This is a genomic window from Brevibacterium sp. CT2-23B, assembly GCF_013168765.1.
Classification (GTDB): Bacteria; Actinomycetota; Actinomycetes; order Actinomycetales; family Brevibacteriaceae; genus Brevibacterium; species Brevibacterium sediminis.
Map to the genome: position 1 here is coordinate 569,961 of NZ_JABBYK010000002.1, position 57,671 is coordinate 627,631.

General features: G+C 65.2%; 49 protein-coding genes and 1 pseudogene (2 of these 50 cut by a window edge). 33 read left to right on the forward strand and 17 right to left on the reverse strand.

Annotation, left to right across the window (positions count from 1 at the left end; all coding sequences use genetic code 11):
- Nucleotides 1-113 carry the start of a lactate utilization protein B gene (locus HIM68_RS07800; RefSeq protein ID WP_253903802.1) on the reverse strand. The gene continues 1,411 nt to the left of window position 1, outside the view, so only the first 113 of its 1,524 coding nucleotides appear in the window; its start codon is at nucleotides 111-113; its stop codon lies off the left edge, out of view.
- A 302-nt stretch (nucleotides 114-415) separates the two neighbouring features.
- A pseudogene (locus tag HIM68_RS07810) lies at nucleotides 416-1,105 on the reverse strand ((Fe-S)-binding protein); the annotation flags it as partial.
- 310 nt (nucleotides 1,106-1,415) lie between these two features.
- On the opposite strand from HIM68_RS07810, the gene HIM68_RS07815 reads away from it, so the two are divergent.
- On the forward strand, nucleotides 1,416-2,336 hold the full coding sequence (locus tag HIM68_RS07815; RefSeq protein ID WP_172171156.1) for a hypothetical protein: 921 nt from the start codon (nucleotides 1,416-1,418) through the stop codon (nucleotides 2,334-2,336).
- A gap of 7 nt (nucleotides 2,337-2,343) precedes the next feature.
- On the opposite strand, the gene HIM68_RS07820 is transcribed toward HIM68_RS07815, so the two are convergent.
- The 3 genes from HIM68_RS07820 to orn all read right to left on the reverse strand — a co-directional run bounded on the left by HIM68_RS07820 (nucleotide 2,344) and on the right by orn (nucleotide 5,114).
- Complete coding sequence (locus HIM68_RS07820; RefSeq protein ID WP_172171158.1) at nucleotides 2,344-4,008, reverse strand: SulP family inorganic anion transporter; 1,665 nt, start codon at nucleotides 4,006-4,008, stop codon at nucleotides 2,344-2,346.
- Nucleotides 4,005-4,376 carry a helix-turn-helix transcriptional regulator gene (locus HIM68_RS07825; protein ID WP_172171160.1) on the reverse strand — a complete coding sequence of 124 codons (372 nt, stop codon included), beginning with the start codon at nucleotides 4,374-4,376 and terminating at the stop codon, nucleotides 4,005-4,007. Before HIM68_RS07825 ends, HIM68_RS07820 begins: the two co-directional genes overlap by 4 nt.
- 117 nt (nucleotides 4,377-4,493) lie before the next feature.
- A complete protein-coding gene (gene orn / locus HIM68_RS07830; RefSeq protein ID WP_268236663.1) occupies nucleotides 4,494-5,114 on the reverse strand; it encodes an oligoribonuclease in 621 nt (206 codons plus the stop codon).
- Nucleotides 5,115-5,305: 191 nt separating this feature from the next.
- On the opposite strand from orn, the gene HIM68_RS07835 reads away from it, so the two are divergent.
- The 3 genes from HIM68_RS07835 (at nucleotide 5,306) to HIM68_RS07845 (ending at nucleotide 9,880) form a co-directional block, all read left to right on the forward strand.
- Nucleotides 5,306-6,925 (forward strand): hypothetical protein, encoded by a 1,620-nt coding sequence (locus HIM68_RS07835; RefSeq protein ID WP_367647468.1) that lies wholly within the window; start codon nucleotides 5,306-5,308, stop codon nucleotides 6,923-6,925.
- A gap of 157 nt (nucleotides 6,926-7,082) precedes the next feature.
- Nucleotides 7,083-8,060: a tetratricopeptide repeat protein gene (locus HIM68_RS07840; RefSeq protein ID WP_172171435.1), complete on the forward strand. Its 978-nt coding sequence runs from the start codon at nucleotides 7,083-7,085 to the stop codon at nucleotides 8,058-8,060.
- 188 nt (nucleotides 8,061-8,248) lie between these two features.
- The gene (locus tag HIM68_RS07845; protein ID WP_367647469.1) at nucleotides 8,249-9,880 is read left to right on the forward strand and encodes a hypothetical protein; all 1,632 of its coding nucleotides are present in this window, start codon (nucleotides 8,249-8,251) and stop codon (nucleotides 9,878-9,880) included.
- A 30-nt stretch (nucleotides 9,881-9,910) separates the two neighbouring features.
- Here HIM68_RS07845 and HIM68_RS07850 read toward each other — a convergent pair whose 3' ends face one another.
- A complete protein-coding gene (locus tag HIM68_RS07850; RefSeq protein WP_172171439.1) occupies nucleotides 9,911-10,303 on the reverse strand; it encodes a hypothetical protein in 393 nt (130 codons plus the stop codon).
- A 149-nt stretch (nucleotides 10,304-10,452) separates the two neighbouring features.
- A complete protein-coding gene (locus HIM68_RS07855) occupies nucleotides 10,453-10,803 on the reverse strand; it encodes a hypothetical protein (RefSeq protein ID WP_172171162.1) in 351 nt (116 codons plus the stop codon).
- A 114-nt stretch (nucleotides 10,804-10,917) separates the two neighbouring features.
- Between HIM68_RS07855 and HIM68_RS07860 the strand changes: the two genes are divergently transcribed.
- From HIM68_RS07860 to HIM68_RS07905, 10 genes are all read left to right on the forward strand, one after another.
- On the forward strand, nucleotides 10,918-12,129 hold the full coding sequence (locus HIM68_RS07860) for a cysteine desulfurase family protein (RefSeq protein ID WP_172171164.1): 1,212 nt from the start codon (nucleotides 10,918-10,920) through the stop codon (nucleotides 12,127-12,129).
- Nucleotides 12,126-13,340 (forward strand): tRNA 2-thiouridine(34) synthase MnmA, encoded by a 1,215-nt coding sequence (gene mnmA / locus HIM68_RS07865; protein ID WP_139468898.1) that lies wholly within the window; start codon nucleotides 12,126-12,128, stop codon nucleotides 13,338-13,340. Before HIM68_RS07860 ends, mnmA begins: the two co-directional genes overlap by 4 nt.
- 66 nt (nucleotides 13,341-13,406) lie before the next feature.
- Nucleotides 13,407-15,458: a prolyl oligopeptidase family serine peptidase gene (locus HIM68_RS07870; protein WP_172171166.1), complete on the forward strand. Its 2,052-nt coding sequence runs from the start codon at nucleotides 13,407-13,409 to the stop codon at nucleotides 15,456-15,458.
- On the forward strand, nucleotides 15,451-16,623 hold the full coding sequence (locus HIM68_RS07875; RefSeq protein ID WP_253903803.1) for a hypothetical protein: 1,173 nt from the start codon (nucleotides 15,451-15,453) through the stop codon (nucleotides 16,621-16,623). The genes HIM68_RS07870 and HIM68_RS07875 overlap by 8 nt, the downstream gene beginning before the upstream one ends.
- The gene (gene ligA, locus HIM68_RS07880) at nucleotides 16,620-18,848 is read left to right on the forward strand and encodes an NAD-dependent DNA ligase LigA (protein WP_172171168.1); all 2,229 of its coding nucleotides are present in this window, start codon (nucleotides 16,620-16,622) and stop codon (nucleotides 18,846-18,848) included. Before HIM68_RS07875 ends, ligA begins: the two co-directional genes overlap by 4 nt.
- 169 nt (nucleotides 18,849-19,017) lie before the next feature.
- Complete coding sequence (locus tag HIM68_RS07885; RefSeq protein WP_139468894.1) at nucleotides 19,018-19,485, forward strand: hypothetical protein; 468 nt, start codon at nucleotides 19,018-19,020, stop codon at nucleotides 19,483-19,485.
- A gap of 153 nt (nucleotides 19,486-19,638) precedes the next feature.
- The gene (gatC, locus tag HIM68_RS07890; RefSeq protein WP_172171169.1) at nucleotides 19,639-19,944 is read left to right on the forward strand and encodes an Asp-tRNA(Asn)/Glu-tRNA(Gln) amidotransferase subunit GatC; all 306 of its coding nucleotides are present in this window, start codon (nucleotides 19,639-19,641) and stop codon (nucleotides 19,942-19,944) included.
- A gap of 1 nt (nucleotide 19,945) precedes the next feature.
- Entirely contained in the window at nucleotides 19,946-21,448 is a 1,503-nt protein-coding gene (gene gatA, locus HIM68_RS07895; protein WP_172171170.1) for an Asp-tRNA(Asn)/Glu-tRNA(Gln) amidotransferase subunit GatA, read from the forward strand.
- Nucleotides 21,445-22,926, forward strand: a complete 1,482-nt coding sequence (gene gatB / locus HIM68_RS07900; protein ID WP_172171171.1) for an Asp-tRNA(Asn)/Glu-tRNA(Gln) amidotransferase subunit GatB — start codon at nucleotides 21,445-21,447, stop codon at nucleotides 22,924-22,926. Before gatA ends, gatB begins: the two co-directional genes overlap by 4 nt.
- Before the next feature lie 213 nt (nucleotides 22,927-23,139).
- Nucleotides 23,140-24,174, forward strand: a complete 1,035-nt coding sequence (locus tag HIM68_RS07905; RefSeq protein WP_367647470.1) for a hypothetical protein — start codon at nucleotides 23,140-23,142, stop codon at nucleotides 24,172-24,174.
- A gap of 13 nt (nucleotides 24,175-24,187) precedes the next feature.
- Here the strand turns inward: HIM68_RS07905 and def are convergent, their stop codons facing one another.
- The gene (gene def, locus HIM68_RS07910) at nucleotides 24,188-24,760 is read right to left on the reverse strand and encodes a peptide deformylase (protein ID WP_172171172.1); all 573 of its coding nucleotides are present in this window, start codon (nucleotides 24,758-24,760) and stop codon (nucleotides 24,188-24,190) included.
- A gap of 382 nt (nucleotides 24,761-25,142) precedes the next feature.
- Between def and cysK the strand changes: the two genes are divergently transcribed.
- The 11 genes from cysK to HIM68_RS07965 all read left to right on the forward strand — a co-directional run bounded on the left by cysK (nucleotide 25,143) and on the right by HIM68_RS07965 (nucleotide 38,758).
- Nucleotides 25,143-26,069: a cysteine synthase A gene (gene cysK, locus HIM68_RS07915; RefSeq protein WP_172171173.1), complete on the forward strand. Its 927-nt coding sequence runs from the start codon at nucleotides 25,143-25,145 to the stop codon at nucleotides 26,067-26,069.
- 146 nt (nucleotides 26,070-26,215) lie between these two features.
- Nucleotides 26,216-26,890: a serine O-acetyltransferase EpsC gene (gene epsC, locus HIM68_RS07920; protein WP_172171445.1), complete on the forward strand. Its 675-nt coding sequence runs from the start codon at nucleotides 26,216-26,218 to the stop codon at nucleotides 26,888-26,890.
- Between the two features lie 338 nt (nucleotides 26,891-27,228).
- Nucleotides 27,229-28,419, forward strand: a complete 1,191-nt coding sequence (locus tag HIM68_RS07925; RefSeq protein WP_172171174.1) for an LLM class flavin-dependent oxidoreductase — start codon at nucleotides 27,229-27,231, stop codon at nucleotides 28,417-28,419.
- Nucleotides 28,416-29,129, forward strand: a complete 714-nt coding sequence (locus HIM68_RS07930) for an NAD(P)H-dependent oxidoreductase (RefSeq protein ID WP_253903804.1) — start codon at nucleotides 28,416-28,418, stop codon at nucleotides 29,127-29,129. Before HIM68_RS07925 ends, HIM68_RS07930 begins: the two co-directional genes overlap by 4 nt.
- A 1-nt stretch (nucleotide 29,130) precedes the next feature.
- Nucleotides 29,131-29,595, forward strand: a complete 465-nt coding sequence (locus HIM68_RS07935) for a MarR family winged helix-turn-helix transcriptional regulator (protein ID WP_139468888.1) — start codon at nucleotides 29,131-29,133, stop codon at nucleotides 29,593-29,595.
- Nucleotides 29,596-29,662: 67 nt separating this feature from the next.
- Nucleotides 29,663-30,607, forward strand: coding sequence for a 2-hydroxyacid dehydrogenase (locus HIM68_RS07940; RefSeq protein ID WP_172171175.1), 945 nt, complete (start codon nucleotides 29,663-29,665; stop codon nucleotides 30,605-30,607).
- A 189-nt stretch (nucleotides 30,608-30,796) separates the two neighbouring features.
- Nucleotides 30,797-32,509, forward strand: coding sequence for a dihydroxy-acid dehydratase (ilvD, locus tag HIM68_RS07945; RefSeq protein WP_172171176.1), 1,713 nt, complete (start codon nucleotides 30,797-30,799; stop codon nucleotides 32,507-32,509).
- A 498-nt stretch (nucleotides 32,510-33,007) separates the two neighbouring features.
- Nucleotides 33,008-33,991, forward strand: coding sequence for an ABC transporter permease (locus HIM68_RS07950; RefSeq protein WP_139468885.1), 984 nt, complete (start codon nucleotides 33,008-33,010; stop codon nucleotides 33,989-33,991).
- Between the two features lies 1 nt (nucleotide 33,992).
- Nucleotides 33,993-34,910: an ABC transporter permease gene (locus tag HIM68_RS07955; protein WP_139468884.1), complete on the forward strand. Its 918-nt coding sequence runs from the start codon at nucleotides 33,993-33,995 to the stop codon at nucleotides 34,908-34,910.
- Nucleotides 34,903-37,008 carry a dipeptide ABC transporter ATP-binding protein gene (locus HIM68_RS07960; RefSeq protein ID WP_367647471.1) on the forward strand — a complete coding sequence of 702 codons (2,106 nt, stop codon included), beginning with the start codon at nucleotides 34,903-34,905 and terminating at the stop codon, nucleotides 37,006-37,008. Before HIM68_RS07955 ends, HIM68_RS07960 begins: the two co-directional genes overlap by 8 nt.
- A gap of 52 nt (nucleotides 37,009-37,060) precedes the next feature.
- A complete protein-coding gene (locus tag HIM68_RS07965) occupies nucleotides 37,061-38,758 on the forward strand; it encodes an ABC transporter family substrate-binding protein (RefSeq protein ID WP_172171178.1) in 1,698 nt (565 codons plus the stop codon).
- Nucleotides 38,759-38,835: 77 nt separating this feature from the next.
- Here HIM68_RS07965 and HIM68_RS07970 read toward each other — a convergent pair whose 3' ends face one another.
- Complete coding sequence (locus tag HIM68_RS07970) at nucleotides 38,836-39,417, reverse strand: hypothetical protein (RefSeq protein ID WP_172171179.1); 582 nt, start codon at nucleotides 39,415-39,417, stop codon at nucleotides 38,836-38,838.
- Between the two features lie 56 nt (nucleotides 39,418-39,473).
- Here HIM68_RS07970 and HIM68_RS07975 point away from each other — a divergent pair, with 56 nt between their 5' ends.
- Together HIM68_RS07975 and mdlC are read left to right on the forward strand one after the other, a co-directional pair.
- A complete protein-coding gene (locus tag HIM68_RS07975) occupies nucleotides 39,474-40,415 on the forward strand; it encodes a D-2-hydroxyacid dehydrogenase family protein (RefSeq protein WP_172171181.1) in 942 nt (313 codons plus the stop codon).
- A gap of 96 nt (nucleotides 40,416-40,511) precedes the next feature.
- Complete coding sequence (gene mdlC, locus HIM68_RS07980) at nucleotides 40,512-42,158, forward strand: benzoylformate decarboxylase (RefSeq protein WP_172171183.1); 1,647 nt, start codon at nucleotides 40,512-40,514, stop codon at nucleotides 42,156-42,158.
- 141 nt (nucleotides 42,159-42,299) lie between these two features.
- Here mdlC and HIM68_RS07985 read toward each other — a convergent pair whose 3' ends face one another.
- Nucleotides 42,300-43,121 (reverse strand): aldo/keto reductase, encoded by an 822-nt coding sequence (locus HIM68_RS07985; protein WP_139468878.1) that lies wholly within the window; start codon nucleotides 43,119-43,121, stop codon nucleotides 42,300-42,302.
- Nucleotides 43,122-43,253: 132 nt separating this feature from the next.
- Entirely contained in the window at nucleotides 43,254-44,624 is a 1,371-nt protein-coding gene (locus HIM68_RS07990) for a PTS transporter subunit EIIC (protein ID WP_172171185.1), read from the reverse strand.
- Between HIM68_RS07990 and HIM68_RS19175 the strand changes: the two genes are divergently transcribed.
- Both HIM68_RS19175 and HIM68_RS08000 read left to right on the forward strand, forming a co-directional pair.
- A complete protein-coding gene (locus tag HIM68_RS19175; RefSeq protein WP_172171187.1) occupies nucleotides 44,612-44,974 on the forward strand; it encodes a glucose PTS transporter subunit EIIB in 363 nt (120 codons plus the stop codon). The two genes, HIM68_RS07990 and HIM68_RS19175, sit on opposite strands and share 13 nt — an antisense overlap.
- A 123-nt stretch (nucleotides 44,975-45,097) precedes the next feature.
- Nucleotides 45,098-45,550, forward strand: coding sequence for a PTS glucose transporter subunit IIA (locus tag HIM68_RS08000; RefSeq protein WP_172171189.1), 453 nt, complete (start codon nucleotides 45,098-45,100; stop codon nucleotides 45,548-45,550).
- 25 nt (nucleotides 45,551-45,575) lie between these two features.
- Here the strand turns inward: HIM68_RS08000 and HIM68_RS08005 are convergent, their stop codons facing one another.
- Nucleotides 45,576-46,094 carry an adenine phosphoribosyltransferase gene (locus HIM68_RS08005; protein WP_172171191.1) on the reverse strand — a complete coding sequence of 173 codons (519 nt, stop codon included), beginning with the start codon at nucleotides 46,092-46,094 and terminating at the stop codon, nucleotides 45,576-45,578.
- Nucleotides 46,095-46,184: 90 nt separating this feature from the next.
- Between HIM68_RS08005 and HIM68_RS08010 the strand changes: the two genes are divergently transcribed.
- A complete protein-coding gene (locus HIM68_RS08010) occupies nucleotides 46,185-46,802 on the forward strand; it encodes a protein-L-isoaspartate O-methyltransferase (protein ID WP_172171193.1) in 618 nt (205 codons plus the stop codon).
- Here the strand turns inward: HIM68_RS08010 and HIM68_RS08015 are convergent.
- From HIM68_RS08015 to HIM68_RS08025, 3 genes are all read right to left on the reverse strand, one after another.
- On the reverse strand, nucleotides 46,753-47,304 hold the full coding sequence (locus HIM68_RS08015; RefSeq protein WP_172171195.1) for a hypothetical protein: 552 nt from the start codon (nucleotides 47,302-47,304) through the stop codon (nucleotides 46,753-46,755). The two genes, HIM68_RS08010 and HIM68_RS08015, sit on opposite strands and share 50 nt — an antisense overlap.
- A 109-nt stretch (nucleotides 47,305-47,413) precedes the next feature.
- The gene (locus tag HIM68_RS08020) at nucleotides 47,414-49,234 is read right to left on the reverse strand and encodes an ABC transporter ATP-binding protein (RefSeq protein ID WP_172171197.1); all 1,821 of its coding nucleotides are present in this window, start codon (nucleotides 49,232-49,234) and stop codon (nucleotides 47,414-47,416) included.
- Nucleotides 49,231-51,021, reverse strand: coding sequence for an ABC transporter ATP-binding protein (locus tag HIM68_RS08025; protein ID WP_367647472.1), 1,791 nt, complete (start codon nucleotides 51,019-51,021; stop codon nucleotides 49,231-49,233). The genes HIM68_RS08020 and HIM68_RS08025 overlap by 4 nt, the downstream gene beginning before the upstream one ends.
- A 371-nt stretch (nucleotides 51,022-51,392) precedes the next feature.
- Between HIM68_RS08025 and HIM68_RS08030 the strand changes: the two genes are divergently transcribed.
- The 3 genes from HIM68_RS08030 to ilvC all read left to right on the forward strand — a co-directional run bounded on the left by HIM68_RS08030 (nucleotide 51,393) and on the right by ilvC (nucleotide 54,977).
- Nucleotides 51,393-53,327, forward strand: coding sequence for an acetolactate synthase large subunit (locus HIM68_RS08030; protein WP_139468870.1), 1,935 nt, complete (start codon nucleotides 51,393-51,395; stop codon nucleotides 53,325-53,327).
- Nucleotides 53,324-53,839 (forward strand): acetolactate synthase small subunit, encoded by a 516-nt coding sequence (gene ilvN, locus HIM68_RS08035; protein WP_139468869.1) that lies wholly within the window; start codon nucleotides 53,324-53,326, stop codon nucleotides 53,837-53,839. The genes HIM68_RS08030 and ilvN overlap by 4 nt, the downstream gene beginning before the upstream one ends.
- A 106-nt stretch (nucleotides 53,840-53,945) precedes the next feature.
- Nucleotides 53,946-54,977 (forward strand): ketol-acid reductoisomerase, encoded by a 1,032-nt coding sequence (ilvC, locus tag HIM68_RS08040; protein WP_172171199.1) that lies wholly within the window; start codon nucleotides 53,946-53,948, stop codon nucleotides 54,975-54,977.
- A 188-nt stretch (nucleotides 54,978-55,165) separates the two neighbouring features.
- On the opposite strand, the gene HIM68_RS08045 is transcribed toward ilvC, so the two are convergent.
- Both HIM68_RS08045 and HIM68_RS08050 read right to left on the reverse strand, forming a co-directional pair.
- Nucleotides 55,166-56,968, reverse strand: coding sequence for an ABC transporter ATP-binding protein (locus HIM68_RS08045; protein ID WP_172171201.1), 1,803 nt, complete (start codon nucleotides 56,966-56,968; stop codon nucleotides 55,166-55,168).
- A 3-nt stretch (nucleotides 56,969-56,971) separates the two neighbouring features.
- Nucleotides 56,972-57,671: the 3' portion of an ABC transporter substrate-binding protein gene (locus HIM68_RS08050; RefSeq protein ID WP_172171203.1), read on the reverse strand. The gene runs 974 nt beyond the window's last position; only the last 700 of its 1,674 coding nucleotides appear in the window; its start codon lies beyond the right edge, outside the window; its stop codon occupies nucleotides 56,972-56,974.

Below are 57,671 nucleotides of genomic sequence, written 5' to 3' on the forward strand. Positions count from 1 at the left end.
AGATGTTCGTGCGAGACGTCTGGAAAGGCCTCGGCTTCGATGATGTTGCCCTGCCCGCCGGGCAGATCGCTGCGTTGCTTCGACGGCAGCAGCGGCATTCCCAGAAAGGTCATCGCAGGCTCCCTCCGCTCACTTCTGCTCCTTCGCTCGGCACCCGCAGCGGGTCCTCCTTCGTCGACGCGAGGATCCGGGCCAGATGGACCGCGGCCTGACCGACGCGGAACCCGGACTGGGTGCCGCTCGGCTCAGCCGGAGAGGTGCCCCGATGGCCTGGGGTGAGGTGGTCGTCATCGTCGGCACCGACGACCGTCGTCAGCGTCTCGGTCGTGTGCCCCCGCTCATCGGTCGAACTCGTCTCCTTGACGTGGACGGCGGTGACGTCCGGGGCGCCGTCGAAGCTTCCGGTGCGTTCGAACCGCGACATTCCCCCGCCGATGTGCAGCAGACAGGAGGCATCACCGCCGGTGCAGACATCGGCTTCGGTCGCCTGGATCGTGCGGACCTTGTCGGCGAGCATCGCCGAGGACACCTCCGGGTTCTTCACGGAGAAAGTGCCGCCGAAGCCGCAGCAGGAATCGGCCAGAGGCAGTTCGACGAAGTCGATGCCCTCGACGGACCGGACGAGGGAGGACTGCCGATCGCCGAGGCGCAGCAGCCGCATTCCGTGGCACGACGGGTGATACGTCACACGGTGCGGGAAATAGGAACCGAGATCGGCCGCGGCATCCGTGACGCCTTGGACGTCGGTGAGGAACTGGGTGAGCTCATAGGTGCGGCCGGCCACCTCGGCGGCCTCGGAAGCCAGGGCATCATTGCCCACCCGGGTGGCGACCATCGGCTGCTGGTGGCCGAGCGAGGCCACGCATGAAGCGGACGGGGCGACGGCGACATCCCATTCGGTGCTCGTGAAGGCGCGGACGTGATTGGCGATGACCGGTTCGGCCTGCGCGAACTTGCCGGAGTTGATGTGCATCTGCCCACAGCACGACTGGCCTTCGGGGAAGATCACCTCATGGCCGAGTCGGCGCAGAATTCTCACGGTTGCCTGCGCAACCTCGGGATACATCGCATCGACGATGCAGGTGGCGAACAGTGCGATCCTCATCTGACCTCCAAGCCGGACGCTGTGCTGATGCGGTTGGCGGGATCGGCTTCCGACCGGGACGATGCCGTGGTCGCAAACGGTCCGTGTCACTCCATGCTCAGACCGTAGCACCGGGTCCTGACGCGGCAAATGTGCGCGACCGGACGGGCGCGCCGGTGCGAGGATCGACGCGGGAGTCCGGCCGCCTCGGGGGAGGGGAAAGCGATTTAGGACCTATGAGACTGCGCTATTGACCTGCGCCGGTCGGTGCGGGCAGCGACGCACGCGCAGACCCATTTACCTGGGAGGAGACCGCCCATAGGATGACGATATGGATTCCCAGCGCACACAGAACATCAGAACGGTCTCGGCCCGCATCAACTCCTTCCACTCGTCGATCTACTTCTCGCAGACGGTCGGCGCCGAGTACGCCGAGTACGGACTCGAACCCGGTGTCGAAGGCAATATGGCCGCCCGTTCGGCTCCGTTGGGACGGGTGAATCCCGGAGTCGTGTCCGCCGCGTACTACAACTATTCCCCGAATTTCGTCGCCGGAATGCTGCCGCGCCTGTGGGAGACGGTGAGCCCGGAGCAGATGGTCCAGGCCCGCTTCGACGCAGTGGGCGCGTACATGGCCGAACTCTTCGGTGACCGTGATGACATCGCCCTGCTCACCGAGGCGGCCACCCAGGTGACGGAGACGCTGGCACCCGTGCTCGCCGCCATGGACTTCTCCGGCCGCACCCTGGCCGCAGCCACCGCCGACGTCATCGGCGGCCACCAGGCGGCCACCGCATTCGAGAAGATGTGGGACGTGGCGACCGTGGCCCGCGAATTCCGCGGCGACGGCCATGTCGCCTCCCTCGTCACGGCCGGTGTGCCCGGAATCGACGCCCTCATGCTCGACGTCGCGACCGGTGCCGGGTTCCGTCCGCGAGCGGCACAGAGGACACGCGGCTACACGGATGAGGAATGGCAGACCGCGCAGTCCAGGCTCGCCGAGGCGGGGCTGATCACCGTGGACAAGGATGAACGCGGGCACGACCTCCCCACCATCACCGAGGCGGGACGTGACCTGAAGGAGCAGGTCGAAGCCCTCACCGACGGCACCGTTGCAGCCGCGTGGTCGGTGCTTGACGATCAGACGATCGAATCTCTGCTCTCGCCGAGCCGTGACCTGCTGCGCGTCATTGCGAAGTCAGGTGCCTTCCCGTCGAACATCTTCGCCCGCCCCGAGAAGAAGGCCGGCTGAGGCACGATCAGCTGTGCCGTGCCCGCTCCACATGCGAGCGGGCATGGGCGAGGGCAGCAGGCAGCTCATCGAAGAGATGCTTGTGGTGGCGCAGTGCGGCGAGCACCCCGACCTGTTCGAACAGTCCGGCCTGGCTGTCTCTGACGCCCTTGATGAGCACAGTGATCCCGCGGCGTTCGAAGGCTGTGACCATATCGGTGAGGATGTGTGCGCCGGTGGCGTCGACGAGTTCGAGCTGCGACATGCGCAGCACGACGACCTCGACTCCCCGCAGCCTCAGAACCTCATCCGAGATGCGATCGGCCGAGGCGAAGAACAGCGGTCCGTGGAAATGGACGATGGCGATCCTCTCATCACCCGGATACTCGGACTCTGATTCCGAGAGTCGTTCGATGCGCACCGAGGTCATCGACGACAGCTTCCGCAGAGCGAAGACCGCGGCAACGACGACGCCGATGCCCACGGCGACGATGAGGTCGAATGAGATGGTGATGAGCGCAGTGATGACGAACCCGAAGGCATCGGACTTCGTCGAGCGCAGAATCGACCGCATCGTCTTGAGATCGACCATCCGGACCGCCGTGACGAAGAGGACTCCGCCGAGGGCCGCCAGCGGAATCCGACTCACCGGTCCCGCAGCCACCAGCACGATGAGCAGCAGCACGGCCGCGTGGACGATCGAGGCCAGGCGCGTGCGACCGCCGGCACGGATGTTCACGGAGGTGCGGGCGATGGCACCGGTGGCAGGGATGCCGCCGAAGAGCGACGATCCGATCGAGGCGACGCCCTGGCCGACGAGCTCACGGTCAGGCTGGTAGGCGCCGGCGTCGGACATCGACGAGGCGACCCTGGCCGACAGCAGCGACTCAATGGCCGCGAGCGCGGCGATCGTGCCCGCCGCCGGCAGCAGTGACGGCAGGGAGGCCGGGTCGACGACCGGCAGGCTGGGGGTCGGCAGCGACTGGGGGATCTCTTCGATCGTGGCCAGGGGATTGGGCACGATTCCGGCGAGCACGGTGACGACGATGATGCCGACCAATGATCCGGGGATCGACTCATGGAACTTCGGAGCCAGCAGCATGCAGACGGCGACGATCGCGACCGCACCCAGGGAGTAGGGCAGATACGACCAGTCCGCCGATGAAACGAGCTGCACGGCGGCGGCGAAGGCATTCGTGCTCACCTCGCCCGGAGCCAGATCATCGGGGGTCGTCACGAACGGCACCTGTTGGAGGAAGATGATCGCAGCGATGCCGACGGTGAAGCCTTCGATCACCGGCCAGGGGATGAAGGACACCGTCCGGCCGAGCCGCAGCAGTCCGGCCACGACGACGATGAGTCCGGCGATGAGGGTGACGGCGATGACGGCCTCGGCGCCGTGGCTGGCGACGATCGGCACGAGGACGACGGCCATGGCACCGGTGGGACCGGAGATCTGCAGGTGGGATCCGCCGAAGACCGCGGCGAGGAAGCCTGCGACGATTGCGGTGATGAGTCCCTGTTCGGCAGTGAGCCCGGAGCTGACTCCGAAGCCCAGAGCCAGGGGCAGGGCGACGATGCCGACAGTGGCGCCGGCGAGGAGGTCCTTCGGCCAGGAGCGGCGGGTCTCACGGTAGTCGGCGACCGACGGCAGCAGAGATCGGGTGCGGCGCAGCGGAGATGTCGGGCTCATGCCGTATCAGGGCCCGAGATCTTCGGCAGCGAACGGGCTTCGGCGAGTCGCTGCTCATCGTCTTCGAGCATCGTCAGCAGCAGGCTCCTGGCCACCGCGAGCAGCTCGGCGGTGCGCCGGTCGGCGAGGCGGTAGTAGACATGGCTGGCCCGACGTTCGGATTCGACGAGACGGTGGCGCCGCAGCACTGCGAGATGCTGCGAGAGGTGCGAGGCCTCGAGCGCGGTCTCGGCCTGCAGATCGGCCACGCTGACCTCGTCGTTGCCGGACAGCAGCTCGAGGATGCGGATGCGGAAGGGGTGGGCGAGGCCCTTGAAGAGGTTCGCCTTGACCTCGTACAGGGGTCGCTGAAGCTGATTCAATGGCATGATGAAACCATCATATCGAACGCTCGGGTTCAGATCCGGCTGGTCTCAGAGAATGAACAGCCCGGTTCCGCAGCTGCGGAACCGGGCTGTGCTCACGATCGCCTCGGAAGGCGGCGGTCAGTCCTCGTCGGTCGCCTTCGGGTAGGCCTCGGCCACCTCGGCGGCAATCGATTTCGCCTCATCGGAACTCGGCCCCTCGGCGGAGAACACGGCCTTCCGGTAGTACTGGAGCTCGATGATCGAGTCGATGATGTCTCCGAGTGCACGGTGGCCACCGTGCTTGGCCGGTGCCTGGAAGTAGGCGCGTGGGAACCACTGCTTGGACAGTTCCTTGATCGAGGAGACATCGATGATCCGGTAGTGCAGGTGCTCGACGAGTTCGGGCATCTGTTTGGTGAGGAACACCTTGTCGGTGCCGACCGAGTTCCCTCCCAGCGGTGCCTTGCCGGCCTCGGGGACATGCTTCTTCACGTATTCGAGGACTCGGGTCTGCGCCTCGGCGACGGTGGTGCCCGCGTCGAGCTCGGTGATCAGGCCCGAGGTGGTGTGCATGTTCGTGACGAATTCGTTCATGTTCGCCCGTGCCTCCGCCGAGGGCTTGATGACGATGTCGATTCCGTCGTCGAGGGGGTTGAGCTCGAAGTCGGTGACGATCGCAGCCACCTCGATGAGTTCGTCCCGCACCTCGTCGAGGCCGGTCATTTCGCAGTCGATCCACACAATTCTGTTGTTGCTCACTCGCCCAGCTTAGGGCAGACAGCAGGGAACGGGACATTCCGGGGCGCAATCGGCGCCGCTGCGCGGCTTGGGCGTGTGAACGTCGACACACACTGAGCGTGCGCACAAAGGCGATGTCCGGGATGTGACTTAAACTTGAAGAGTCCCCGAACTGGGGTGCCATTTTTGCTCGGCTGAGGGAAGGTTCGCTCGTGCGTTACACATTCGCTGTGATTCTCATGGTGGTGGGTGTCGTCGTCGGTGGCCTCGGCATCCTGCAGAAGACCCTGTGGGCGCCGGAGGATACGATCACTGCCACCGCACAGATCGACGCCGACAAACCGGCGGTCGTCGTCGACCCCGGAATGCTCAACCTCTACGAAACCCCGACCACACTCACGGTCAAGGGCAGCGGTGACCTCACGATCGCCCAAGCTCCGATCGAGAACGTCGAAGCCTGGGCGGGACAATCAGCCTATGACCGCGTCACCGGACTCGCCGAAGGCGGCAAGCTCACGACCAAGGCGACCGATGGTGAGGGCAAGGTTCCCAATCCCGCCGGGGCCGATCTGTGGCAGTCGGAAGTCACCGGCACCGATTCGGTGGAGCTGGAATGGAACGACGAGGCCAACCGCACCGGATTCCTCATTGCCGGTGACGGCGAAGCCGGAGCCGTCAAATCCGTGACCCTCACCTGGCCCAACCACGCCGAGACCCCCTGGGCGCTCCCGCTGATGATCATCGGCGGTGTCCTCTTCGTTGTCGGCGTCGTCCTCCTCTTCCTCGGTGCGAACAACTCGAAGAAGGAAGCGAACCGCCGCAAGGCGCGCCAGGAGCGCCGCCGCAAGCTCGCCGAATACGGCACCGCCTTCGCCGTCGTCCCCGTGCTCGCCCTGAGCGCCTGCGGGCCCGAAGAGCTGCCGAAGCCCGAACCCTCCGAGGCTCCGAGTTCCGCGGCCGCGGGTGTCACCGATGACCAGGCCAAGCGGATCCTCGACTCCGTGGCCGCCGACGTCAAGGCCGCGGACAAGAAGACCGATAAGAAGGCACTGGCCGAACGTGCCGCCGGTCCCGCGCTCAAACAGCGCGAAGACCTGTACAAGGTGAAAGACGATGTCGAAGACCAGAAGATGGCGCCGGAGGTGGCCAGCGAAGAGATCGTCGCCAACTACACCTCGGCCACCGATGCCTGGCCGCGCGTGACCAGCCTGATCACCTCCGCTGGTGGGAATTCGCAGCTGCTCGTGCTGACCCAGGAGGATCCGCGCAGCAATTACAAACTGTGGTCGCAGACCCAGCTGACGGCCGGCACGAAGCTGCCCGAGCTGCCCGACTCGCGTCAGGGGGCGAAGATGCTCGAACCCGGATCCAAGGACTTCGTCACCACTCCGGAGAAGGCCGTCGCCGACTACGCTAAGGCCCTCGGCAGCGGGGCGGACTCGAAGGAGGCGAAGAAGTTCGAGTCCGATGACTTCTCGAAGTCCATCTGGAAGAACCAGAAGGACCAGAAGGCCAGTGCCGAAGAAGGCAAGGCCGAGGTGAAGTACAAGTACACTCCGGGCAAGGAGCTCGTCGCCCAGGGCACCGCCGGGGACGCCGCCATCGTCACCGGAGTCATCGACGCCGAATCGACGATCAGCCCCGAGTCGAAGGAGGGTCGCACCGGCACCCTGTCGCTGTCGTCGCCGCAGAAGGAACTCGTCGGTTCCGCGACGACCAAGGAGCCGGTGACGACGAAGACCACCCAGGTGCTCACCTTCCTCGTCCCCAAGGACGGCAAGGTCAAGCTCATCGGCGGTCTCGAGACTCTCGCCGGAGCCGAAGCAGGCTGAGGCGGAAGGGTCGGCACCGTGGTGTTCCTTCCCTGACGGCTGAGGAAATAGCCGTGGGCGCACCGGTGTTGATACGTTCTGTTGGATAAGCATGGACCAGGTGCGTCACGGTTTGCGCCGAGCCCACCGACCGCGTCACAAAGGAGACCACGTGTCAATGGATCCCTCGCAGGAGAGCACGCAGCCCAATCAGGGACTCGACCTGTCGGCGGTGCGCAGCAAGAACATGCCCGCCGAACAGGCCGGTCAGGCCGGTCACGCCGCCGGTGCGGGAGCCGGTGCTGACGGTGCTGCCGGCGGCCCGGCCGGTGGGGATCCGAATGCGGTCGCCGTTCCGGGACTGGTCTTCGACGTCGACGAATCGACGTTCACCAGCCTGGTGGCGATCTCCGACCGTGTGCCCGTCGTCATCGACCTGTGGGCCGAATGGTGCGAACCCTGCAAACAGCTCTCGCCGATCCTCGAACGCGTCGTCACCTCCTACGGGGGACGTCTGGTGCTGGCCAAGGTCGACGTCGATGCGAACCCGCGTCTGCAGCAGGCCTTCGGCGTTCAGTCGATCCCGACGGTCGTCGCCCTCATCAAGGGGCAGCCCGTGCCGCTGTTCCAGAGCGCTCTGCCCGAACCTCAGGTCCAGGCGTACTTCGACGAGCTGCTCAAGCTCGCAGGTGAGAACGGTGTGACCGGGCATGCGGCCGTCGGGGGAGCCGAGCCCGAACCGGCCGGCCCTGCCCACCCGGAGGCCGAAGAGGCACTCGCCAAGGGCGACTTCGACACAGCCGAGAACCTGTTCAAAGCCGCGCTGGCGAACTCTCCTGCCGATGAGGAGGCGAAGTTCGGTCTCGCCCGTGCAGGCCTGGGCCGCCGCCTCATCGACCAGGAACCGGCCGATCTCATCGCCGCCGCCGATGCGGACCCCAAGAACGTCGAAGCCGCGAAGGCCGCGGCCGACGCCGAAGTGGTCAGCGGCAAAGCAGGTAGCGCCTTCAACCGACTCATCTCTCTCATCCGCACCACCGCGGGTGATGAGAAGGAGTCCCTGCGCCTGCGGGTCCTCGATCTCTTCGAGGTCCTCGGCGCCGACGACCCAGCCGTGACCAAGGCACGGACCGCACTCATGAGGGCACTGTTCTGATCCAGCGAATCCGACTCATCACCGCCATCCTCTTCGGCGTAGCGGCACTCACGCTCGCCGGACTGGTCATCTCTGCGCTCTCGGTCGTCGGGACCGACGAGATCACCGAGACGCCGGCCTTCAAGGTCAAGGAGGGGGCTTATGCCGTCGTCCTCGACGAGGCGATCGTGCCCTATTCGGGTTCGAGCGTGACCGTGACGGCGAAGAACTCGAAGGGCACGGAGCTGTTCGTCGGCACCGCCAGCGGGGTCGACGCCGACAGCTATCTCGACGGGGTGGCGCAGGAGCAGATCAGTGATGTGTCGTTCCCGAACTCCGCCTCCCACCGGTTCACTCCCGGTGATGCGAAGCCTGAGGCCGATATCGCCGATCGCGACTGGTGGATCAGCTCGGACACGGGAAAGACGGTCGCGAAGACCTTCGACCTCGATGCCGAACCGCAGGTGCTCGTCATCGCTCCTGCGAACTCCGATGACAGCCTCGACGGAACGACGGTGAGTCTCCAGATGCGCGTCAAGGGCGTGTTCGCACTCAGCCTGCTCGGCATTGCCGGCACGATCATCCTCGCCGGATTCTCGGTGTTCTTCTTCATGCGCTGGTGGGCCTCGCGCATCCGCCCGCCGAAGAAGGACGTCGGACCCCCGAGCGGCAGTGAACCCGACAGCAACGACAGCGGACCCGGGCCCGGAGCCGGCAGCAGCTCCGGCCGTGACGGCCGGGAACCGGCCGCAGACCGCACGGTCAAGGGCGAGCCGGGACCGGCGACCCAGCCGATCTCGACAGTGCAGCCGGACACGGCCGGCCAAGCCCCGCCTCGGCGACGGGATCTGCGGAACCGGCGGTCCTTCCGCGCGGTGACGGCCTCCGTCTTGGGCACCGGACTCGTGCTCAGTGGCTGTGCGAATATGCCGATCGCCAAACCCAGTAGCCCGGACACCACTCCGTACGAGCGCACGGCGGTGCGCCCGGGTGAAGCCGGGAAGTTCATGACGAACTACACGGAATCGCTGGACAAGACCCTCGGCGACAAGGGCTCGGACCTCGACAAGATCCAGGCGGCACCGCTCATCGACCACACCCGCGCGCAGATCCAGATCGCGGACAAGGCGAAGCAGAAGCTGCGCGCACCGAACTTCACCGAGGTCGTCGCCGGCAGCCCGAACTTCACCGAATATCCGATGTGGTTCTACGCCTTCGGCACCGCGGACAAGAAGTCCACGGACGGGGACAAGCAGCTGACCCAGGTGATGCTGGTGACGCGGGAATCGGCGTCGACCGATCCGCTCGTGCGTTCGGCGTCCTATATCCCCACCGACCAGATGCCGACCCTCATGGCCGATGACAGCGGCGCCGTGGAGAAGGGACCCGAGGACTTCTCCGAGGATCTGACGACCGCGTCCGGTGATGTCTCGTCGTTCCTCGTTGACGGCAAGGCGAAATCCGGGGGTCCCGAGGGGCTCAAGGAAGGCGGATTCAAGGGATTCCGCGACTACCTGGGTGACCTGCGGGACAAGGACTCCGGCTTCGACAAGGTCGACGTCGACTGCAAGCCCTACGAGGACCTCAAGTTCGAGGACATGACCTTGAGCACCGAGAACGGTGCGATCGGAATGGGCGAAGTGCGGTGCACCCTGACGATCAAGGCTCCGTCGGACTACGCACTCGACCTCGGCGACACCGTCGAAGCCGTGAAGACGAACGACAAAGAGGGCGACACCATCAAGGTCGACACCGCGCACCCCTATGTGCTGATGAAGACCGGTGATGAACTCACCGCCGTCGCCACCGACTGGAACGTCCTGTCCTCCAAGGTGGAGTGACCCGGGCTCAGCCGCGGTTCGCGTGGATTGTCAGCCGCGGCTGGCGCGGCGGCCGACGCGCAGCAGCCACCACAGGCCGATGAGCGGCAGGAGCAGCGGAATACAGCCGTATCCGCTGCCGAAGTTCGACCACACCGACGGCTTTGCGAAGTCCTCGGGGTGGGTGTGGCTGAGGATGCCGACGACGATGACGCCGAGGAACTCGATCGCACAGGCCGCGACGGCGATCCGGTGCGAGACGCGGTTGCCGATGACCAGGCAGACCGTGGCGAGGATGTAGATCACCGCAGCGAAGGCCGAGAGCGAGTACGCGATCGGCGCGACATCGAATTCGCGGATGAGCTGGTAGCCCGCCCGGGCCGTGGCCGAGAGCGCGAAGACCCCGTACACCGCCGTCAGCGCCCGTCCCGGTCCGGTATGCATCGCCGAGAACGGCGACCGTCCCGTCTGTCCCCTCGCCGAGGCGGCCGTGGAGTCCGCGTCGCCCGCTGACTTCGCATTGCCTGCCTTATTCGCGCTGCCTGCTGAGTTCGCATCGTCGGCGGAGTCCCCGCCGAACCGATTGCGCCTGGTCACTGCCAAATCTGGTCCAATCTCTCGATCATCACGATCACCGTCAGTCCTGCCGCGGCCAGCACACCCGGCCCCCAGCGGCTCAGTTCCGCGAACGCCCAGAACCCGGCCAGCGCCATGACCATGATCGCCGTGATGATGTAGCCGAAGTAGAGCAGCGGGTCGACATCATGTGTGGAGCCGAAGGTCGCAATCGAGATGATCAGCTGCACGATGAGCAGCAGCAGAAGCAGAGCGGCACCGCCGAGCAGGGCCTTGCCGGCCGGACGGTTGCGGAAGGTCTCGACGATCGACCACAGGGTCAGGATGCCGGTGGCGGCATAGAGGACGATGGTGAAAACGGTGAACACGGAGACCAGTTTAGTCGGCCACACCGGCGGGCAACTCGTCCGGATGTGCCGCTACGCAGGTGAGATGCCGCACGGATCCTGGCCGTAGCCTGGCTCACGCCCTAAAATTGCAGGGTGCCCATCTATCTCGATCACGCAGCCACCTCGCCGATGCCCGCCGAGGTGCTCGAGGTGTACACGAAGGAGCTGGCCCGTCGGGCCAACCCCTCGGCCCTGCATGCGGTCGGACAGGCGGCGCGGATGCGCATCGAAGAAGCACGCGAAGGAATCGCCCGCGCGGTCGGTGCGGCCACCTCGTCGGAGGTGATCTTCACCTCCGGAGGCACCGAGGCGGACAATTTCGCTCTCAAGGGCCTCTACCTCGCCCGCAACAACGGAACGTTCACGGAGCCTGCGCGCCCGCGGGTGCTGACGACGACGATCGAACATCCTGCGATCCTCGAGACCGTGGAGTGGCTGGAGAGCCTCGGCGCCGAAGCCGTCTACCTGGACGTCGACTCGGCAGGGCGTCTCGATCTGGACGCGGCGACCGCCGAACTGCGCCGCGAACCCGAACGCACCGCGCTCATCAGCGTGATGGCCGCGAACAACGAGATCGGCACTCTGCAGCCGATCGCCGAGATCGGTGAGATCGCCGCCGAACTCGGCATTCCCTTCCACATCGACGCCGTGCAGGCGCTCGGACAGATCCCGCTCGACTTCGCGGCACTCAAGGCGACGGCCATGACGATCACCGCGCACAAGATCGGCGGCCCCGTCGGCATCGGCGCACTCCTGCTCGACCGCGCAGCGAGCCCGACGCCCATCCTCCACGGCGGGGGACAGGAGCGCAGCGTGCGCTCGGGCACCCTCGATGTCGCCGGTGCCGTGGCCTTCGCCGCCGCCGTCGATCTCGTCACTGCAGACCTCGAGTCCCGGTCGGCCCGACTGTCGGGACTGCGGGACCGCCTCATCGCGGGAATCGAATCGAGCATCGCCGGTGCCGTGCTCTCCGGTCCGCGCGGAGCGGACCGCCTGCCGGCCAACGCCCACTTCACGTTCCCGGGCTGCGAGGGGGACTCGCTGCTGTTCGGTCTCGATGCCAGGGGACTGGCCACCTCGACGGGTTCGGCCTGTTCCGCCGGTGTCTCCCGTCCCTCCCATGTGCTCCTGGCCTGCGGGATGGATGAGGACAGCGCCCGCACCACCCAACGCTTCACGCTCGGTCACGACACGACCGAAGCCGATGTCGATGCCCTGCTCGCGGCCCTTCCCGAGGTCGTCGACCAGGCACGCCGAGCCGGGATGGTTTCGGCAACACCCCGATGGATGCAAGGAGCATCATGAGAGTACTCGTCGCCATGTCCGGCGGAGTCGATTCCTCCGTCGCAGCCGCCCGTGCCGTCGACGCCGGACACGAAGTCGTCGGCGTTCACCTCGCCCTGTCCCGGATGCCCGGGACCCTGCGCACCGGATCGCGCGGCTGCTGCACGATCGAAGACTCCCGCGATGCCCACCGCGTGGCGGGAATGCTCGACATCCCCTTCTACGTCTGGGACTTCTCCGAGCGGTTCAAGGAAGACATCGTCGATGACTTCATCGCCGAGTACGCGGCCGGACGCACCCCGAACCCGTGCATGCGCTGCAATGAACGCATCAAGTTCGCCGCCCTCCTCGACCGGGCCCTGGCGCTCGGCTTCGACGCCATCGCCACCGGCCACTACGCCGAGGTGCTGCGTGACGACGAGGGCCGGCCCGAACTCCACCGCGGTGAGGATCTGGCCAAGGACCAGTCCTACGTCCTCGGTGTGCTCACCTCCGACCAGCTCGAGCACTGCTACTTCCCGATCGGTGCGACGGCGTCGAAGGCCGAAGTGCGCGCCGAGGCGGCCGAGCGCGGATTCTCCGTAGCGAACAAGCCCGACTCCTACGACATCTGCTTCATCCCCGATGGGGACACGAAGGCCTGGCTGGCCGATAAGATCCCGATGCGACCCGGACTCATCAAGGACTCCGAAGGCGAAGTGCTTGGGCGTCACGACGGAGCGATGACGTATACGATCGGTCAGCGCAAGGGACTCGGCATCGAGAAGCCTGCCGCGGACGGCAAGCCGCGCTTCGTCACCGGCCTCGACCCGGCCACGAACACCGTCACCGTCGGGTCGCGCGCCGACCTCGCGGTCTCGCATCTGACCGGAATCCGCACCTCCTGGGCCGGAGCGGCCCCCTCGGACATGGGTTCGACTCCGGAGACCGGGATCGACTGCGAAGTGCAGATCCGTGCCCACGCCGATCCGGTGCCGGCCCGTGCGTGGCTCGGCGAATTCGTCGCCGAGGCGCCCGAACACGAAGTCAATCCCATCGTCGACGAGGTCGAGGTGCCTGCCGCACGTCCGGCCGGGCAGCTCATGCACGTCGACGTCGATGAGGAGCTGTCCGGAGTGGCCCCGGGCCAGACCATGGTCATCTACCGTGGCACCCGTGTCCTCGGCCAGGCCACCATCGACTCCACGGCCAAGGACCGCATCACCCCGGCACCCGAATTCGCCGGCGCCTGAGCCGCTTCACCTCACTTAAGCGACGGCCCCGGGACCGATGTCGGTCACTGGCGATACTCTGGGGGCATGAAGGAAAGTCCCCAAGATGTCGTCACGGCACCTTATGGAACCTGGTCCTCACCTCTGGGTGCCGCCGAGGTGGCCGCCGGTGCCGCTCCGATCTTCGACGCCGCCTTCAGGGGAGACGAGATCTTCTATTCGACGAAGATCCCCGCCGAGAAAGCCCGCACCGGGCTCGTCCGCACCTCACTGTCGCGTCCGGGAGAGCGTGAACAGGTCATTCCGACCGGGTTCAACATCCGCTCCGCCGTCCACGAATACGGGGGCGCCTCGTGGGCTCTCGACCAGAACAGCGAGGTCATCTACTTCGTCAACGCCGCAGATCAGCGCGTCTGGCAGATCATTCCCGGGCGAGCCCCGCATGCCCTGACCCCGGACACCTCGGGGCGGATCCGCTACGGAGATCTGCACATGAGTCCGTGGGGACTGCTGTGCGTGCGCGAGGACTGCCGGTCCAGCCGTCGTGAACGGGCGATTGTGCTGCTGACCAAGCACGGGACGACGAATGTGCTCTCGACCCACTCTCATTTCATGGCCTGGCCCAGACTCTCACCCGATGGCAGCAGCTTGGCATTCATCGGCTGGGAGCACCCGAACATGCCCTGGGACGGAACCACCCTGTGGCTGGTCGATGTGCGCACGCCGGCCACACCTGCGGTCGCCGTGCTCAGCGGCGACGGCGTCGAACGGCCACGCAGATCCGATCCGGGCATGCCGAGCCCGACCGATCCGGGCATCTCCCTGCTCCAGCCGGAGTTCACCTCCAATTCCTCCCTCCACGTCATCTCCGACCATCACGGGCACTGGTCGTTATTCGGGCTCGACATCGACCCCGTCGGCTCGCGTCCCCTGGTCACCGACGACCGTCAGACGCCGGCGCCCGAAAGAATCGGATTCGACCGGCTGCGACCGGTCATCGACACCGGTGAGGAGATCGGCGGCGCCCTCTGGCAGCTGGGCACGCGGTGGCACCTCAACGACGGGGATGAGGTGTGGGCGCATTCGCAGGCGGCCACCGCGACGCTCGTGCGCCGCCGGCTCAGCCTTTCCGACACAACGCTGAGCCCTTCCTCCCCGACCTGGGAGACCATCGACACGACGGGGGAGACCTTCGGCACGATCGAACTCCTCGACCTCGGACGCACACACCTGCTGCTGACGGCGAAATCGACGAGGCGCCCCGGAGTCCTCTATGCCGTCGACCGGGTGACCGGGCTGTTCACCGAGATCGCAAGCGAACGCCTCGACACCCACCAGGGCTATTACTCCCGCCCGCAGGTCGGCGAGCTCGGGGGAGTACCCGTCGTCATCCACCCGCCCCACAATCCTCGCTTCGCCGCTCCCGTCGACGAGCTCCCGCCCTTCGTGGTCTCGATCCACGGCGGACCGACGGGGCAGGCGACCCCGGAGATGACGGCCCGCACGAGCTTCTTCACCTCCCAGGGCATCGGCGTCCTCGAAGTCAACTACGGCGGGTCGACCGGATTCGGTCGCGCCTGGCGTGACCGGCTGCGCGGCGGGTGGGGAGTCGTCGACGTCGAGGACACCGTCGCCGCCGTCAACGGACTCATCGCAGCCGAACTCGCCGATCCGAATCGCATCGCCATCTCCGGAGCCTCCTCGGGCGGGTGGACGGTGCTGTCCGCCCTGGCCTCGACGAACGTGTTCGCCTGCGGCACCTCGTATTTCGGGGTGACTGACCTCATGCGCTTCGTCGTCGACACCCACGACTTCGAATCCCACTACATCGACGGCCTCGTCGGACCCTGGCCCGCAGCCCAGGACGAATACATCACTCGGTCGCCGATCCGCCGGACCAGCGATATCACGGTGCCCGTGGCCGTCATGCAAGGCGACCGCGACCCGATCGTCCCACCCTCACAGGCCCAGGAATTCGTCGATACACTCGAACTGGCCGGAGTGGAGTACATTTACCGTCTGTACAAGGGCGAATCCCACGGCTTCGTCCGCGCCGAAACCATCATCGATTCCCTGGAAAGCGAGTTCGGATTCTATGTCGACGTCTTCGGAATCCCCCGCGCCCACCAGCATGGCTGAACCCCGATCTTCCGACCGCGAAAGGTCCGACCGCGACCGGCCGGACTCCACCCTCACCGAGGCGGCCGTCCCCGACGTCCCGACGTCCGTTCTGCCCGCCGCCACGACCTCGGGAATCTGGCTGCCCGGAGCCCGCGATCCGCGCCGCGGCTATATCGCTACAAGTCCGGTCCGGGAGGCTGCGGCCTCCGGTTTCGACATCCTCGCCGACCAGCTTCCGCCGGTGCCCCTGACCGCTCACCAATCCGAGGGCCGATGGGGCGTCGACGCCATCGGTCGCGCCGTCGGTCTGCTCACCGAACTCCACGTCGACCGCACATCCTACGGATGGCGCCTGACCGCCTCGGCGGGCAAAGACGAGCGGCTCGAGGACTCGGCATTGATCGAAGCCTTCGACGCGATCGCCGAATACGGTGGGTCCCCGCCCGGGCAGGTCCAGATCAGCCTGCCGGGACCGTGGTCGCTCGTGACCGCGTTGAGCCTGAGCTCCGGCGCTCGTGTGCTCGGCGATTATGGGGCACGCCGCGACGTCGTCCAGGCCTACGCCTTCGGCATCGCCGCCTTCACCGACCGCATCGCGAGCCTGGGTATGCAGCCGACCGTCCGCCTCGTCGAATCCCGCCTGAACCCGGTCCTCACCGGCACCCGGCCGACGGTGTCCGGGTGGGCGAGCCTGCCCGCCATCAGCGAAACCCAGGTGTGGGCGGCGCTCGAATCCACGCTGCGCCACCTCCCGCCCACCGTGCTCGCCCTGCCGGACCTCGATTCTTTGAACCTGCAGGGCAAGGAGATTCCCGCCGCCGAGGCGGTCCGCCGCACCGGCGCCCGATCCGTGTCAGTGCCGTTGGCTAGCCTGAGACCACACAGCTGGGAGCAGCTGGCGATCCTCGCCGAGGCAGGGCTCGGCACCTGGATCCACCTGCCGGCAGCGGCCGGTGCGCGATCGGACGCGGTCAACCACTGGTGCGAACGGATCCGCACCCCGTGGTCGCGCATCGGCATGGGGGTCGCGAGTCTGCGCGAATTCGGGATCATTGCCGGACCCGAACTGCCGCTGACCTACCCGCCGCTGCTGGAAGACCAGCCGGGGATCGGACCCGAGCACAATCGGGGAACCATGACCATCGCCGCCGGTCTGCGGCGGGCTCTTGAGGAGATCGAATGACCACGACACCGGAGAACGCCGACTCGTCGACGCCCGAGCATCAGACCTCGGATTCGACCACACCCGACCTGCAGGGCGTCGACCTCACCGACGCGACCGCGCGCGCTCAGGCCCATGCCCAGCTGACCGAGAGGATCGAGGAGCTGCGGGCCGCCTACTATCAGGACTCCCTGCTCGTCTCCGATGCGGAATACGACGAACTCGTCCATCGCCTCGAAGACCTCGAGGCGCAGTTCCCCGAACTCGTCACCGACTCCTCGCCGACGCAGACCGTCGGCGGCGTCGTCGACACCTCGACCTTCGACCCGGTCGAACACATCGGTCCGATGTACAGCCTCGACAACGTCTTCGACTACGACGAACTGCGTGCCTGGTACGAACGGGTACGGTCGGCCACCTCGGTGAAGTCGAAGTTCCTGTGCGAACTCAAGATCGACGGCCTCGCCGTCAATCTGCTCTACCGGAACGGCGAACTCGTGCGGGCGGCGACCCGCGGCGACGGACGCATCGGTGAGGACATCACCGCGAACGTGCGCACCATCTCCGATATCCCGCACCGCCTCGACACCGAGCACCCGCCGGCCGAGGTGGAGATCCGTGGTGAGGTGTTCTTCCCCGTCGAGGACTTCGCCGAACTCAACGCCTCCCTCGTTGCCGAGGGCAAGGCCCCCTTCGCGAACCCACGGAACTCCGCTGCAGGTTCGCTGCGGCAGAAGGACCCGGCCGTCACCGCGCGTCGGCCCCTGCACATGCTCGTCCACGGAATCGCCGTGTGGACCCCGGCCGATGATTCGCATCCGGAGCCTGCCCACCAGTCCGAGGTCTACGAGCAGTTCCGGTCGTGGGGTCTGCCGATCAGCGACTACTTCAAGGTCCTCGCCACCGTCGACGAGATCGAAGACTTCATCTCCTATTACGGCGAACACCGTCACGATGTCACCCACGAGATCGACGGAATCGTCATCAAGATCGACGATATCGCCGTGCAGGAGACGATGGGCTATACGTCTCGCGCACCGAGGTGGGCGACGGCCTTCAAATACCCGCCAGAGGAAGTCACGACGAAGCTCATCGACATCCAGGTGCAGGTGGGTCGGACCGGGCGCGTGACCCCATTCGCCGTGATGGAACCGGTCACCGTGGCCGGATCGACCGTCGAGCGGGCGACTCTGCACAACGGGTACGAGGTCAAACGCAAGGGCGTGCTCATCGGCGACACCGTCACCCTGCGCAAGGCCGGAGACGTCATCCCCGAGGTGCTCGGCCCGGTCGCGGCGCTGCGGGACGGATCCGAGCACGAATTCGTCATGCCCACCCACTGCCCGTCCTGCGGGACCGAGCTCGGTGAGCAGAAGGAGGGCGACAAGGACCTGCGGTGCCCGAATTCTCGATCGTGCCCGGCGCAGCTGGCCAACCGCATCTTCTACTTGGCCTCCCGCGCGGCCTTCGACATCGAAGCTCTCGGAGAGGAGGCTGCACTGGCGCTGACGGCGCCGGCCGAACCGGACACGCCCCCGCTGACGTCGGAGGCCTTCCTCTTCGACCTCACCCCGGAGGATCTGGGCGATGTCAAGATCTGGCGGAACAAGAAGTCCAAGGGAGTGGAGACCGGTGAGCGAGAGCTTGTCCCGTATTTCTACACCCGGGGAACCGCGAAGAAGCCGAGCGCCCCGAGCGCGAACACGAAGAAGCTCTTCGACGAGCTGGAGAAGGCGAAGGATCAGGATCTGTGGCGGGTGCTCGTCGCCTTGTCGATCCGCCACGTCGGACCGACCGCGGCACGGACCCTGGCCGCGAAGTTCCGGACCCTTGAGGCCATCCGTGAGGCAAGCCTCGAGGAGCTGTCGGCCGTCGAGAGCATCGGTCCGACGATCGCACAGAGCATCCGCGATTGGTTCGAGATCGACTGGCACGTCGAGATCGTCGAGACCTGGGCGGCCGCCGGGGTGCGGATGGAAGACGACGAGGTCGAGGCCGCCGCGCAGACCCTCGAGGGGCTTACGATCGTGGCGACCGGTTCGCTGAGTTCGTTCACCCGCGATGGCATCAAGGAGGCGATCCTCGGTGCCGGCGGCAAGGCGGCGGGATCGGTCTCGAAGAAGACCGATTATGTCGTCGCCGGTGAGAATGCCGGGTCGAAGTTGGAGAAGGCGGAGTCGCTGGGCGTGCCCGTCCTCGACGAGGACCAGTTCAGGGTTCTGTTGGAGACCGGCAGCCTCGACTGAGGTGTGTCCTGGCCTCGTGCCTGGTCCCTGGTGCCTCGCTGCGGGAGGGAATACATCCCGGTTCCGGGAGGTTCCATGGTGCGGCTGTGATTCGTTCGTGACCGAACTCGAAGTCGGGGTTCAGACTCAGCCAAGCTCAGAGACAGCTTCGAGTGGAAGAGTGTGGGACATGAGATGGATCCCCAAAGTCCTCGCCGGAACCTGCGTGGTCGTCGCCGCGGCACTGACCGCGGTGCCGGTGACGGCAGGCCTGGCGGACCTGGTGCTGGGGCCGGGACCGAACAGCACCAAACGCAATGCTCAGCCGGCACTGACTTCGATGCGCACCCCGGCCGCTCCGGTCACCGCGCGGACCGAGGAGTCGACGATTGCGTTCGACGGCATCTCGACGGACGCGCACGAGGTCATCGAAGGCACCATCGTCGACGATTCTGCGGTCGGCGCATTCTCAGCCGGCACGGACCTCGTCGCCGCCACCGCGGCCGACGCCCGGACTCGCATCGCCGATCTCGCCGCCGACCTCCAGGCCGGAGTCTCGGCCGGAGAATTCACCCAGGCCGACGCCGACCGCGTCGTGGCCGACATGGCCGGATACATCCACGGCACCCGCACCTGGCCCGAACGCCTCCCCGCCTAATAATTACTACCTGACGGCGGCCCAGCAACCTCGCGCGAGGTTGCTGGGCCGCCGTCAGGTAGTTCTGGGGGAAGGTCACAGCGCAACGGCGGGGGCGGGTCGGCTGAAGAGACTAGACTGGTGGCGAGTGAAAACGACGATGAAAGGCAGGGAATGACGGAGTCTTCCGCAATCACCCCCGAACAGGTGGAGCATCTGGCTTTACTGTCTCGGATCGCCATGAGCGAAGATGAGCTGAAATCGCTCGCCGGTGATCTGAGCACAATTCTGGGAAACGTCGCCAGGGTCAACGAAGTGGCCGGCGACGATGTGCCCGCAACCAGCCACCCCATCCCGCTGACGAACGTCATGCGCCCCGACGTCGTGGGCGAGACGCTCTCCAGCGAACAGGCACTGGCCTCGGCCCCGGCAGCCGAGGACGACAAGTTCCTCGTCCCGCAGATCCTCGGGGAGGAATGAGATGACTGAACTGACGAACAAGAGCGCCCTCGAACTCGCCGCAGGACTGAAATCCGGCGAGTTCTCCTCCGTCGACGTCACACAGGCGCACCTCGACCGCATCTCCGCCACCGAGGACGACTTCAACTCCTTCATCACCGTCACCGACGAACTCGCTCTGGAGACCGCAACGGCCGTCGACGCCAAGCGCTCCGCCGGTGAGGACCTCCACGCCCTCGCCGGTGTTCCGGTGGCGCTGAAAGACCTCGTCGTCACCGAAGGCACGCGTACGACCGCAGGGTCGAAGATGCTCGAGAACTGGGTTCCGCCCTACGAATCGACCGTCCACAACAAGGTCAAGGCCGCCGGTCTGCCGGTGCTCGGTAAGACCAACCTCGACGAATTCGCCATGGGATCGACGACCGAGCACTCGGCCTTCGGCAACACCCGCAACCCCTGGAACCTCGACCACGTGCCCGGAGGTTCCTCCGGCGGTGCGGCCGCAGCGCTGGCCGGATTCCAGGCCCCACTGTCCGTGGGCACCGACACCGGCGGATCCGTCCGCCAGCCCGCCGCGTTCACCGGCACCGTCGGCGTCAAGCCGACCTATGGGTCGATCTCGCGCTTCGGCATCATCGCCATGGCCTCGAGCCTCGACCAGGTCGGACCGATGGGCCGCAACGTCGCCGACGCCGCCGCCCTGCACGAACTGCTGGCCGGACACGATCCGCTCGACTCGACCTCGCTGCCCGATGAGGTCGGCGGATTCCTGAGCGCCGCCCAGACCAGCGAGCTCAAGGGCAAGAAGCTCGGCGTCATCAAGCAGCTGACCGGTGAGGGATACCAGGACGGAGTCCGCACCGCGTTCACGGCAGCGCTGGAAACCGCTGCCGCTGCCGGAGCCGAGATCGTCGAAGTCGACTGCCCGTCGATCTCCTACGCCCTCGACGCCTACTACCTCATCATGCCCTCCGAGGTGTCTTCGAACCTCGCTCGCTATGACGGCATGCGCTACGGCCTGCGCGTCGAACCGGAATCCGGTCCCGTCACCGCCGAGACCGTCATGTCGGCCACTCGTGCCGCAGGCTTCGGATCGGAGGTCAAGCGCCGCATCATCCTCGGCACCTACGCCCTGTCGGCCGGCTACTACGATGCCTACTACGGTTCGGCGCAGAAGATCCGCACCCTGGTCCAGAACGACTTCGCGAAGGCCTTCGCCGCCTGCGACGTCCTCGTGTCCCCGACGACCCCGACGACCGCACTGAAGTTCGGTGCGGAGAAGGCCGCCGACCCGATGGCCCTCTACCTCGGCGACGTGGCGACGATCCCGGCGAACCTCGCCGGCATCCCCGGACTGTCCCTGCCCGCGGGCCTGGCCGATGGTCTGCCCGTCGGCTTCCAGATCCTGGCTCCGGCCCGTGAGGACATCAAGCTCTACGAGGTGGCCGGACCCCTGGAAGCCGCACTCGAATCCGCCGGCGGACGCGTGCTCGACACTCTCGCGGAAGGACTGAACGCCAAGTGAAATACGAAGACGCGATCAAGAAATACGATCCGGTCATCGGCATCGAGGTCCACGTCGAACTCGGCACCGCGACCAAGATGTTCGACGCCGCCCCCAACACCTTCGGCGGGGGACCGAACACCAACGTGACCCCCACCTCCCTCGGGCTGCCCGGGTCCCTGCCCGTGGTCAACGAGAAGGGTGTGGAGTACGCGATCAAGATCGGTCTGGCGCTCGGCTGCGAGATCGCCGAAACCTGCCGGTTCGCCCGCAAGAACTACTTCTACCCGGACGTGCCCAAGGACTTCCAGACCAGCCAGTCCGATGAGCCGATCGCGGCCGAAGGCCAGGTCGAGGTCGAGCTCGAGGACGGCACCATCGTGACCGTCCCCGTCGAGCGCGCCCACATGGAGGAAGACGCCGGCAAGAACACCCACGTGGGAGGGGCCACCGGCCGCATCCAGGGCGCCGACCATTCCCTCGTCGACTACAACCGCGCCGGTGTGCCGCTCGTGGAGATCGTCACCCACCCGATCACCGGGACAGGGGAACGGGCCGCCGAGGTGGCCGCCGCCTATGTGCGGACCCTTCGTGACATCTTCCGCGCCCTCGACGTCTCCGAAGCCCGCATGGAACAGGGCAACGTCCGCGCCGACGTCAACGTGTCCCTGCGGGAGAGCCCCGAGGCACCGCTGGGCACCCGCACGGAGACGAAGAACGTCAACTCCTTCCGCTCGATCGAACGCGCCGTGCGCTTCGAGATCGCCCGCCAGGCGACCCTCCTCGAGGCGGGGGAGAAGGTCGTCCAGGAGACCCGTCACTTCCACGAGGAGACCGGAGAGACCTCCTCAGGGCGTCCGAAGTCCGACGCCGACGACTACCGCTACTTCCCCGAGCCCGACCTCGTCCCGCTGCAGCCGTCCCGCGAATGGGTCGAGGAGCTGCGGGCGAGCCTGCCCGAGCTGCCGGCGCAGAAGCGGCGCCGCCTCCTCGGGGAATGGAAGTTCTCCGACCTGGAGATGCGCGACATCGTCAACGCCGGACTCCTCGAAGCCATCGAGGACACCGTCACCGCCGGTGCGAAGCCGGCAGCGGCACGCAAATGGTGGACCGGTGAGGTCGCCCGCCTGGCCAACCAGGAGGACAAGCACCCCACCGAGATCATCACACCCGCCCAGGTGGCAGGACTCGTCGATCTCATCAACGAGGGCAAGCTCAACGACAAGCTGGCCAAGGATGTGCTCACCGGAGTCATCGCCGGCGAAGGCGAGCCCGCCGAGGTGATGAAGGCCCGCGACCTCGAAATCGTCGAAGACACCGGTGCACTCGAAGCCGCCGTCGAGGAGGCCATCGCGGCCAACCCCGATGTGGTCGAGAAGATCAAGGGCGGAAAGATGCAGGCCATCGGAGCGCTCATGGGCCCGATCATGAAGGCCACCCGCGGACAGGCCGATGCCGGAAAGGCCAAAGACCTCATCCTCGCCAAGTTGGGCGTCTGAGTACAGGTCCGACTCCGATCTTGGTCGACGGCGGCGCCTGACAGTGCCGAGCAGGACTCAGGATTGATCCAGCCACACCCTCTAGACTGTGCGTCCAAGGGAACCGACCGGTTTCCCGAGCACAGCGGAGGGTGTGGCTGTTCGCATTCCCCGCAACCGATGGCCCGCAGGGACAGGGCCGAGTGCGTGACCCACACGCGTGGAGGTGAAGCGGTGTCTGAGTGGAAATCGCTGTGGAAGAGCGAATGCGGGAAGTCCGCGCCGATCTATCGGGTGCTCGTGCCCGACAGCGTCAACGAGGCGGTGCTGCGAGCCTGGAGTGCCCGCGGATACCGCTACACGGCCGGAGCCCCGAGCGCGATCATGCTCACCGGTGGGATGAGCCGGAACTTCTTCCGCTCCAGCGTCCTGTTCAAGGGCGGCACTGCCGCCGGCACCGCCGTGACCGCGGGATTCGCGGCGCCCGGGGGACTGGCTCTGGTCTCGGGATTCGCCGATGCCGCACTGACCTTCGGCGGAATGGGTGCGGCCACGGCATTGGGCACCGGAATCTTCGCCGCCGTCACCGGGCCCAAGTACCTGCGTGACCCGAAGCGACTGAGTCGGAAGAACCGGCGCAAGGTCTCAGGCGCCCAGTGGGTGACTCCGGCCAGTCTCGGCTATCTGCCAGGGCGCAAGGAAGGCCGGGACACCGACGAACAGCGTCTGTTCCATCTCGCGGTCACGATCGCTCGCAAGATCGTGCGCACCCGTGCCTGGACCCACCCGATACTCAAAGACCATGTGTCCCGCGTCGACCTCGACCATGCCGTGGCCTCCATCGGAGTGCGGCTGCAGGAACTCGTCAGCCTGCGCGAGGAGATCGAAGGCATCCGCGATGCGGGAACCGCGAAGTCGGTGGAGACCTATCTGTCGAAGCTGGCCGTCGCCTTCTCGTCGATGGCCCGCCGGGTGGAATCGATGCACGAATACTATGAGCGCCTCCTCGAACTCGATCAGCAGCTGATGCTGCTGCACAACTCCGAACGCTCCCGCGAGCTCGGCGATCGAGTGCTCGATGTGCTGTCTCGCACCGCCGCCGATGATTCCGCCGATTGGCAGTTCAGGGAGCTGCGCATCGATGCGGATTCGCAGTCGTCGATCATCTCCGGACTCGTCGCCGAACTCGACCAGACTGCCGATGATTTCGACGACTTCGACTCCCGGCTCGCCGCGGCTCAGAAGTCCGTGGACGAACTCGAAGCCTGAGCTCGCCCCCGGCTCAGTGACCGAAAGGGTCGGGGTCGACTCCCGGCATCCATGACAGGCCCGGCTGATCAAAGCCGTGAGCCTGCTGGGCCTTCTTCCACTTCTTCGACCACCGCTTGTCGAGACGGTCGACGTAGAGGGTTCCCTGCAGGTGGTCGTATTCGTGCTGCATGATGCGCGCGAACCACCCGTCAGCGCTCAGGGTCACCGGTTCGCCTTTCTCATCGAAGCCGTTGACGGTGACCCTGTCGGCACGTTTGAGGGGGAAATCGAGACTCGGAACCGACAGGCATCCTTCGGTCTCATCGTCGGGATCAGGACGGGTATCGGGAACCTTCGAGGCAATGAGCACGGGATTGACGAAGGTGCCGCGACGACGCACCCCATAGTCATCGTCGGCGTTGAACACGAAGATGGACTTGCCGACACCGATCTGCGGTGCGGCCAGTCCGACACCGTTGCTGGCGTCGAGCGTCTCGTGCATGTCTGCGACGAGTTCGGCAAGGTCCTCGTCGAACTCGGTGATCTTCTCGGCACGACGATGCAGAACGGGCTCGCCGTAGACGACGATGGGATGAATAGCCATGAGGACAATCGTATCGGTCACCTGAGACCGTCTCAGACTCCGCCCGATCGCAGCGCTCGGGCGCGATCTCGGGGGAGGGGCGCCTCGGTGATCGTGTCCACCGATTGCTCAGCGGTTGATCGTATCCCGCGCTCGATCGGGTGGATGGATATGCGGCCATCTCGGGTATGTGATAGGGGCCGTCATAAAGTTTCGCCCCCAGCGAACACAGATTGTTGAGCAACATATCTGGGAACACGTTCACGGTCGGCGTGGTTATGATGAGGGCAAGCCGTCTCGGACCACGAGATGCAAGCTGTCGCTCCACCCGTTCAGGTGCACGTCCGCCGAACGGCGAGTGGCCGCCGACGGCGGTGCACAAAGAATCGTGAAAGGACTTACTTTGACCATCTTCAACAACGTCTCCGAACTCGTCGGCCGCACGCCGCTGGTCCGCATCAACAAGGCCAGTGACCGGTCGGGCGCCGAGATCGTGGCGAAGCTCGAATCCTCGAACCCTGGCAACTCCGTCAAAGACCGCATCGGCGTGGCGATGATCGACGCCGCCGAGAAATCCGGCGAACTCAAGCCCGGCGGAACCATCGTCGAGGCGACTTCGGGCAATACCGGCATTGCGCTGGCCATGGTCGGCACCTCCCGAGGTTACAAGGTCAAGCTGACGATGCCCGAGTCGATGTCGAAGGAACGTCGCGCTCTGCTGCGCGCATTCGGAGCCGAACTCGTCCTCACCGACAAGGCCGAAGGCATGAAGGGTGCAGTGGCTAAGGCTGAAGAGCTTGCTTCCGACGGCGCCGTGCTCGTGCGCCAGTTCGAGAACCAGGCCAACGCCGAGATCCACAAGGCCACCACTGGTCCCGAGATCCTCGCCGACACCGACGGCAAGGTCGACATCTTCGTCTCCGGCATCGGCACGGGCGGGACCATCACCGGCGCGGGAACCGCGCTGCGTGAGGCCAACCCGGATGTGAAGATCGTCGCCGTCGAGCCCGCCGCTTCGCCGCTGCTGACCGAAGGCACGGCCGGACCGCACGCGATCCAGGGCCTCGGCGCGAACTTCGTGCCCAAGGTGCTCAACACCGATATCTACGACGAAGTCGTCGATGTCGACAACGACGACGCCTTCGAGCGGGCTCGCGCCGTCGCTCTCGAAGAGGGCCTGCTCGTCGGCATCTCCTCCGGCGCCGCACTCTTCGCTGCCGAAAAGGTCGCGTCTCGACCGGAGAACGCCGGCAAGCGCGTCGTCGTCATCATCCCCAGCTACGGCGAGCGGTATCTGTCGACTCCGCTGTTTGCCGAGTACATGGACTGACTCCATGGCAGCGGCACGAGGGCGTCAGACTTCGGTTTGGCGCCCTCGCTGTCTGAGACGTTCCCTGTCGGAGGGTCGCGGGAATTCTTCCGACCGGATCCGACTTGCACGAGATAGACCGAGACGACTGAGCAAGGGAGTCAATGATGAAGGCACTGTGGGCAGCGGCCGCGGCAGCTGCGGGGGCGGCCGCCTTTGGGCTGAGCCGACCCGGTGTGCGCGAGACGCTGAGAGAAGACCTCGAGACGGTGAAGCGACGCGATCCGGCGGCGCGCAATGATTTCGTCTCCCTGGTCTCCTACCCCGGGATGCATGCCATCTGGGCGCACCGCGGACTCCACCGGCTGTGGCAGCACGATGCCGGAAAAGTTCCGGCCCGACTGATGTCCCAGCTCGTGCGGACGCTGACCGGGGTGGAGATCCACCCAGGGGCCAGGATCGGGCGTCGCTTCTTCATCGACCACGCCAACGGAGTCGTCATCGGGGAGACCTCGGAAGTCGGCGACGATGTCATGCTCTACCATCAGGTCACCCTCGGCGGTACGTCGATGGCACAGACGAAGCGCCACCCGACGATCGGCAACCACGTGCTCGTCGGAGCCGGGGCGAAGATCCTCGGCCCCGTCGTCGTCGGCGACAACTCCGCGGTCGGAGCCAACGCCGTCGTCGTCAAGGACGTGCCGGCCGACTCGAGCGCTGTCGGCATCCCCGCGATTGTGCGCTCGAAGAAGAAGGACGGCGCCGCTTCGGCGAAGGCGGGAGCCGAGTCGTCGACGACGCACCCGGATTTCGTCCTCGAGGATCCGGCCCTCTGGATCTGAGTCCACCGCCGCGGCCATGCTCCGGTTCGCTGCTGTGCTCAGCGAACCGGTCTCGGCGAACAGACACGAAAAGCGGTTCCTGCCTACGGGCGGGAGCCGCTTTTCGTGCATTGTTGGGGCGATCCACGGTGAAAATCGGGCTGGAAACACCGTGGATCGACCCAACAATCGACCGTTTGCGGTCATAGCCTCGCGCCCCACCCAGGTGACCGCTCTGGGGCCGGGAATACTTTCGCGACCATCTCTGTTAAGATTTCAACTAGTTACTTCAAAATTGAAGTTAGTCCAATCAGCAGGGCGGCTGCGAGAACCGCAGCAGCCCAGATGCAGGAGGCGTCATGGAATTCGGAATCTTCACTATCGGCGATGTCACCACCGACCCCACCGACGGCACCACCGTCAGCGAACACCAGCGGATCAAGAACACCGTCGAGATCGCCAAGAAAGCTGAGGAGGTCGGACTCGCCGTCTTCGCCACCGGGCAGCACCACAACCCACCCTTCGTGGCCCCGGCGAACCCGCCGGTCCTGCTGGCCAACATCGCCGCACAGACGGAGAAGCTCGAACTCTCCACGGCGACCACGCTCATCACCACGACCGATCCCGTGCGCATCGCCGAGGACTACTCGTACGCGCAGCACCTCTCCGACGGTCGCATCAGCCTGATCATGGGCCGCGGCAACACCGGCCCCGTCTACCCGTGGTTCGGCAAGGACATCCGTGCCGGCATCCCGCTGGCCGTGGAGAACTACAACCTGCTCTACCGTCTGTGGCGGGAGAAGAACCTCGACTGGGAAGGCAAGTTCCGCACACCGCTCAACGGCTTCACCGTCACCCCGACCCCACTGGACGAAGTGCCGCCGTTCGTCTGGCACGGATCGATCCGCAGCCCCGAGATCGCCGAACAGGCCGCGTACTACGGCGATGGGTTCTTCCACAACAACATCTTCTGGCCGACCTCGCACACCGCGCGGATGGTTCAGCTCTACCGTCAGCGCTATGAGTACTACGGCCACGGCACGGCCAGCCAGGCGATCGTCGGCCTCGGCGGTCAGGTATTCATGCGCAAGAACTCCCAGGACGCCGTCCGCGAGTTCCGTCCCTACTTCGACAACGCCCCGGTCTACGGCCACGGACCCAGCCTCGAGGACTTCTCGACGCAGACTCCGCTGACCGTCGGCTCGCCGCAGCAGGTCATCGAGCGGACCCTGAGCTTCAGGGACTGGGCTGGGGACTACCAGCGCCAGCTCTTTCTCATCGATCATGCGGGACTGCCGCAGAAGACGGTGCTCGAACAGCTCGACCTCCTCGGCGAAGAGGTCATCCCCGTCCTCCGCGAGGAGTTCGCGAAGGGCCGCCCGGCCGACGTCCCCGACGCTCCCACCCACGAATCCCTCGTCATCCGCCATCGCGAAGGCCGGGACCCGATCCCCGGCGGCGGAGAAGGTTCCCGCGCCTTCGAGGACCGTCAGGCACGCGCCGCCGAAGCGGCCCAGAATCCGACACAGGAAGGAGCCGACCGCTCATGAGCACGAACACGATGAACATCGTGGCCGTGACCACCTCCCTGAGCGAGGACTCGACCACGCTCAAGCTCACGAACCGGATCCTCGGTCAGACCGCCTCGGCGGGGGAATCGGTGGGCATCGACGTGACCACGGACGTCATCAACGTCCGCAACCTCGCCACCGCGCTCACGGATATGACCCTGACCGGGTTCCGCTCCGAAGCGTTGGAGCAGGCCTTCGCGACCATCGCCGCCGCCGATGCGATCGTCACCGTCGCACCGGTGTACAAGGCAGCCCCCGTCGGCCTGCACACCCTGTTCTGGCAGCTCGTCGACGACAGGGCGCTGAGCCGCAAGCCCGTGCTCATCGCCTCCACCGGCGGCACCGCCCGCCATTCGCTGGCCGGGGACGCGGTGCTGCGGCCGATGCTGTCCTACCTCAAGGGCATCGTCGTGCCCACCACGGTGTTCGCCGCGACCGACGACTGGGGAACCGTTGAAGGCGGCCGTGCGCTGACCGCCCGGATCCGCCAGGCGGGGGAGGAGCTCGTGTCCCTGACCGCAACGATCATCGGGGCCGGAAACGACGACCTCGCCGAGGTGGCCGACCCCGATTCGCACGCAGGTGCAGGGGCGAACGCGACCCGGGTCACCTCCTCGGCGAATCGCGGAATCGTCGACGAATTCGACCCGGCGAACGTCACCCCGTTCGCGCAGCTGCTCGAGGGCTGAGATGACGGAGATCAGATTCGGGCTCGGCAGGGAGGCGCTGGCGCAGAACGCGTGGCGGACCTATTTCGAGACCTCGCAGCGCCTCCGTCAGGCCCTCGAGGTCCAGCTCAAGGACGATGCAGGGCTCGACGTCAGCGACTACAACACTCTGCTCCTGCTGTGGGAGGCGCCGGAGCGGACGCTGACGATGAGTGCCCTGGCGAAGAAGCTCGTCTTCTCGCCGTCGCGGCTGAACTATCGGATCAAGGTCCTCGTCGACGCGGGACTGGTGACGAAGACCCAGTGTCTCGATGACGGGCGTGCCCACAATGTCGCTCTCACCGAGGCGGGGGCACGGGCATTCCTGTCCGCCGGGTCCCAACACAAGAGCTATGTCGACGAGATCTTCTTCGATCATGTCAGCGATGCCGAACTCGAGGTGATCGAGGCCGTCTTCACTCGGATCGGAAGAGCGCTGCCCGAGTGACGAGGCCCGTCATCTCAGAGTGACGAATCCCTCGGCACCGGGCCTGGCCGCGTGCCACAATGAGGGCATGTCCATCACCACAATCGCCTTCCCGAACTCCGAGCTCCGCAACCTTGTGATCGCTCGGATCCCCGCTCACCAGCGCGCGAACGTCGACCTCGTCGTCTTCTCCGATTCCGAACGGTCGGCCAAGCTCAGTCGTGACGATGTCGATGTCGTCATCCTGCCGTACATGGATTCCGGGCCGACGATCGAGCTGCTCGACGAGCTGCCCAACCTGCGCATGGTCATCACTCAGACGACCGGATTCGATCCCGTCGCCCACCTGCCCGAACGCGGAATCCAGGTGGCGACCGCCTCCGGCGTGCACACCGGGGGCACCGCCGAGCTCGCCCTGGCGCTGACCCTGGCCAGCCTGCGCGGAATCGATGACGCCGTGCGCTCGCAGGTCTCGCGGGTATGGGAGCACCAGCGTCACCGCTCGCTGCAGGACCGGCGGGTGATGATCATCGGCGTCGGCGAGATCGGCTCGGCCATCGCCGACCGCTTCGACCCCTTCGAAGTCCAGCTCACCCGAGTGGCCTCGACCGCACGTGAGGACGAGCGCGGGAAGATCCACGGCGTCGACGAGCTGCCGGAACTACTGCCCCACACCGAGGTGGTCGTGCTCATCACCCCGCTCAACGAGGGCACCCACCACCTCGTCGATGAGAAGTTCCTCAGCCTGCTTCCCGACAATGCGCTCATCGTCAACGTCGCCCGCGGCAAGGTCGTCGACACGGAGGCGCTTGTGGCGGAACTCGCCGCTGGCCGGCTCCATGCCGCCCTCGACGTCACCGATCCGGAGCCGCTGCCGCGCAACCACGCGCTGTGGGGCACCCCGAACACCCTCATCACACCCCATGTCGGAGGCGACACCTCGGCGTTCGAACCACGGGTCGTGAAGATCCTCGCCGAGCAGGTCAGGCGGATCAACGACGGCGAGCAGCCGGTCAATCTCATCAAGGCCTGAGATGCCGTGAGCTGGGGCCCGAGGCGCAGCGAAACGCGGGCCTGCATCGCCGGCAATAGGTCACGCGAATCTGACCTAAGCAGGGCCGGAACATGTCCCCGGGGTCGGACTCTCGCATGGTTCCCACGAGAGGTTCCACCATGCGAGAGTCCGGCATGCGGATGCTGAAATCGGGCGTAGCATGCCTGCATGAGCATCGATACAGACAACACCACTCCCGACATCAAACCCCGTTCTCGCGATGTCACGGACGGCCTCGAGGCCACCGCCGCACGCGGCATGCTGCGCGCCGTCGGCATGGGCGACGACGACTGGGTGAAGCCGCAGGTCGCGATCGCGACCTCGTGGAATGAGATCACCCCCTGCAACATGTCGCTGCAGCGTCTCGGTTCGGCCGCCAAGGAAGGCGTCCACGAGGCCGGTGGCTTCCCGCTGGAATTCGGCACCATCTCCGTCTCGGACGGAATCTCGATGGGCCACGAGGGAATGCATTACTCGCTGGTCTCCCGCGAGGTCATCACCGACTCCGTGGAAACCGTGATGAGCGCCGAACGACTCGACGGCTCCGTGCTCATGGCCGGCTGCGACAAGTCGATCCCCGGAATGCTCATGGCCTCCGCCCGCCTCGGGCTCTCGAGCGTCTTCCTCTACAACGGTTCGATCATGCCCGGAACCGCGAAGATGGAGGACGGCTCGGAGAGGGAAGTCACCCTCATCGACGCCTTCGAAGCCGTCGGCGCCTGCCGTGCGGGCACCATGTCCCAGAAGGACGTCGACGCCATCGAGCGCGCCGTCTGCCCCGGTGAGGGTGCCTGCGGCGGAATGTACACCGCGAACACGATGGCCTCGGCCGCCGAGGCCATGGGCATGTCCCTGCCGGGCTCGGCTGCTCCGCCGGCCATCCACCGCAACCGCACGATGTTCGCTCGCAAGTCCGGTGAGGCTGTTGTCAACATGCTGCGCCAGGGCATCACCACGAAGGACATCATCACCCGCGAATCGCTGCACAACGCGATCGCCGTGGTCATGGCCTTCGGCGGTTCGACGAACGCGGTCCTCCACCTGCTGGCCATCGCGCACGAAGCCGGAGTGGAGCTCGAACTCGATGACTTCAACCGCATCGGCGACAAGGTTCCGCACCTGGGCAACGTCAAGCCCTTCGGCCAGTACGTGATGAACGACGTCTTCAAGATCGGCGGCGTGCCCGTGATCATGAAGGCCCTCCTCGACGCCGGTCTGCTCAACGGCGACTGCCTGACCGTGACCGGCAAGACCGTGGCCGAGAACCTTGAGTCGATCAATCCGCCGGACCCGGACGGGAAGATCCTGCGCGCGCTCAACAACCCGATCCACGCCACCGGCGGCCTCACCGTGCTGCAGGGGTCTCTGGCTCCTGAAGGTGCGGTCGTGAAGTCCGCGGGCTTCGACGCCGACGTCTTCGAAGGCACCGCTCGCGTCTTCGACCAGGAGCAGCCGGCCATGGACGCCGTGCTCAACGGAGAACTGAAGAAGGGCGACGTCGTCGTCATCCGCTATGAAGGGCCCAAGGGCGGACCCGGAATGCGCGAGATGCTCGCGATCACCGGCGCCATCAAGGGCGCGGGCATCGGCAAGGACGTCCTGCTGCTCACCGACGGTCGCTTCTCCGGCGGTTCGACCGGCCTGTGCATCGGCCACATCGCCCCCGAGGCAGTCGACGGCGGTCCGATCGCGCTCGTCGAGGACGGTGACAAGATCACCGTCGATATCGCGGCCCGCTCGATCGAGCTCCACGTCGACGAGGAGGTGCTGGCCGAGCGTCGCAAGACCTGGACGCTGCCCGAGAACCACCGCCTCACCGGTGTGCTCGGTAAATACGCGAAGCTCGTGCAGTCGGCATCGAAGGGCGCGGTCTGCTTCTGATCCAGTTCAAGGTCCGTTGCTGATTCCGCTTGCCTTCGGGAGACGCTCAGCGATACTGAACGGTTCCACCATCGCCGAGGCGGTGCAGACATCACGTCTGCACCGCCTCGGCGATTTCGGTGGGGAACGTTCCTGAGCACAGCACGGACCGTTCCGACCCGGCGACACGCGACTGCAGTTACCGAAAAGTTACTTCGGCGTGTCGCGCGGATTTCCGGGCGACACGGCGCCTTGTCACAATCAATACTGCAAGGGAAGTTTGTGCAACAGGTCACATGGAGATACAGTGCGAATTACGTTCAGTCTTCTGTGATGAACCATTGATGATTCACTCATAGTGGCTGATCAGAGGAAAATTCGCGCAAAGGAACCTTGATCGTTGATGATTCGCACCGCTTACCCGATTCGCCGTGAGATCTACTCCCAGCTGCCGGGTCCCATGCACCATTCCTCGACGTCCAGTGAGGCTCGGCTGATCCCTGTGTCGTAGTCGGCGCCATGGGAAAGTACGTCCTGCGGCGGTTCATCAACTACTTCATCCTCGCGTTCATAGCGACGGTCACCGCCTACATCACCTCCAGCTCATTCATGGATCCGGCCTCCCGATACCGTGGCCAGAATCCGCCGCTGTCAGAAGATTCGATTCGGTCCATCCTCAACGGCCACGGCACGAACCCCGAAGTCCCGATCCTCGAGAGGACCTGGCACTGGCTGACGAACATCTTCCTCCATGGTGATTTCGGCACGACGGTCCACAACTCGCCTGTGCTGCAGGAGATCCTCGTTCGGGCAGGTGTCAGCCTCAAGCTCCTGCTCATCGGATCGATCATCGGAGCCATCCTCGGTGTGATCCTCGGCGTCTGGGGAGCCGTCAAGCAGTACAAGGCATCCGACCAGGTCGTGACCTACGCGTCCTACCTCATCATCGCCACTCCGACATTCGTCATCGGCGTGATCCTCATGATCATCGCCACTGGATTCAACAATGCACTCGGCACGACCCTCATCCGCTTCTCGGGTGACTACTCGGCGAATATCGACCCTGGCTTCATCCCGTGGTTCACCGACCAGGTGTCACATATGCTGCTGCCGACCCTGGCGCTCGTGCTCATGGGCGCCGCGACGTACTCGCGCTACCAGCGTTCGGTCATGCTCGACGTGCTTGCATCGGACTTCATCCGCACCGCCAGGTCCAAAGGGCGCACCCGCAGAACCGCGTTGGTCAAGCACGGCGTGCGCGTCGCACTCATCCCGATGTCGACGTACTTCGCCTACGCGTTCGGCACCCTGGTCGCCGGCTCCTCGATGCTCGAGGTCGTCTTCTCATGGAACGGCATGGGCCAGTTCACCATCAATTCGATCCTGCAGTCCGATATCAACGCGGCCGCAGGCTCCGTTCTCTTCGTCGCAGTGCTCACGCTCCTGGCCTCGACCCTGTCCGAGGTGCTCTATGCCGCACTCGACCCGAGAGTGAGGATCTGACATGGCAACAGATATTCCGATCTCCACAGAGCCCGACACCGAGGTGGTGACGAAGCGTTCGAAGCCGACCTCTCGGGCGATGCTCATCTGGCGCCGCCTGCGCTCGACCCCGCGGTTCTGGGTCGGCGGGATCCTACTCGCATTCTTCGTTCTCTTCGCTCTGTTCGGCAATACCATCAACATCTATTCTCCGACCGACCAGGATGTCTTCGCACTCAATGAGGGCCCGAGCGCCCAGCACTGGTTCGGTACGAACACGATCGGCCAGGACATCTACGCTCAGACCGTCGTGGGACTGCAGAAATCCCTGCTCATCGGCATCATCGCCGGGCCGTGTGCGAGCATTCTGGCCGCCATCATCGGTTCGACGGCAGGCTATTTCGGTGGTCGCGTCGAGACGATCATCGTCTGGTTCATCAACCTGCTGCTCGTGCTGCCGTCCTTCTTCATCCTTGTGCTCATGGCGCCTCTGCTGAGGCAGCTGTCGTGGACGGCCATCGTCGTCTTCCTCGTGCTCTTCGGTTGGATGATCATGGCTCAAGTCGTGCGCAACCAGACCAAGGCAATCAAGGATCGCGACTTCGTCCGAGCCGCCCGCTATATGGGGGTTTCGACTCCGAAGATCCTCAGCCGTCACATCATTCCCAACGTGGCCTCGATTCTCATCGTCGATGCGACGCTCGGCGTCGTCTCCGCGATCCTTGCCGAGACCTCCCTGAGCTACTTCAATCTGGGCATTCAGAAACCCGACGTGTCGATCGGCACACTGCTGGCCGAAGGCTCCGGAGCGGCGGCCACGCGTCCCTGGCTGTTCGTCTTCCCCGCAGGGGTGCTCGTGCTCATGCTCTTCGCGATCAGTCTCATGGCCGATGCCCTGCGGGATGCGATCGATCCGACCTCAGGAGTCAACCGTGACTGAAACCCTTGACATCGACCTCGCCCCCGTCACCGCGGCAGAACCCATCCTTGAGGTCAGAGACCTGACGGTGACCTTCCCCAACCCCAAGGGCGACGTTCAAGCAGTGCGCGGGGTCAACTACGAGGTCAGACCGGGCGAATTCCTCGGCATCGTCGGCGAATCCGGGTCAGGCAAATCCGTGTCCTCGATGGCTGTGATGGGTCTGCTTCCCTCCACCGCTCAGATCGCCGGCTCCATCCGGTATCGCGGGCAGTCTCTTCTCGACATGAACGACCACCAGATGTCGAAGCTGCGTGGCCGCGAGATCGCCATGGTCTTCCAAGATCCGCTGTCGGCACTGACTCCCGTCTATACGATCGGAGAACAGATCTCCGAGGGTCTGATCATCCATGACCCGAGCCTGTCGAAAGAGGCGGCGAACGACCGGGCGATCGAACTGCTCAGAATCGTCGGCATCCCAGGGGCGGAACGGCGGGTGAAGTCATACCCCCACGAGTTCTCCGGAGGCATGCGGCAGCGAGCCATGATCGCCATTGCGATCGCCAACGATCCGGATCTCATCATCGCCGACGAGCCGACGACGGCATTGGACGTGACGATTCAGGCTCAGATCCTCGACGTGCTGCAGAAGGCACGCGAGATTACCGGTGCCGCGATCGTGCTGATCACTCACGACCTCGGTGTAGTGGCCGGAAACGCCGACCGAATCGCTGTCATGTACGCGGGCCGCCTCGTCGAGACTGGGGGAGTGGAGCAGGTCTTTCACCGCCCGCAGATGCCCTATACGACAGGGCTGCTGCGTTCGGTGCCGAACCTTGCCACAGCGGGAACCCAGAGACTCGTTCCGCTCGAGGGCAAACCGCCGTCGCTGTCGAATCTTGCGCCGGGGTGCCCATTCGCACCGCGTTGTCCGATCGCGGTCGACAGATGTCGCGAGGTCGAGCCCGAACTCGTCGAACACGGAATCGCCGGCGTGCAGGCCGCCTGCCATCGTGCCGACGAGATCGCCCGGGGCGATCTGGAAGCCAAGGACATCTACCCGCGCCCCGACCCGGTGGCGACTCGGGTGAAAGACGACGCAGCCCCGAACATCCTGGAGGTCACCGGTCTGCAGAAGCACTTCCCTCTGCTCAAGGGTGCCGTGTTCAAGCGACAGATCGGCACGGTGAAAGCTGTCGACGGAATCGATCTCGAGATCAAGGCCGGCCAGACCCTCGGACTGGTGGGCGAATCGGGCTGCGGGAAGTCGACGACGATCGGTGAAGTCCTGGAGATGGTCGCTCCGCAGAAGGGACGGCTGGTCATCAACGGCATCGATGTCGCGGACCTGAACAAGCGTGAACGTCTGGCCATGCGCAGAGACGTCCAGGTCGTCTTCCAGGATCCGATGGCCGCAATCGACCCGAGGCTGCCGGTCGGCGAAGTGATCGCCGAACCGCTGACCGTGCACAAAGTGCCGGCTCAGGAGCGCAACGACAAGGTTGCCGAGATGCTCGAACTCGTCGGCCTCGACGCGTCGATGGCCGAACGTTATCCGCATGAGTTCTCCGGTGGGCAGCGACAGCGCATCGGCATCGCGCGGGCCCTCGTGACGAACCCGAAGCTGCTCGTCCTCGACGAACCCGTCTCGGCTCTCGACGTCTCAGTCCAAGCAGGTGTCATCAATCTGCTCGAAGACCTGCGTGACACCTTGGGACTGTCCTATCTGTTCGTCGCTCACGACCTCGCGGTCGTCCGCCAGATATCGGACTATGTCGCCGTGATGTATCTCGGCCGGATCGTCGAGTACGGCGAATCCGACGCGCTCTATCGGCAGCCGCGGCACCCCTATACACGTGCACTGATGTCAGCGATCCCCGTTCCCGACCCAGAAGTCGAGCGGTCTCGGGAACGGGTGCTGCTCACCGGAGATCTGCCGAGCCCGACCGATGAGATCTCCGGCTGCAACTTCCGCACCAGGTGCCCGCTGTTCAACCTGCTGCCGGACGGGGACAGGCAGGTGTGCCTGACCGATGACCCCCGTCCGCGTCCACTGGACGGCGACCTCGTCGCCTGCCACCATGCGGAGCGGATCACGGAGCTCGACACCGCGACCTGAAGCCGCACCCATAGCCCACCTCGAGGAACACCACACTAGAAATGAGGAACTCATGAGAATGAGGAAGAAGGCGACAATGGTCGTCGCCGCGACCGCTGCGCTGGGCCTGGCACTGTCCGGCTGCCAGCAGGCGAACAAGGACTCCGGCGGAGTCGACAGCGACAAGGCGGACAAGGAGATCTCCGGGCTCCCCACCACCGACTACCAGAAGGCCGGATACGACGAGGTCAAGGACGGCGGCACGCTGACCTACCCGATCACCGAGATCCCCGCGAGCCTCAACTACTACCACGCCGACGGCGCCCATGTGGACAACAACAACATCTACGGCACCACCTTGGGCGGACCGGTCAAGATCAAGGATGACGGCACCTGGGAAGTCGACAAGAACTACGCCGAGAGCGTCGAGATCGCCAGCGAGGATCCCCTGGTCATCGACGTCAAGCTCAATAAGGACGCCGTCTGGGAGGACGGCACACCGATCGACGTCGACGACTACAAGGCTTTCTGGCAGACTCGCGACGGCAAACACGACGAGTTCGAGGTCGCCTCGACCAAGGGCTACGAGGACATCGAGAAGCTCGAATCCGGCAAGGACAAGCACGACGTCAAGGTCACCTTCAAGACCCCGAACATCGACTGGCCGAACTACATCGGCGCCTTCCTGCCCAATGAGATCACCGAGGATGCCGACTCCTTCAACAAGGACTACACGAAGAAAGTCCTGCCTTCGAACGGTCCCTACAAGGCCGACAAGGTCGACACGAAGTCCGGCGTCATCACCATGGTCAAGAACGACAAATGGTGGGGACAGGAACCCAAGCTCGACAAGGTGATCTTCAAGGTCGTCTCTCAGGCACAGCAGGCTCAGGCCTACGCCAACAAGGAGATCGACCTTGTCGATGTCGGCACCGATGGCGACTCCTACAAGACCGCTGGCAAGCGCGAAGACGGAGAGATGTACAAGTCGCAGGGCATGGAATACACGCACCTGACGATGAATGCGAAGAAGGGTGCGCTCAAGGAGCAGGAAGTCCGTGACGCGATCGGTCATGCGATCAACCGCGAAGCCATCGCCCAGGCTGCGATCGGCCCCGTCGAAGCACCGGTGACTCTCATCAACAACGTCACATTCATGCCCGGCCAGGAAGGCTACCAGGACAACACCGACGGCAGCCTCGACTTCGACCAGGAGAAGGCGAAGAAGATCCTCGACGACGCCGGCTGGAAGGAAGGCGATGGGGGTGTCCGCGAGAAGGACGGAGAGAAGCTCCAGTTCAAGATCGTCGTTCCCGCCGATACCGCTTCGAATGCCCAGCGTGCCGAACAGGTGATGAAGGACCTCAACGAGATCGGCTTCAAGGTCGAAATCGAAACCGTTCCGGTCGCCGCGTACTTCGCCGACCACGTGCTCAACGGCAACTTCGAGATGGCGACGTTCACCTGGCAGGGCACAGCCTTCCCGATCTCCTCGGGATCGAACCTGTTCTACCCGGCGGATTCCGCGCAGAACCACTCGAAGATCTCCAGCGATGCGATCGGCGAGAAGTTCAAGGCTGCGACGAAGACACTCGATCCGGCCGAGGCGAAGAAGCTGGCGAACGAGGGCGATGCCGAGGTTCTGAAGCTCAAGCCGCTCATCCCCTTCTACCCGACACCATATGTGTGGGGCGTGAGGAATGACGTCCTCAACCTCGGACCGCGCCAGCTCGAAACACCCGACTGGACCGAGATCGGCTTCAAGAAGTGATGCACTGATCGATTGAAGCCTTCCGAGACTGCCGGCCCCGTGGGATCACGTTCCCCACGGGGCCGGTCCTTCTGTGTTCAGATGAGTCCGACTGCCACCAGGAGCACCAGCACCAGAGTTACCCCGATGACGCCCCGGCTCCATCGAGTGCTGACGTCCTCGGCAACGCCGGACGGACCTCTTCGCACAGCCGTTCCAGGGGCATGGGCCTGAGCATGCTCCCATCGACGCAGCAGCTCGAACGCGGGGTGAATGTCCAGAGACTCCGGTCGCGTTCCGCCGGTCAGTCCGGAATCGATCTTCCGTCGCGGCATTCCGGGGGCGTTCCACGGTCGAATGGTGCGTTCGACCCCCTCCGCCGAGGCGGTTTCGATCGTCACGACAGAACCCAGCCGAATATCACGGATTCGGGTGAACGGCACCGTCGTCGTACGCAGGATCTCCCTGACCTCCACCTCGTCGGTTCCGACGACGAGAGCCGGCCGCCAGAGGACGATGAACGCGAGCCAGCCGATGAGTACGAGTCCTGGACCGAAACGGCCGACGGTGTCCCACGCCCCGCGCAGCAGCGCGTCGCCGAGGAGGAAAGCGAGGAACGCCCACACGATGACCGTGATGATGGGGCCGCTGCGTTGTCTCAGGATGATCGGTGCACTCACCAGCCCAGCCTATCGGCTCTAGGATGTAGGTCACACGACTTCAGGAGAGGAACACAATGCGCATCGTCGTTCTCGATGACTATCAGCAGGTGGCAGGCACGTTCGCGGACTGGAGCGGTCTCGACGCCGAGGTCGAGTTCATCGATCGTCACATCGTCGACGACGATGACCTCGTGCAGGTCCTCTCCGGCGCCGAGGTGGCTGTGGCGATGCGGGAGCGAACCGCCTTCACCGCCGGCCGGCTGGAACGGCTGCCGGACCTCCGTCTGCTCGTGACCACGGGACGGGTCAACGCCTCCATCGACGTGGAGGCGGCGCGTGCGCAGGGGATCGTGGTCTGCGGAACCGAGTCGACCACCTCGGCGACACCGGAGCTGACCTGGGGACTCATCCTTTCCGTTCTGCGCAGCATCCCGGCCGAGGACGCCGCCGTGCGAGGCGGCGGCTGGCAGTCGACCGTCGGGGGAGACCTCGATGGGCACCGCCTCGGCGTGGTCGGTCTGGGACGTCTGGGAACGAAGGTCGCGCGGGTCGGTGCGGCCTTCGGAATGGACGTCGTGGCGTGGAGCCAGAACCTCGACGCGGAACGGGCGGACGCCCTGGGCGTGCGCGCGGTGAGCAAGGACGAACTGTTCTCCACCGCGGACGTGGTGACGATCCACTACAAACTCAGCGACCGCAGCCGAGGACTCGTGGGAGCCGCCGAACTTGAGACGATGAAGCCCGACAGCATCCTCGTCAACACCTCGCGCGCCGGACTCGTCGACACCGACGCGCTCATCACCGTGCTGGAAGCAGGTGGGATCCGTGGGGCCGGACTCGACGTCCACGACGAAGAGCCGCTGCCGGTGGACCATCGCCTCCGCAGCACACCGCGCACTGTGCTCACCCCGCACCTGGGATACGTCACCGAAGACACCTATCGGATCTTCTTCACTCAGGCGGTCGAGGACATCGCAGCCTGGGTCGCAGGAGAGCCGATCCGCGTGCTGGGCTGAGCCGACTCGAATACGCCAACGGATATGGTGAGGTGGGAGCGGCGCCACACAACTCGGCTCCTCCGTGCGAGAACTATGAACGAAAGCAGAGGCACAATGGTCGACCAATCCGACAGAGACGACGGAGAGAAGACAGTCCTCGACGCGAGTCTGGAGGTCTTCCGTGCCCACGGGATGACGACGATCTTCGGAAATCCGGGATCGAACGAACTGCCGTTCCTCGCAGGACTGGGCGACGACTTCCGGTTCGTCCTCGGTCTGCACGAGCAGGTCGTCGTCGGTATGGCCGAAGGATTCGCACGGGCCACGGGAGGGCCGGCGTTGGTCAATCTGCACGCCGCCTCGGGGTCGGGCAACGGCATGGGGGCGTTGACGAACGCCCACTACGGCCACGTTCCGCTGGTCGTCCTCGCAGGTCAGCAGGTGCGCCGCACCGTCGGTCAGGAGGCGATGCTCGCCAGCGTCGATGCCTCGATGCTGCCCGCCCCGCTGGTGAAGTACTCGCACGAGCCGCTGTCGGCCACCGACGTGCCGCGCACGCTGTCGCAGGCGGCACTCGAGGCAACCGCCCAGCCGAGTGGTCCCGTCTATGTGTCCGTTCCGCTCGATGACTGGGACGAACCGGCACTACCCGACGACGCACTGTTGGCGAAGCGTTCGGTGACGACGGCAGGAACCATGCCGGAGTCGTTGCGCCGCGAACTCACGGACGTCCTCGACGGGGCACAGAACCCTGCCCTCGTCCTCGGCCCGCAGGTCGATGCCGCCGCAGTGGCTGATCCGACGGTCTATGAGGACGCAATGGTGCTGGCCGAACGCCTGAACGCCTCCGTCTACGTCGCACCCTCACCAACGCGGTGCCCGTTCCCGACCACCCATCCGAATTTCGAAGGCGTCCTGGTTCCGGGCATCCGATCGGTGCGCGACCGGCTCTCCGGCCACGACGTCGTGCTCGTCATGGGAGCCGCCACGTTCCGGTACCACCGCTGGGAGCCGGCGAACTATCTGGAGCCGGGCACCGAGGTCATCCAGATCACCCAGGACCCGCGTGAGGCGACACGGGCACCGTTCGGCCGCGCCGTCGTCGCGGACGTCGCGACCGCGCTCGCCGACCTCGCTGCAGCGACGACGGATCGAGGAACTCGCCGAGGCGACCGTGGGTCTCGAATCGTCACCTCCCCGCCGCGGTCAGAGCAGGGAATGACCGGCACCGAGGTGCTCGCCGTGCTCAACGATCATGTCGACGACAGCGTCGTGTACGTCAATGAGACGACCACCCTCGACCTCGACTACCTCGAGCGGATCGTCATCGACAGGCCGGGCATGTACCACTTCCCGGCCTCGGGAGGGCTCGGCTTCGGGCTGCCGGTCGCGCTGGGTTTGGCGATCGGCGACCCGGAGAAGACCATTGTCGCCACCGTCGGTGACGGGTCGGCGAACTACGGGCTCACAGCTCTGTACACGGCCGCCCAGTTGGGCACGAAGACGATCTTCGTCATCGTCAACAACTCCGGCTACGGTGCGCTCTCCGGATTCGCCGAGCGGATGGGCGTCCCTGACACCCCGGGGCTGACTCTGGGCACGATCGACTTCGTGTCGTTGGCACAGGGCTACGGTGTCCCGGCCAGCCGGACCACGACTCGCGAGGAATTCGACGCGGCCTACCGTGAAGCGCTGCAGGCCGACGGACCGGTGCTCATCGACGCCGTCGTCCTCGGCGTCGACGGGCGGACGGTGGCGTGACAGAACGACGAAGCCGCCGGAGAGTCGGAACTCTCCGGCGGCTTCGTCATTGCTCGACCTGACTGCCCAACCGGCCACGTCGGTCACGATCGTTGGTCGGGGTGGGCCGCCTCGGCGAGGTTTTGGTCGAACCTGAACGGGTCAGTTCACCTCGGCGGGATCGGCCGAGACGCGGCCGCCGTTTTCGAGCGCGTCGATGGCTGCCACCTCGGCGTCGGTGAGTTCGAAGTCGAAGACGTCGAAGTTCTGCTCCATGCGGTCGCGGTTGTTCGACTTCGGGAAGACGACGTGACCCTTCTGCAGGTGCCAGCGGATGATCGCCTGAGCCCAGGACTTCTCATGGGCGGCGGCGATCTCACCGATGACGGTGTTCGCGTAGTCGACCTTGCCCTGGCCCAGCGGACCCCAGGCTTCGATCTTGATGTCGTGCTCGGCGAGCAGCGGACGGGTCTCGACCTGCTGGAACTGCGGGTGGACCTCGATCTGGTCGACGGCCGGGATGATGCCCGTATCGAGGATCTCCGGCAGGAAGCGGTGGTCGAAGTTCGAGACGCCGATCGAGGTGGTCAGGCCCTGGTCGCGGTAGCCGGGGAAGGCCTCCCAGGTCTCGACGGAGTTCTTGTTCGCCGGGGTCGGCCAATGGATGAGGTAGAGGTCGACATGGTCGAGGCCGAGCTTCTCCAGGGATTCTCCGAGGGCCCGCTTGGATTCCTCCGCACCGTGGCGGTCATTCCACAGCTTGGTCGTCACGAAGAGTTCGTCGCGGGAGATCCCGGACTTCGCGATGGCCCGGCCTACGCCTTCCTCATTGCCGTAGACGGCAGCGGTGTCGATGTGGCGGTAGCCGACTTCGAGGGCGTCGGTGACGATGCGTTCGGTCTCGTCGGGGTCGACCTTGAAGACGCCGAATCCCAGCTGGGGGATCGTCTTGCCGTCGTTGAGAGTGAGTGTGGGAACCGTCATGGTGCCGCCTTTCGTCACGTATGCACTGGTCAGGACGGATCCGAGGCTGATCGGGTCCGCCGGTTCGGCACCCGGTGAGGGCACCGAACCGAGCGTATAACGTCACCGGGCCCCGGAGCATTCCATGGACGGTCAGCTTCTGCCCTCGTCCTGTGCGCGCTTCTTGCCCGTGGACTCTTCGGCGGCGATCTGGGCTTCGTCGAAGACCGAAGGAGCACCGGTGCCGGTGTCGGTCTCGTCCTCGCGGCCCGGGGTGTGCAGATTGAACTTGATGATCGCCCACCGGAACAGGAAGTAGTAGATGACGGCATAGGCCAGGCCGATGACCAGCAGAAGCAGGACCGGCCCGATGCCGCCGGACAGTTCCGACGCTCGTCCGAGGTTGAGCAGATAGTCCAGCGCACCGGCCGAGAAGCCGAATCCGGATTTGATGCCGAGCGCATTCACCAATGCCAGAGATGTGCCGGTGAGCACGGCGTGGACCGCGTAGAGCGGGAATGCGACATAGGCGAAGGCGTATTCGAGCGGCTCCGTGATTCCGGTGATGAAGGCGGTCAGCGCCACCGAGAGCATGATGCCGCCGACGACTTTGCGGCGCTTCGGGTGGGCGGTGCGATAGATCGCCAGGGCCGCGGCCGGCAGCGCGAACATCATAATCGGGAAGAAGCCGGTCATGAATGACCCCGTCCAGTCGGCCGTGCCGTCCACACCGGAGAAGAAGCAGGTGATGTCGCCGTGTGCGGTGTCCCCCGAGGAGGTGGTGCACGAACCCAGTTGGAACCAGGGCAGGTTGTTCAGCAGATGGTGCAGTCCGAAGGGGATGAGGAGACGGTTGATCGTGCCGAAGACGAAGCCTGTGCCCGGGTTGGCTCCGTGCTCCATGAGGAAGCCGCCCACGCCCTTGTTGATGAGGGCGTCGAAGACAGGGTAGATGAGGGCCATGATCACGGCGATGACCATCGACGCGACCGCAGTCACGATCGGGACGAAACGGCGACCGCCGAAGAAGCCGAGGTAGGTCGGCAGTTTGATCCGGTGATAGCGCTGATAGAGCAGGGCGGTGATGATGCCGACGACGATTCCGCCGAGCACTCCGAAGTTGATGACGTTCTCGCCCTCACCGTTGTCCGAGCCGAAGCCCGGAGCCATGGCGGTGAAGACTCCGGTGAGGACCATATAGCCGACGACGGCGGCCAATGCCGTGGAGCCGTCGGCCTTCTTCGCGAAGCCGATGGCCACACCGACGGCGAAGATCAGCGGGAGGTTGTCGAACAGAGCCGAACCGGCGGCCGCGAAGACCGTCGCCACCGGCAGCAGCCAGTCCGCGAACTGGCCGAGTCCGTCGGCGCCGAGCATGTCCGGCTGGCCGAAGCGCATGAGCAGGGCCGCGGCCGGAAGCACGGCGATCGGGAGCATGAGGGAGCGCCCGACGCGTTGGAGCTGGGCGAACCCTGGTATCGCCTTCCTGCGTTTCTTCGGTGCCTCAGCGGATGCGGTGGTCATCGGATTCCTCCTCGGAAGTGGGGTCGTCGGTCACGAATCGCCGTAGACTTGTGACGCAGATCGCAGAACGTGAAATCGACGCCGGCGCGTGGACGCCGGAGATGAAGGTGACAGACATGGACAAAGCAGCACAGATCCTCGCCGGACTGGGCGGTGCCGACAACATCGACGACATCGAAGCGTGCATCACTCGCCTGCGCGTCGAGGTCGACGATGACTCTCTCGTCAACGAACAGGCGCTCACGGCAGCCGGTGCCTTCGGTGTAGTGGTGCAGGGAAGCGCGGTCCAGGTCGTCGTCGGTCCGGAGGCCGACAACCTCGTCGATGACATCGAAGACCTCATGGGCTGAGTCACGTCTTCGTCTCCTCTGCTCGCCGGTGAGCATCTGCTGGTCGACAGTGATCCTTGTCTGTAGTCTGAGGTCAGTCTAGGCGAAGTACAACTGATTTTGGAGAAAGGCGGCCTGCTGACTATGGCAGTCACGATCGCTGCACCCATCACCGGCACGGTGATCCCATTGACGGAGGTTCCCGACCCCGTCTTCGCAAAAGCGCTCGTCGGCCCCGGAGCGGCCATCGACCCCGGCGAGGCCGCGACCCTGACGGTCACGGCTCCTGTCTCAGGAAAGCTGACGAGCCTCAAACCCCACGCCTTCGTCATCTCCCACCGACCCGATCAGGGTGTGCTCGTCCACCTGGGCATCGACACCGTTCACCTGAAGGGAGGGGGTTTCACGCTCCGCGCCGAGGACGGGCAGCAGGTCGAGGCCGGCGAAGAGATCGTCGTCTGGGACTTGGCCGCCGCCCGTGAGGCGGCGAAGTCCGTGGTCGTCCCGGTCGTCGTCCTCGAAGCCGACGCCGAAAACCTGACCCTCGCCGAGGCGGGGCCGATCGCGGCCGGCGACGCCCTCATCCGAATCGGCTGAGGACGTCCGAGTCAGCTGAGGCGTCTCACTCCGCGAAGAGGGTATGAACCTCGCCCGTATGCTCGCGTCCGCCGAGCGCGGTGAGCTCAAGGACGACGGCTGAGCCGATGACCTCAGCGCCGAGATCGGCGACCAGGGACTTGGCCGCTGTGAGCGTTCCGCCGGTGGCGAGGATGTCATCGATGAGGAGGACGCGCTCGCCCTCCTTCAGCACGTCGGGGCCCTCAATCGTGGCAGTGCCGTATTCGAGCGTGTACGACACAGCAGCCGCCGGTCGCGGGAGCTTTCCGGCCTTGCGGATCGGCAGGATTCCGACTCCCGTCATCGCGGAGATGGTACCCGCGAAGAGGAAGCCACGGGCCTCGAGCCCGCCGACGATATCGAACTGACCCGCGAAAGGTTCGATGAGCGCCTCGGTGACGGCCCGCATTGCCGGACCATCGGCGAGCAGCGGGGAGATGTCGCGGAAGACCACTCCCGGTTCGGGATAGTCGGGAATTGAGGTGATGAGGCTCTGGGCGCGGCCGAGATCAGATTGAGTCACGGCACAACGATACTCGGTGACGCCATTGTGCCCTCAGCGCGGATCGGCACAATGGGAAGGTACCGAAGACCGTCGTGGATCGGAGGAGCAATGACATCGGATGCGACGCGTGATCGAATCGCCGAGGCATTCGCCCGGGTTCCGCGCGAACCCTTCCTGCCGATGGCGGAACGTCAGAACGCCTCAGACAATGTGCCCCTGCCGATCGGGCACCGGCAGACGAATTCGCAGCCGAGCACCGTCGCGGACATGCTCCGGCTGCTTGATCCGCAGCCGGGGGACGCCGTCCTCGACCTCGGATCGGGGTCCGGATGGACCTCGATGCTGCTCGCCGTCCTCGTCGGGCCGACCGGGCGGGTGCTCGGGGTCGAACGGCATCCCGAACTCGTCGAATCCTCGCGGGCGGCCATCGAAGCTGTCACCGCCGATTCCGCTGGCCGAGAGACCTTCGCCGAGGTGGTCCTCCACGAAGCCGTTACAGGTGCCCTCGGCCTCCCGGCTGAGGCACCGTTCGACCGGATCCTCGTCTCCGCCGGGGCAGAATCACTGCCCGACCAGCTCGTCGATCAGCTGACCGTCGGCGCCACCATGGTCATTCCCGTCGCAGGGGAGATGCTCCGCGTCGTTCGAGACGGTCCTGGCTCCGACGAGCTGACGATCACTCGTCACGGCTGGTATCGGTTCGTGCCGCTCGTCGTCGGCGAATGAACCAGGAAACAGTGATGGCCAAGCCGGCAAAGGCCATCGGCATAACCATGTACAAGTCCTCCGAGTCGTAGAGGGGAGTCCTCCACGACCACGGCAGCAGGGGGTGGCCGAGTTTCGCCTCGGCCACGATGAGTCCACAGAGTGCGGGGAAGAAGACCACGCCGATGAGCAGCCCTGACCAGGAGGTCTTCTCGGTCTCATCAATGGAAGGAACGTCCAGCTCGATTCCACGCTTGCGCGCATAGCCTTGGACCGCACGGCGTGGCAGATCGAATGTCGTTGCGACCATCACAAGCATTCCTGCCCACCACAGTTCCGAGGCAATCAAGAGCAGGGCGATGATCGCCGCGGTCCACCTCGTCACCTGACCGCCGCGGGCAATGGCGTCGCCGATGATCCGACGCTCCTCCGTTCGGCTGCTCATCTCGGCATCGCTGTCGATCTCGACCACATCGTCGATGTCGGCCGCTGCTTCGGTCTCGTTCTGTGTCTCGGAGTTCACGGGCGTCCTCCTCGTCGATTCGGCTCGTCTTATATACAGCAACATACTTTGCTGGAACTGCTGAGTCGACCACGCTGGTGATGACGAGCGGCAGGAGGACGGGAGGACCTCACACGAGGGAGTCGCGCCAGGCCTGGTGCAGCTGTGCGAACTTCCCGGTGCCGGAGATGAGTTCGTCGGGTGTGCCGTCCTCGATGATCCGACCGGATTCCATGACCAGCACGCGGTCGGCGATCTCGACAGTGGACAGGCGGTGGGCGATGATGATCGCTGTCCGGCCCTCGAGCACCGTGGCCAGAGCGTTCTGCACCAGCCGCTCGGACGGGATGTCGAGGTGCGCAGTCGCCTCGTCGAGGACGACGACATCCGGATCGGCGAGGAACACCCTGGCGAAGGACACGAGCTGACGCTGGCCAGAACTCAACCGGCCGCCGCGCTTCTTCACATCCGTGGCATAGCTCTCGGGCAGCCGGCGGATGTACGCGTCCAAGCCGACCGCGGTCGCAGCCGCCACGACATCGTCATCGCTGGCGCCCGGATTGCCGATGCGGATGTTGTCGGCAATGGTGCCGGCGAAGAGGAACGACTCCTGCGTCACCATGACAACCGACGATCGCAGCTGTGCATCGTCGAGGTCACGCAGATCCACCTCGTCGAGGGTGATCCGTCCAACGCTTGGATCGTAGAAGCGGGTGACGAGCTTGACCAGGGTCGACTTGCCCGCGCCGGTGGCGCCGACGAGCGCGACGATCTGTCCCGCCGGGATGTGGAGATCGAAGCGGGGGAGGACGTCGGGGCCGTCGGAGTAGGCAAAGCGGACGTCGTCGAGATCGAGGGCACGACCGCTGGCAGCCGCGTCACTGGTTGCGTGCGCAGGCAGAGCCTGCGGCTGGGTCGGTTCGACCACCTCGGGGTCGGTGTCGAGCACCGCCGCGATCTTCTCCAGCGCCGCCGAGGCGGACTGGTAGAGATTGAAAGCCTGAACGAGTTCATCGAGAGGACCGTAGAAACGACGCAGGTAGAGGATGAAGGCGGCGAGCACGCCGATCTGCGTCCACCCCTCGATGACGAGCCACGCACCGATGACGATGATGACCGTCTGCGTGACGTTGCCGATCAGCCGCGTCCACCCGGCGAACCAGGCCACCCCGCGCAGGGCATCCGTGTTCGCATCCCGATACCGGGCATCCTGATCGCTCAAGGTCCCGCGCCGCTCGGGCTGACGCCGGTACGCCTGCACGGCGCGGATGCCGCCCATCGTCTCGACGAAGTGGACGATGACCTTCGCGATCGACGTCCGCGTGCGCCGGTAGGCGCTGCGCTGAGTCGAATGCGCCGCCTTCGTGATGAAGAACAGCGGCACGAATCCAGCGAAGACGACGATCGCCAGCGGCACATCGAGGACGACGAGGGTGACGGCGATGAAGAGCATCTGCAGCACCGCCAGCGCCGTGTCGAAGAGCGAATACGACAGGAACTGCTGCACCGATTCCATGTCCGAGGTCTGCCGGGACACGAGCCGACCCGAGGTCGACGTCTCGTGATAACCCAGGTCAAGACGCTGAACATGGGTGAAGACCCGCTCGCGCAGGGTGAAGAGGATCCGCTGAGCGGTGATCCCGACGAGCCTGGTCGACGTGAACGCCAAGATCGCCGAGGCGATTGCTGAGACCACGAAGAGCGTGACCGCCCGGATCAGGGGATCCATATCGCCGTCGATGGCTGCGGGCACACCTCGATCGAGGGCATCAGCGATGAACACCGGCCCGATGACCATCAGCGCAGCCGTGAGCACGACGATGACGGCGAGGAAGACGGCCATCGCCAGGTGCGGCCTGACCAGCGACATCAGCAGGGTGCGGGCCTTCTTCGCAATGTCCGGCGGCAGCGACTCGATCTCGTCGTCGCTGTCGAGACGTGGCATGCTCATGGTGTCCCTCCTTCCTTCGCCGAGGCGGCCGCACCCGGATACGTGTGTGCATCGGCTTTCGCGCTCGCCCCCATGAGTTCGCGGTAGAGCTTCGAGGACTCGAGCAGCTGTTCGTGGGTGCCGAGCGCTGCGATCCGGCCCTCGTCGAGCACCGCCACCACATCGGCCAATGCCGCTGTGGATGGGCGGTGGGCGATGATGAGAGTCGTCGAATCCGGCAGGATCTCCCGCAGGGCCCGCTGCACCCGATCCTCGGTGTCGACGTCGACGGCCGAGAGCGGGTCGTCGAGAACGAGGATGCGCGGACGCCCGATGACCGCACGAGCCAGAGCGAGGCGCTGACGCTGACCGCCGGAAAGCGACAGTCCCTGTTCGCCGACCTGCGTATCCAGACCATCGGGCAGTCGGGAGACGAAATCCTTCGCCGCCGCGATCTCGAGGGCCTCCCAGATCTCTTCCTCGCCCGCGCCCGGGGAACCCATCTCGACGTTCTCGGCCACAGAAGTCGAGAACAGGATCGGGTCCTCGAAGGATACGGACACGAGGTGACGCAGCTCGTTCACCGGCATGTCCCGGATATCGACGTCGTCGATGCTCACCGTGCCGGCGGAGACGTCCTGAAGCCTGGGCACCAGAGACGCCAGAGTCGTCTTCCCCGAGCCGGTTGCCCCGACGAGAGCGAGAGTCTGACCGGGCTCGATGGTGAGATCGAGACCGCGCAGGGTCAGTCGCTCGGTATCGGCGAAGTGGAAATCGACGTCGTCGAAACGCAGCTTCCCGCGGTAGTGGCCGACTTCGGGAGCATCGTCGACACCGCCGTCGGTATCGGTGATGTCATGGCGGATGTCGATGACCTCCCAGTACCGTCCTGCGGCGGTCAGCGCCATGAGCGCATCGGCGAGCAGGAAGCCGAGCATCTCGATGGGCATCCGCAGCACCATCGAGATCGTCACGGCCGCCACGACCGTGCCGATCGTCGTCCAGCCCTCGATGACACCCCACGTGCCGACGGCGACGATCGCGGCCTGAGCCAGGGTCGGCAGCAGCAGGAGCACGCTCCACAGCCAGGAGTCGAGCTTCGCTTTGCGGATCTCCAAGGATTTCAGCCGGGTGGAGATCTCGGAGAAGCGCTCGGCGGCCCAGGGGGAGCGTCCGAACGACTTGAGGATGCGGATGCCCTGGATGGACTCCTCGACGTCGGTGGTCAGTTCGCCCATAGTGTCCTGCGACCGACGGGAGGTCTCCCGATAGTGCTTCTCGAAGACGGCGACCGCGATGATCGCCGGCACTGCCATGATGATCATGATCAGACCGAAGACGGGCTGCATGATCACGAGCATCACCGTGCCGACGGCGAGCACGATCGGTGTGGAGAGGAGGAACGGGAGCCCGAATGCGAAGAAGCGACGCAGCTGAGACAGATCATTCACCGCGCGCGAGAGGAGCTGGCCGGACTCCCAGGAGTCGTGGATCGCCACCGAGGTGTACTGCAGACGATCGAACAGGCGCGAACGCCACGTCACCTCCCAATGGGAGACGACGGGAGCGACGACCATGCGCCGTGCCCACATCCCGACAGCCTCGGCGATGCCGATGAACAGGACCCCGAGGACCGGCAGCCACAGGCCCGACAGATCGCGGTGGGCGATGGGCCCGTCGACGATGTAGCCGGTGATCACGGGGACGATGAGCTGGATTCCGTTGGCCAGGAGAGTGAGGACGAGCACGAGGACGTACACGCCGATGCGGGAGCGGAGGTCAGGCCAGAAACGGAGGAGGGGGCGCACGAGAATCCAGCCTAGTCGCAGACTGTGATCTATTCCACGAATCCGGCAAACAGGCTTCCCGTTTCTCTGTGCGCTGAAAATTGAGGTCGAGCGGAACGGCGGTGGGGAATGGGGACGCTGGGCCGCCTCGGCGAGTCTCGCCTGGCAATCATCGTCGGTCTCGAATGTCGGGACGAACGTTTGCGAGGTTTGACACCCTCGAGTGCTGCGGGGAACTATTGAGGCATGACTCACCTTCTTGTCGTCGTTATTACCCAGCGCGCGGATCTTCCGTAGCCTGTCGAGACGACACGTTCCGCGCGCCCCTACCGAATCCGGAGGGGCTTTTTTAATGCGGAGATGAGAAGGAAACCCAGGAAGGATAGGAATCGATGGCAGCCAAGCCCTCGACCGCGAAAGACACGGGCACTCAACCCGCGTCCGCACCGGTCACAGCCACACCGTCCAGCATTCGCCGCAACACCGGGCCGGAGGTCCTCACCGGCGCACAGGCGATCGTCCGCAGCCTCGAGAAGCTCGAGGTCGACACGGTATTCGGGCTTCCCGGCGGAACCATCCTTCCCACCTACGACCCGCTGTTCGAGACGGACAAGATCCGTCACATCCTCGTCCGTCACGAGCAGGGCGCCGGCCACGCGGCCGAAGGCTATGCGGCCGCATCGGGCAAGCTCGGCGTGTGCATCGCCACCTCGGGTCCGGGCGCGACCAACCTCATCACGGCTCTGGCCGATGCGCACATGGACTCCGTGCCGATGCTCGCGATCACGGGTCAACAGGCCTCGTCGCTGCTCGGCACCGACGCCTTCCAGGAAGCCGATATCGTCGGCATGACGATGCCGGTGACCAAGCACAGCTTCCTCGTCACACGTGCCGAGGACATTCCGGCGGCGCTCGTCAACGCCCACCACATCGCGACAACCGGCCGTCCCGGCCCCGTGCTCGTCGACATCACCAAGGATGCGCAGACCGGCACGGCCCCGTTCGTCTGGCCGGAAGAGCCGGTGCTGCCCGGCTACCGCCCGATCCTCAAGCCGCACGCCAAGCAGATCCGCGAGGCCGCACGCCTGATGTCCGAGGCTCAGCGCCCGGTGTTCTACATCGGCGGTGGAGTCATCCGCTCGGAGGCTGAGAAGGAGCTGCTGCGCCTGGCAGAGGCCACGAACATCCCCGTGGTGACCACGCTCATGGCGCGCGGAGCCTTCCCCGACTCGCATCAGCTGCACTTGGGCATGCCCGGAATGCACGGCAGCGTGCCTGCCGTCACCGCCTTCCAGAAGGCCGACCTGCTCATCGCCATCGGTGCCCGCTTCGACGACCGCGTGACCGGAAAGCTGGACTCGTTCGCCCCGAACGCCCAGGTCATCCACGCCGATATCGACCCTGCCGAGATCGGCAAGAACCGAGAGGTTGATGTCGCCATCGTCGGCGATGCCCGCGAAGTGCTCGCCGAGATGCTCGCAGAGATGCGCAGCAAGTTCCCCAAGGCTCTGGAACGCCAGCGCGAACCGTGGTGGCGCTTCCTCAACCGTCTCAAGCAGACCTACCCGCTCGGCTATGAGACGCACGGCGAACTGTGCGATCCGCAATACGTCATCTCCCGGATCTCTGCGCTCACCGGCCCCGAGGCGGTCTATGCCGCAGGCGTGGGGCAGCACCAGATGTGGGCCGCTCAGTTCATCGAATTCGAACGCCCCAAGTCCTGGCTGAACTCCGGCGGGCTCGGCACCATGGGCTACTCCGTGCCCGCGGCCATGGGTGCGAAGGTCAGCCAGCCCGACCGCGTGGTGTGGGCGATCGACGGTGACGGCTGCTTCCAGATGACGAATCAGGAGCTGGCCACCTGTGCGCTCAACAACATCCCGATCAAGGTCGCGATCATCAACAACTCGTCGCTGGGCATGGTCCGTCAGTGGCAGACCCTGTTCTACGACGGCCGCTACTCGAACACCGACCTCAACACCGGGCACGAGACGATCCGCATCCCCGACTTCGCCAAACTGGCCGAAGCCTACGGCTGTGAGGCGATCCGCGTGGACCGCAACGAGGATGTCGACGCCGCGATCGAGAAGGCGCTGTCGATCAATGACCGACCGGTCGTCCTCGACTTCACGGTCCCACCGGATGCGATGGTGTGGCCGATGGTCGCGGCAGGCGTGTCGAACGATGAGATCGAGTACGCCCGCGGCATCCGTCCCGAGTTCGACGGAGAGGGCGAAGAGGAGGCCGAGGCCGCCATCGCCGAGGCCGGAGCGAACGAAGACGGCACGGTGCGTTCCGTGGCTCAGATCGAAGGAGGCCTGGAATGAACAGCAGCCGACATACACTCTCTGTCCTGGTCGAGAACAAGCCCGGCGTGCTCACCCGGTTCACCGGGCTCATCGCCCGCCGCGGCTTCAATATCCACAGCCTCGCCGTCGGTGTGACAGAACATGAGGAGCTGAGCCGGATCACCGTCGTCGTCGACGTCAACGACGTTCCGCTGGAACAGGTGACGAAGCAGCTGAACAAGCTCGTCAACGTCATCAAGATCGTCGAACTCGAACCCGAGTCCTCGGTGCGTCGTGCGCACATCATCTACAAGGTGAAGGCGAATGCGGCCACACGACCCCAGGTCGCCTCGGCGGTGGAGATGTTCCGGGCGAAGATCGTCGACGTCGGACCCGACTCCGTGAGCATCGAGGCCACCGGTGAGCTCGGCAAGGTCGAAGCCCTGCGCGAGGTCCTCGAACCCTTTGGGATCAAGGAGATCGTGCAGTCGGGAACCGTGGCCATCGGCCGCGGGGCGAAGTCGATCACCGACCGCGCACTGCGTGGCTGATTTCGCGTTCCAACTTGTGGAACCCCGCTCATCTCAATACGTGAACAGCAGTACCGAACTGTGAAACAATGGGGACATCACCCCGTAACCCGAAGGAGCTAGAACTATGGCAGCAGAACGCTATTACGACGACAATGCAGACCTGTCGATCATCCAGGGCAAGAAGGTCGCCGTCATCGGCTACGGCAGCCAGGGCCACGCCCACTCGCTGAGCCTGCGCGACTCCGGCGCCGAAGTCCGCATCGGCCTCAAAGAAGGCTCGGCCAGCCGCGACAAGGCCACGGCAGAGGGCCTCGAGGTCGGCACCCCCGCCGAGGTGGCCGCATGGGCCGATGTCATCACCATCGCCGCACCCGACCAGGTTCAGGCCGAGATCTTCAACAACGAGATCAAGGATCAGCTGGCTCCCGGCAAGACCCTCGTGTTCATCCACGGCTTCAACATCCGCTACGACTACATCAAGGCTCCCGAGGGCGTCGACGTCATCATGGTCGCCCCGAAGGGTCCCGGCCACGTGCTTCGTCGTGAGTTCGTCGACGGCCGCGGTGTGCCCGTGCTCGTCGCCGTCGAGGTCGACGCCTCCGGCAAGGCCTGGGACACCGTGCTGTCCTACGCCAAGGGCATCGGCGGCCTGCGCGCCGGCGGCATCAAGACCACCTTCACCGAGGAGACCGAGACCGACCTGTTCGGTGAGCAGACCGTGCTCTGCGGCGGTGTCTCGCACCTCGTCCAGTACGGCTTCGAGACCCTGACCGAGGCCGGCTACCAGCCCGAGATCGCCTACTTCGAGGTCCTCCACGAGCTCAAGCTCATCGTCGACCTCATGGTCGAGGGCGGCATCGCCAAGCAGCGTTGGTCCTGCTCCGACACCGCTGAGTACGGCGACTACGTCTCCGGCCCGCGGGTCATCACCCCCGAGGTGAAGGAGAACATGAAGGGCGTCCTCGACGACATCCAGAACGGAAAGTTCGCCGAGCGCTTCATGAACGACCAGAAGAACGGCGCACCGGAGTTCAAGGAGCTGCGTGCCAAGGAAGAGCAGCACCCGATCGAATCCACCGGTCGCGAGCTGCGCAAGATGTTCGCATGGCTCAAGGACTCCGACGACGACTACACCGAGGGCACTGCCGCTCGCTGAGTCGGAATCATCGGCTGAGTCTCAACCTCGCCGAGGCGGCCCCAACGCTGCGATGCTATGACCGCCCCAGCTGGGAGAGCTGAGAGAAGGAGCCCTGGACACCATTCGGTGTCCAGGGCTCCTTCACATTCACAGATCTCGGCTGGTCAGACGGCCGGTGCTGTCACTCTGGCAGCCGGCTCGCCGGGTCACGCGGCCAGCCGGGCAGCGCGTCTGGCGGCTTGGATCTGCGGATCCGGCAGGGGAGCGGATTCGATGAGCTCCTTCGTATACGCCTGCTGGGGCGCAGTGAGCACTTGAGCGCTCGTGCCCTGTTCGACGATCGCTCCATGCCTGAGCACGACGACGGTGGAGGCGAGCTGCTCGATGACTGCAAGGTCATGACTGATGAACAGACAGGCGAAATCGTGGACCTCGTGGAGTTCGGCCAGCAGACGCAGCACCCCGCGTTGGACCGAAACGTCGAGCGCGGACGTCGGCTCATCGGCGATGAGCAGCTTCGGATCCAGAGCGAGTGCCCGCGCAATGGCCACACGCTGACGCTGACCACCGGAGAGCTCGTGCGGATAGCGCTCGGCGAAGTCACCGGGCAGCTGCACATCGTCGAGGAGCGCAGCCACGCGTGCGTCGATTGTGTGAGAATCGAGGCGACGATGGACCCGCAGGGGCTCGCCGATCTGAGAACCGATGGTCCGCCGCGGATTGAGTGCGCCGCGTGGGTCCTGAAAGACCACACCGATATCGGCGCGGCGACGTCGCTGAGCCCGGTTCGGGCGGGTGGACACGGCCTGACCGTCGACGAAGACCTGACCGCTGCTGAGCTTCTGCCCGCCGGTGAGGACAGTGGCGATCGTCGACTTCCCGGAACCGGATTCGCCCACGAGTCCGGTGATCGAACCGGCAGGAATCTGCAGGTCGATGCCCTCGATCGCGGTGACCGGGCCCGCCGAGCTCCTGTGCACGACTGTGGCGGATCTGAGCTCGGCGGCGATTGCCGGAGCTGTTTCTCCATCTGGTGCTGTCGATACATCCGGAGCGCTGGATGAACCGGTCTCCGGTTTCGACCTTCCAGATCCGAAGTCACCGAGGCGGGGGACCGCAGCCAGCAGCTGGCGCGTATATTCTTCCTGCGGGTCCGAGAACAGCTCGTCGACCTTGCCCTGTTCGACGATGCGACCGTTCTTCATCACGGCCACTTCGTCGGCGATATCGGCGACGACACCCATATCGTGGGTGATGAGGAGGACGGCCTGCCCTTCCTCAGTCGCTTGGGAGCGGAGAAGGTCGAGGATGCCCGTCTGGACCGTGACATCGAGAGCCGTCGTCGGTTCGTCGGCGATGAGCACACGCGGGGCATTGACCGTCGCCAAGGCGATCATCGCTCGCTGCAGCTGACCACCCGATAGCTGATGCGGATAGGCTCGCATGATCCGGTCCGGGTCGTCGAGGCCGACCTTGACCAACTGGGCTCGTACCCGGTCTCTCACCGATGTTTCGGCAGCAGATGCGGCACCGGCCGTCGCCTCCGCACCTCCAGCGGGTTCTGCTCCACCCGGCGAAGAGCCCGCGCGGTGACGGTGAGCACGAACCGCCTCGGCGATCTGATGACCGAGGCGGAACATCGGATTGAACGCGCTCATCGGCTCTTGGAAGACGACGCCGATCTCCGCCCCACGCACTCCGCGCAGCCCGGTGGGGTCGAGCCCGACGAGTTCACGGCTGTCTGCAGCTGTACCGGTTAGGCCCGCAGAGCTCAGAAGCACGGACCCCGTCTGCTCCGCGCTTCCTGCCAAGCCGAGTGCAGCCAGTGCGGTCACGGACTTGCCCGAACCGGACTCGCCGACGAGGGCGAGGATCCGGCCGGGAACGAGGTCGAAAGACACCTCACGGGTGATGGCCTTCGGTCCGAACGACACGCTGTGGTCACGATAGGACAGTGCAGCGCGGTCAGTCGGAACGGTCTCAGGCGACGGCGCAGAATCGGCAACCATGGATCAGCCCTTCAGCGATGCCTTGAAGTATACCGGGTAGGCGGGGAAGTCGCCGATGACGAAGTTCTCCACGTTCGACCCGTGCAGGTAGGAGTTCTTGTTATAGGTCAGCGGTACGATCGGCGCCTGCTCCATGATCGCCTTGTCGGCCTCGGCCCAGACCTTCTGCGCTGCGGTCGGGTCGACGGTCTCGGTGGCCTTCTTGATGAGGGCATCGACCTTCTCATCGGAGAAGTGCGAAATGTTGTAGTTGCCGTTGCCGATCTGTGAGGAGTCGAAGAGCGGAGCGATATTGCCGTTGGCCGATGGGAAGTCCGGCTGCCAGGAGCTCAGGGCGAGATCGTAGTCGCCCTTGGCATCCGTTGCGTCGGCGGAGAAGGTGTTCGAGTCGACGGATTTGATGGTCACCTTGATATCGGCGCGTGCCAGTGCTTCCTGGACAGCTTCTGCTTCGGACACGGAGGTGGCGTCATTGGCGACGAGCAGCTTGAGGTCACCGAGCTTCTCTCCGGATTCCTCGAGCAGGGACTTCGCCTTCTCCACATCGCCTTCCGGCTTCGCCTCGTACAGGTCGTAGTCGACGCGTCCGGGGATGCCTGGGGTGATGAGGGTCGAGGCGAAGTCGCCCGAGATCTCGCCTCCGGCGGCGATGCGGAACGTGTCCTTGTTCACCGCATAGTTGATCGCCTGACGAACCTTGACG

What these genes read in the sequence shown, in the direction of transcription:
- HIM68_RS07815 (WP_172171156.1), top strand. Translation starts at nt 1,416, where the DNA reads ATGGATTCCCAGCGCACACAGAACATCAGAACGGTCTCGGCCCGCATC.
- HIM68_RS07820 (WP_172171158.1), bottom strand. Translation starts at nt 4,008, where the DNA reads ATGAGCCCGACATCTCCGCTGCGCCGCACCCGATCTCTGCTGCCGTCG.
- HIM68_RS07825 (WP_172171160.1), bottom strand. Translation starts at nt 4,376, where the DNA reads ATGCCATTGAATCAGCTTCAGCGACCCCTGTACGAGGTCAAGGCGAAC.
- HIM68_RS07840 (WP_172171435.1), top strand. Translation starts at nt 7,083, where the DNA reads ATGGATCCCTCGCAGGAGAGCACGCAGCCCAATCAGGGACTCGACCTG.
- HIM68_RS07850 (WP_172171439.1), bottom strand. Translation starts at nt 10,303, where the DNA reads ATGCATACCGGACCGGGACGGGCGCTGACGGCGGTGTACGGGGTCTTC.
- mnmA (WP_139468898.1), top strand. Translation starts at nt 12,126, where the DNA reads ATGAGAGTACTCGTCGCCATGTCCGGCGGAGTCGATTCCTCCGTCGCA.
- HIM68_RS07870 (WP_172171166.1), top strand. Translation starts at nt 13,407, where the DNA reads ATGAAGGAAAGTCCCCAAGATGTCGTCACGGCACCTTATGGAACCTGG.
- HIM68_RS07875 (WP_253903803.1), top strand. Translation starts at nt 15,451, where the DNA reads ATGGCTGAACCCCGATCTTCCGACCGCGAAAGGTCCGACCGCGACCGG.
- ligA (WP_172171168.1), top strand. Translation starts at nt 16,620, where the DNA reads ATGACCACGACACCGGAGAACGCCGACTCGTCGACGCCCGAGCATCAG.
- HIM68_RS07885 (WP_139468894.1), top strand. Translation starts at nt 19,018, where the DNA reads ATGAGATGGATCCCCAAAGTCCTCGCCGGAACCTGCGTGGTCGTCGCC.
- gatC (WP_172171169.1), top strand. Translation starts at nt 19,639, where the DNA reads ATGACGGAGTCTTCCGCAATCACCCCCGAACAGGTGGAGCATCTGGCT.
- gatA (WP_172171170.1), top strand. Translation starts at nt 19,946, where the DNA reads ATGACTGAACTGACGAACAAGAGCGCCCTCGAACTCGCCGCAGGACTG.
- def (WP_172171172.1), bottom strand. Translation starts at nt 24,760, where the DNA reads ATGGCTATTCATCCCATCGTCGTCTACGGCGAGCCCGTTCTGCATCGT.
- epsC (WP_172171445.1), top strand. Translation starts at nt 26,216, where the DNA reads ATGAAGGCACTGTGGGCAGCGGCCGCGGCAGCTGCGGGGGCGGCCGCC.
- HIM68_RS07925 (WP_172171174.1), top strand. Translation starts at nt 27,229, where the DNA reads ATGGAATTCGGAATCTTCACTATCGGCGATGTCACCACCGACCCCACC.
- HIM68_RS07930 (WP_253903804.1), top strand. Translation starts at nt 28,416, where the DNA reads ATGAGCACGAACACGATGAACATCGTGGCCGTGACCACCTCCCTGAGC.
- HIM68_RS07935 (WP_139468888.1), top strand. Translation starts at nt 29,131, where the DNA reads ATGACGGAGATCAGATTCGGGCTCGGCAGGGAGGCGCTGGCGCAGAAC.
- HIM68_RS07940 (WP_172171175.1), top strand. Translation starts at nt 29,663, where the DNA reads ATGTCCATCACCACAATCGCCTTCCCGAACTCCGAGCTCCGCAACCTT.
- ilvD (WP_172171176.1), top strand. Translation starts at nt 30,797, where the DNA reads ATGAGCATCGATACAGACAACACCACTCCCGACATCAAACCCCGTTCT.
- HIM68_RS07950 (WP_139468885.1), top strand. Translation starts at nt 33,008, where the DNA reads ATGGGAAAGTACGTCCTGCGGCGGTTCATCAACTACTTCATCCTCGCG.
- HIM68_RS07955 (WP_139468884.1), top strand. Translation starts at nt 33,993, where the DNA reads ATGGCAACAGATATTCCGATCTCCACAGAGCCCGACACCGAGGTGGTG.
- HIM68_RS07965 (WP_172171178.1), top strand. Translation starts at nt 37,061, where the DNA reads ATGAGAATGAGGAAGAAGGCGACAATGGTCGTCGCCGCGACCGCTGCG.
- HIM68_RS07975 (WP_172171181.1), top strand. Translation starts at nt 39,474, where the DNA reads ATGCGCATCGTCGTTCTCGATGACTATCAGCAGGTGGCAGGCACGTTC.
- mdlC (WP_172171183.1), top strand. Translation starts at nt 40,512, where the DNA reads ATGGTCGACCAATCCGACAGAGACGACGGAGAGAAGACAGTCCTCGAC.
- HIM68_RS07985 (WP_139468878.1), bottom strand. Translation starts at nt 43,121, where the DNA reads ATGACGGTTCCCACACTCACTCTCAACGACGGCAAGACGATCCCCCAG.
- HIM68_RS19175 (WP_172171187.1), top strand. Translation starts at nt 44,612, where the DNA reads ATGCGGTGGTCATCGGATTCCTCCTCGGAAGTGGGGTCGTCGGTCACG.
- HIM68_RS07990 (WP_172171185.1), bottom strand. Translation starts at nt 44,624, where the DNA reads ATGACCACCGCATCCGCTGAGGCACCGAAGAAACGCAGGAAGGCGATA.
- HIM68_RS08000 (WP_172171189.1), top strand. Translation starts at nt 45,098, where the DNA reads ATGGCAGTCACGATCGCTGCACCCATCACCGGCACGGTGATCCCATTG.
- HIM68_RS08010 (WP_172171193.1), top strand. Translation starts at nt 46,185, where the DNA reads ATGACATCGGATGCGACGCGTGATCGAATCGCCGAGGCATTCGCCCGG.
- HIM68_RS08020 (WP_172171197.1), bottom strand. Translation starts at nt 49,234, where the DNA reads ATGAGCATGCCACGTCTCGACAGCGACGACGAGATCGAGTCGCTGCCG.
- HIM68_RS08030 (WP_139468870.1), top strand. Translation starts at nt 51,393, where the DNA reads ATGGCAGCCAAGCCCTCGACCGCGAAAGACACGGGCACTCAACCCGCG.
- ilvN (WP_139468869.1), top strand. Translation starts at nt 53,324, where the DNA reads ATGAACAGCAGCCGACATACACTCTCTGTCCTGGTCGAGAACAAGCCC.
- ilvC (WP_172171199.1), top strand. Translation starts at nt 53,946, where the DNA reads ATGGCAGCAGAACGCTATTACGACGACAATGCAGACCTGTCGATCATC.
- HIM68_RS08045 (WP_172171201.1), bottom strand. Translation starts at nt 56,968, where the DNA reads ATGGTTGCCGATTCTGCGCCGTCGCCTGAGACCGTTCCGACTGACCGC.